The organism is Herbiconiux sp. (assembly GCF_004297105.1).
Taxonomy (GTDB): Bacteria; Actinomycetota; Actinomycetes; order Actinomycetales; family Microbacteriaceae; genus Herbiconiux.
On record NZ_SCVE01000001.1, the window covers coordinates 1 to 57671 of the forward strand.

General features: G+C 67.5%; 48 protein-coding genes (1 of these 48 running past the window's edge). 18 read left to right on the forward strand and 30 right to left on the reverse strand.

What is annotated here, in order from left to right:
- Nucleotides 1-88: 88 nt before the first annotated feature.
- The 4 genes from EPO52_RS00005 to EPO52_RS00020 form a co-directional block, all read right to left on the reverse strand.
- Entirely contained in the window at nucleotides 89-1339 is a 1251-nt protein-coding gene (locus EPO52_RS00005) for an IS256 family transposase (protein ID WP_193591830.1), read from the reverse strand.
- A gap of 741 nt (nucleotides 1340-2080) precedes the next feature.
- Entirely contained in the window at nucleotides 2081-3478 is a 1398-nt protein-coding gene (locus tag EPO52_RS00010) for a sugar transferase (RefSeq protein ID WP_363339002.1), read from the reverse strand.
- A 158-nt stretch (nucleotides 3479-3636) separates the two neighbouring features.
- Nucleotides 3637-4371 (reverse strand): hypothetical protein, encoded by a 735-nt coding sequence (locus EPO52_RS00015; protein WP_290800359.1) that lies wholly within the window; start codon nucleotides 4369-4371, stop codon nucleotides 3637-3639.
- Between the two features lie 233 nt (nucleotides 4372-4604).
- Nucleotides 4605-6023 carry a polysaccharide biosynthesis tyrosine autokinase gene (locus EPO52_RS00020; RefSeq protein ID WP_290800361.1) on the reverse strand — a complete coding sequence of 473 codons (1419 nt, stop codon included), beginning with the start codon at nucleotides 6021-6023 and terminating at the stop codon, nucleotides 4605-4607.
- Nucleotides 6024-6643: 620 nt separating this feature from the next.
- Between EPO52_RS00020 and EPO52_RS00025 the strand changes: the two genes are divergently transcribed.
- From EPO52_RS00025 to EPO52_RS00035, 3 genes are all read left to right on the forward strand, one after another.
- Nucleotides 6644-6931 (forward strand): hypothetical protein, encoded by a 288-nt coding sequence (locus tag EPO52_RS00025; protein ID WP_290800363.1) that lies wholly within the window; start codon nucleotides 6644-6646, stop codon nucleotides 6929-6931.
- Nucleotides 6932-7191: 260 nt separating this feature from the next.
- Nucleotides 7192-7377: a hypothetical protein gene (locus tag EPO52_RS00030; protein ID WP_290800364.1), complete on the forward strand. Its 186-nt coding sequence runs from the start codon at nucleotides 7192-7194 to the stop codon at nucleotides 7375-7377.
- Nucleotides 7378-7410: 33 nt separating this feature from the next.
- Nucleotides 7411-8871, forward strand: coding sequence for an HNH endonuclease signature motif containing protein (locus tag EPO52_RS00035; RefSeq protein ID WP_290800366.1), 1461 nt, complete (start codon nucleotides 7411-7413; stop codon nucleotides 8869-8871).
- A 224-nt stretch (nucleotides 8872-9095) separates the two neighbouring features.
- Here EPO52_RS00035 and EPO52_RS00040 read toward each other — a convergent pair whose 3' ends face one another.
- The 6 genes from EPO52_RS00040 to EPO52_RS00065 all read right to left on the reverse strand — a co-directional run bounded on the left by EPO52_RS00040 (nucleotide 9096) and on the right by EPO52_RS00065 (nucleotide 22176).
- The gene (locus tag EPO52_RS00040; protein WP_290800368.1) at nucleotides 9096-12182 is read right to left on the reverse strand and encodes a hypothetical protein; all 3087 of its coding nucleotides are present in this window, start codon (nucleotides 12180-12182) and stop codon (nucleotides 9096-9098) included.
- A gap of 26 nt (nucleotides 12183-12208) precedes the next feature.
- Nucleotides 12209-12781 carry a hypothetical protein gene (locus EPO52_RS00045; RefSeq protein WP_290800370.1) on the reverse strand — a complete coding sequence of 191 codons (573 nt, stop codon included), beginning with the start codon at nucleotides 12779-12781 and terminating at the stop codon, nucleotides 12209-12211.
- 198 nt (nucleotides 12782-12979) lie between these two features.
- Nucleotides 12980-14026 (reverse strand): CPBP family intramembrane glutamic endopeptidase, encoded by a 1047-nt coding sequence (locus EPO52_RS00050; RefSeq protein ID WP_290800371.1) that lies wholly within the window; start codon nucleotides 14024-14026, stop codon nucleotides 12980-12982.
- Nucleotides 14027-14109: 83 nt separating this feature from the next.
- The gene (locus EPO52_RS00055; protein ID WP_290800373.1) at nucleotides 14110-18171 is read right to left on the reverse strand and encodes a LamG-like jellyroll fold domain-containing protein; all 4062 of its coding nucleotides are present in this window, start codon (nucleotides 18169-18171) and stop codon (nucleotides 14110-14112) included.
- Between the two features lie 450 nt (nucleotides 18172-18621).
- Complete coding sequence (locus tag EPO52_RS00060; RefSeq protein ID WP_290800374.1) at nucleotides 18622-19758, reverse strand: LacI family DNA-binding transcriptional regulator; 1137 nt, start codon at nucleotides 19756-19758, stop codon at nucleotides 18622-18624.
- 81 nt (nucleotides 19759-19839) lie between these two features.
- On the reverse strand, nucleotides 19840-22176 hold the full coding sequence (locus tag EPO52_RS00065) for a S8 family serine peptidase (RefSeq protein WP_290800376.1): 2337 nt from the start codon (nucleotides 22174-22176) through the stop codon (nucleotides 19840-19842).
- Nucleotides 22177-22448: 272 nt separating this feature from the next.
- Between EPO52_RS00065 and EPO52_RS00070 the strand changes: the two genes are divergently transcribed.
- Nucleotides 22449-24173 carry a hypothetical protein gene (locus tag EPO52_RS00070; protein ID WP_290800377.1) on the forward strand — a complete coding sequence of 575 codons (1725 nt, stop codon included), beginning with the start codon at nucleotides 22449-22451 and terminating at the stop codon, nucleotides 24171-24173.
- Nucleotides 24174-24272: 99 nt separating this feature from the next.
- Here EPO52_RS00070 and EPO52_RS00075 read toward each other — a convergent pair whose 3' ends face one another.
- Complete coding sequence (locus EPO52_RS00075) at nucleotides 24273-24446, reverse strand: CsbD family protein (protein ID WP_290800379.1); 174 nt, start codon at nucleotides 24444-24446, stop codon at nucleotides 24273-24275.
- A 90-nt stretch (nucleotides 24447-24536) separates the two neighbouring features.
- Nucleotides 24537-24737: a hypothetical protein gene (locus tag EPO52_RS00080; RefSeq protein ID WP_290800381.1), complete on the reverse strand. Its 201-nt coding sequence runs from the start codon at nucleotides 24735-24737 to the stop codon at nucleotides 24537-24539.
- A gap of 114 nt (nucleotides 24738-24851) precedes the next feature.
- Between EPO52_RS00080 and EPO52_RS00085 the strand changes: the two genes are divergently transcribed.
- The 5 genes from EPO52_RS00085 to EPO52_RS00105 all read left to right on the forward strand — a co-directional run bounded on the left by EPO52_RS00085 (nucleotide 24852) and on the right by EPO52_RS00105 (nucleotide 27813).
- Nucleotides 24852-26222: an APC family permease gene (locus EPO52_RS00085; protein ID WP_290800382.1), complete on the forward strand. Its 1371-nt coding sequence runs from the start codon at nucleotides 24852-24854 to the stop codon at nucleotides 26220-26222.
- Nucleotides 26223-26240: 18 nt separating this feature from the next.
- Nucleotides 26241-26768, forward strand: a complete 528-nt coding sequence (locus EPO52_RS00090; RefSeq protein WP_290800384.1) for a MarR family transcriptional regulator — start codon at nucleotides 26241-26243, stop codon at nucleotides 26766-26768.
- 198 nt (nucleotides 26769-26966) lie between these two features.
- Entirely contained in the window at nucleotides 26967-27194 is a 228-nt protein-coding gene (locus tag EPO52_RS00095; protein WP_290800385.1) for a hypothetical protein, read from the forward strand.
- Nucleotides 27191-27337, forward strand: coding sequence for a hypothetical protein (locus EPO52_RS00100; RefSeq protein ID WP_290800387.1), 147 nt, complete (start codon nucleotides 27191-27193; stop codon nucleotides 27335-27337). The genes EPO52_RS00095 and EPO52_RS00100 overlap by 4 nt, the downstream gene beginning before the upstream one ends.
- A 293-nt stretch (nucleotides 27338-27630) precedes the next feature.
- On the forward strand, nucleotides 27631-27813 hold the full coding sequence (locus EPO52_RS00105; RefSeq protein WP_290800388.1) for a hypothetical protein: 183 nt from the start codon (nucleotides 27631-27633) through the stop codon (nucleotides 27811-27813).
- Here EPO52_RS00105 and EPO52_RS00110 read toward each other — a convergent pair.
- Nucleotides 27796-28134 (reverse strand): ATP-dependent DNA ligase, encoded by a 339-nt coding sequence (locus tag EPO52_RS00110; protein WP_290800389.1) that lies wholly within the window; start codon nucleotides 28132-28134, stop codon nucleotides 27796-27798. The two genes, EPO52_RS00105 and EPO52_RS00110, sit on opposite strands and share 18 nt — an antisense overlap.
- A 115-nt stretch (nucleotides 28135-28249) precedes the next feature.
- On the opposite strand from EPO52_RS00110, the gene EPO52_RS00115 reads away from it, so the two are divergent.
- The 3 genes from EPO52_RS00115 (at nucleotide 28250) to EPO52_RS00125 (ending at nucleotide 30142) form a co-directional block, all read left to right on the forward strand.
- On the forward strand, nucleotides 28250-28396 hold the full coding sequence (locus tag EPO52_RS00115) for a hypothetical protein (protein WP_290800391.1): 147 nt from the start codon (nucleotides 28250-28252) through the stop codon (nucleotides 28394-28396).
- An 84-nt stretch (nucleotides 28397-28480) separates the two neighbouring features.
- Nucleotides 28481-29662 carry an IPT/TIG domain-containing protein gene (locus EPO52_RS00120; RefSeq protein ID WP_290800393.1) on the forward strand — a complete coding sequence of 394 codons (1182 nt, stop codon included), beginning with the start codon at nucleotides 28481-28483 and terminating at the stop codon, nucleotides 29660-29662.
- 105 nt (nucleotides 29663-29767) lie between these two features.
- Nucleotides 29768-30142, forward strand: a complete 375-nt coding sequence (locus EPO52_RS00125) for a hypothetical protein (protein WP_290800396.1) — start codon at nucleotides 29768-29770, stop codon at nucleotides 30140-30142.
- A 48-nt stretch (nucleotides 30143-30190) separates the two neighbouring features.
- On the opposite strand, the gene EPO52_RS00130 is transcribed toward EPO52_RS00125, so the two are convergent.
- Complete coding sequence (locus EPO52_RS00130; protein ID WP_290800398.1) at nucleotides 30191-30808, reverse strand: low molecular weight phosphatase family protein; 618 nt, start codon at nucleotides 30806-30808, stop codon at nucleotides 30191-30193.
- Nucleotides 30809-30891: 83 nt separating this feature from the next.
- Here EPO52_RS00130 and EPO52_RS00135 point away from each other — a divergent pair, with 83 nt between their 5' ends.
- Nucleotides 30892-32052, forward strand: coding sequence for a diguanylate cyclase (locus EPO52_RS00135; RefSeq protein WP_290800400.1), 1161 nt, complete (start codon nucleotides 30892-30894; stop codon nucleotides 32050-32052).
- Here the strand turns inward: EPO52_RS00135 and EPO52_RS00140 are convergent.
- The 4 genes from EPO52_RS00140 to EPO52_RS00155 form a co-directional block, all read right to left on the reverse strand.
- Nucleotides 31972-32910: a TetR/AcrR family transcriptional regulator gene (locus tag EPO52_RS00140; protein WP_290800402.1), complete on the reverse strand. Its 939-nt coding sequence runs from the start codon at nucleotides 32908-32910 to the stop codon at nucleotides 31972-31974. The genes EPO52_RS00135 and EPO52_RS00140 overlap by 81 nt on opposite strands.
- A 124-nt stretch (nucleotides 32911-33034) precedes the next feature.
- Nucleotides 33035-34222, reverse strand: a complete 1188-nt coding sequence (locus EPO52_RS00145) for a hypothetical protein (protein WP_290800404.1) — start codon at nucleotides 34220-34222, stop codon at nucleotides 33035-33037.
- Nucleotides 34219-35421 carry an ATP-binding protein gene (locus tag EPO52_RS00150; RefSeq protein WP_290800406.1) on the reverse strand — a complete coding sequence of 401 codons (1203 nt, stop codon included), beginning with the start codon at nucleotides 35419-35421 and terminating at the stop codon, nucleotides 34219-34221. Before EPO52_RS00150 ends, EPO52_RS00145 begins: the two co-directional genes overlap by 4 nt.
- Before the next feature lie 43 nt (nucleotides 35422-35464).
- Nucleotides 35465-36091, reverse strand: a complete 627-nt coding sequence (locus EPO52_RS00155; protein ID WP_290800408.1) for a response regulator — start codon at nucleotides 36089-36091, stop codon at nucleotides 35465-35467.
- A 144-nt stretch (nucleotides 36092-36235) separates the two neighbouring features.
- Between EPO52_RS00155 and EPO52_RS00160 the strand changes: the two genes are divergently transcribed.
- Nucleotides 36236-37870 (forward strand): ATP-binding protein, encoded by a 1635-nt coding sequence (locus EPO52_RS00160; protein WP_290800410.1) that lies wholly within the window; start codon nucleotides 36236-36238, stop codon nucleotides 37868-37870.
- Between the two features lie 70 nt (nucleotides 37871-37940).
- The gene (locus tag EPO52_RS00165; RefSeq protein WP_290800412.1) at nucleotides 37941-39110 is read left to right on the forward strand and encodes a GGDEF domain-containing protein; all 1170 of its coding nucleotides are present in this window, start codon (nucleotides 37941-37943) and stop codon (nucleotides 39108-39110) included.
- Between the two features lie 21 nt (nucleotides 39111-39131).
- On the opposite strand, the gene EPO52_RS00170 is transcribed toward EPO52_RS00165, so the two are convergent.
- Nucleotides 39132-39773 (reverse strand): hypothetical protein, encoded by a 642-nt coding sequence (locus tag EPO52_RS00170; protein ID WP_290800414.1) that lies wholly within the window; start codon nucleotides 39771-39773, stop codon nucleotides 39132-39134.
- Nucleotides 39774-39878: 105 nt separating this feature from the next.
- On the opposite strand from EPO52_RS00170, the gene EPO52_RS00175 reads away from it, so the two are divergent.
- Nucleotides 39879-41327: a glycosyltransferase gene (locus EPO52_RS00175; protein ID WP_290800416.1), complete on the forward strand. Its 1449-nt coding sequence runs from the start codon at nucleotides 39879-39881 to the stop codon at nucleotides 41325-41327.
- On the forward strand, nucleotides 41324-41701 hold the full coding sequence (locus EPO52_RS00180) for a hypothetical protein (RefSeq protein WP_290800418.1): 378 nt from the start codon (nucleotides 41324-41326) through the stop codon (nucleotides 41699-41701). The genes EPO52_RS00175 and EPO52_RS00180 overlap by 4 nt, the downstream gene beginning before the upstream one ends.
- A 48-nt stretch (nucleotides 41702-41749) precedes the next feature.
- Here EPO52_RS00180 and EPO52_RS00185 read toward each other — a convergent pair whose 3' ends face one another.
- The 6 genes from EPO52_RS00185 to EPO52_RS00210 all read right to left on the reverse strand — a co-directional run bounded on the left by EPO52_RS00185 (nucleotide 41750) and on the right by EPO52_RS00210 (nucleotide 49639).
- On the reverse strand, nucleotides 41750-42691 hold the full coding sequence (locus EPO52_RS00185; RefSeq protein WP_290800420.1) for a response regulator transcription factor: 942 nt from the start codon (nucleotides 42689-42691) through the stop codon (nucleotides 41750-41752).
- A gap of 33 nt (nucleotides 42692-42724) precedes the next feature.
- Nucleotides 42725-43714, reverse strand: coding sequence for a glycoside hydrolase family 6 protein (locus EPO52_RS00190; protein WP_290800422.1), 990 nt, complete (start codon nucleotides 43712-43714; stop codon nucleotides 42725-42727).
- A gap of 34 nt (nucleotides 43715-43748) precedes the next feature.
- The gene (locus tag EPO52_RS00195; protein WP_290800424.1) at nucleotides 43749-46253 is read right to left on the reverse strand and encodes an EAL domain-containing protein; all 2505 of its coding nucleotides are present in this window, start codon (nucleotides 46251-46253) and stop codon (nucleotides 43749-43751) included.
- A gap of 36 nt (nucleotides 46254-46289) precedes the next feature.
- The gene (locus tag EPO52_RS00200) at nucleotides 46290-46976 is read right to left on the reverse strand and encodes an SGNH/GDSL hydrolase family protein (RefSeq protein WP_290800425.1); all 687 of its coding nucleotides are present in this window, start codon (nucleotides 46974-46976) and stop codon (nucleotides 46290-46292) included.
- Between the two features lie 133 nt (nucleotides 46977-47109).
- On the reverse strand, nucleotides 47110-48219 hold the full coding sequence (locus EPO52_RS00205; protein ID WP_290800427.1) for an aspartate-semialdehyde dehydrogenase: 1110 nt from the start codon (nucleotides 48217-48219) through the stop codon (nucleotides 47110-47112).
- Between the two features lie 73 nt (nucleotides 48220-48292).
- Nucleotides 48293-49639, reverse strand: coding sequence for an aspartate kinase (locus tag EPO52_RS00210; protein WP_290800429.1), 1347 nt, complete (start codon nucleotides 49637-49639; stop codon nucleotides 48293-48295).
- A gap of 244 nt (nucleotides 49640-49883) precedes the next feature.
- Here EPO52_RS00210 and EPO52_RS00215 point away from each other — a divergent pair, with 244 nt between their 5' ends.
- Nucleotides 49884-50135, forward strand: coding sequence for a hypothetical protein (locus EPO52_RS00215; RefSeq protein ID WP_290800431.1), 252 nt, complete (start codon nucleotides 49884-49886; stop codon nucleotides 50133-50135).
- Between the two features lie 83 nt (nucleotides 50136-50218).
- Here the strand turns inward: EPO52_RS00215 and EPO52_RS00220 are convergent, their stop codons facing one another.
- The 5 genes from EPO52_RS00220 to EPO52_RS00240 all read right to left on the reverse strand — a co-directional run.
- Entirely contained in the window at nucleotides 50219-52213 is a 1995-nt protein-coding gene (locus EPO52_RS00220) for a bifunctional 3'-5' exonuclease/DNA polymerase (RefSeq protein ID WP_290800433.1), read from the reverse strand.
- Nucleotides 52214-52235: 22 nt separating this feature from the next.
- Nucleotides 52236-52835 carry a recombination mediator RecR gene (gene recR / locus EPO52_RS00225; RefSeq protein ID WP_290800435.1) on the reverse strand — a complete coding sequence of 200 codons (600 nt, stop codon included), beginning with the start codon at nucleotides 52833-52835 and terminating at the stop codon, nucleotides 52236-52238.
- A 54-nt stretch (nucleotides 52836-52889) separates the two neighbouring features.
- A complete protein-coding gene (locus EPO52_RS00230) occupies nucleotides 52890-56186 on the reverse strand; it encodes a DNA polymerase III subunit gamma and tau (RefSeq protein ID WP_290800437.1) in 3297 nt (1098 codons plus the stop codon).
- An 86-nt stretch (nucleotides 56187-56272) separates the two neighbouring features.
- Nucleotides 56273-57220: an SMP-30/gluconolactonase/LRE family protein gene (locus EPO52_RS00235; protein ID WP_290800438.1), complete on the reverse strand. Its 948-nt coding sequence runs from the start codon at nucleotides 57218-57220 to the stop codon at nucleotides 56273-56275.
- Nucleotides 57221-57254: 34 nt separating this feature from the next.
- Nucleotides 57255-57671 carry the end of an ABC transporter permease gene (locus EPO52_RS00240; RefSeq protein ID WP_290800440.1) on the reverse strand. Its footprint extends 597 nt past the window's final position, so 417 of the gene's 1014 nt are visible here — the last part of the coding sequence; the start codon falls outside the window, past its right edge — the gene reads right to left on this strand; the stop codon is at nucleotides 57255-57257.

Genomic DNA, 57671 nt, shown 5'->3' on the forward strand with positions numbered 1-57671 from the left:
GGATGTGGGGGCTAGTTTTCGTTGTGATTGCAGATGCTCGCGACGAGCTCACTCACGGTGTCGGAGTACAGCCCAGGAGTGGGGGCGCTCATGCTGCGGCCCCGAGCTCGGGGAGCTCATGGTGCTGGCCGATAGTGTCGGTACCCACGAGCGTGAGGCGGCACCTCGCGAGAACGTCAAGACCGAGGTAACGACGACCCTCGGCCCATTCGTCAGACTGCTCCGCAAGAACGGCCCCGACGAGGCGGGTGATCGCGGCCCGGTTCGGGAAGATCCCCACCACATCGGTCCTGCGGCGGATCTCACGGTTCAGGCGCTCGTTCGGGTTATTCGACCAGATCTGCTGCCACACATCTTTCGGGAACGTGGTGAACGCGAGAATGTCAGCCCGGGCAGCATCGAGGTGGTCGTGCACTTCGGGGAGTTTGTCCTCGACGTAGTCCAGGAGCCGGTCGAATTGGGCCTCAACACTTTTCTGGTCGGGTTGGTCGTACACGGAATGCAGCATCGCTTTCACCGCCGGCCACATGCTCTTCGGGGTCACTGACATCAGGTTCGCAGCGTAGTGCGTGCGACACCGTTGCCACGACGTCCCAGGGAAGTTCGCGCGCATCGCTTCAACGAGGCCAGCGTGCGCGTCAGAGGTGATGAGTTTCACCCCGGTGAGGCCGCGCGCGACAAGGTCTGCGAAGAACCCGTTCCACGCCATCGTGGTCTCCGCGGTCGCCACTTGCATGCCCAGGACTTCCCGATGCCCGTCAGCGTTCACCCCGGTCGCGACGAGCACCATGGTGTTGATCACCCGCCCGCCCTCACGCACTTTCATCGTGAGTGCGTCGCACGCGACGAACGTGAACGGGCCGGCCTCACCTAACGGCCTCGTGCGAAACTCACGCACATGCTCGTCCATATCGGCGGCCATTCGGGAGACCTGCGACTTCGACAGGGAATGGATGCCAAGGGTCTTCACGAGTTTGTCCATCCGCCTCGTTGAGACGCCAGCGAGGTAGGCGTCAGCGACGACGGTGATCATCGCCGCTTCTGAGCGTTTGCGACGTTCGAGGAGCCACTCGGGGAAGTACGTGCCGGAGCGGAGCTTCGGGATCGCGACGTCTATGGTTCCGACACGCGTATCGAGTTCACGGGTGCGGTATCCGTTGCGGGAATTCACTCGGTCAGCAGAGGGCTTCCCGTACTCGGCGCCGCAGATCGCATCTGCTTCGGCTGAGAGGAGGGTGTTGATCATGGTTTGCAGCAGGGTGCGCATCAGATCCGGTGATGCGTCGCCCAGCGCGTTGGTGAGGACGGTGGCAGGGTCGACAATAGAGGGAGTGGTCATCGGTGTGACGCCTTTCGAGTGGGATGTGAGAGTTTCCTCGAAGGAAGATCCCGGTGGCCACGCTGACGTTTACTGGCCGGGATCGTTACACCACTCTACGGGGCACTACTGCTAACGCAAAAAGCACCTTCGCCATCTATGCATTCCTGGCAAAACCAGCGCCAGCTATTTTGTCGAGTCTCCTGATGGTGATCGCGCTGCTAAGTGACAATATTCTGCCCATCTCTGAAGTGTCGGATTATTCGCACGTCCTGTTTTCCTTGGCAGCGCTCGCAGCCCTACCGGGGCTGCTCTCCTCACGCACATGGCTTCCTCGAGCGCTCTCCCTCCCGCCGGTTGCATACTTCGGTACTAGGGCATACGCCATATACCTGTTTCACCCATTCGTACTTGACGCTATCGATAGGGTCATAGCCCCTGGTCAATCATCGGTGGCACTCTCGGTCATCAGGCTCGCGTTACTCGTAGGAATTTCCTTACTTGTGGCCGAGGTTCTCGGCCGGCTCGTCGAAGGTCCGCTGATCAAGGTAGGGCGGAAGCTTGCGATGCGCGTAGCTCGCCCCAAAGCCAGGAATTGGAGCGCCCCAGAGCGCGCGGTCGAATAGAGCTCACACGATTAGCGATCAAGATCAGAGGGAATGGCGCCAATTGGCGACGTCAGTTGTGGCCCTGTCCTTTGCGACTTCCGCGTTGGCGTGCAGCAAGACCACGTGTTCCCGCGGTGCAGAGATTCGCTTACTTTCAGTAAGCCCCGTCGCTGCCGAAAACAGCGCGCGCCGTCCTCCAGAGGATCACGATATCGCCGGTGAGCGACCAGTTCTCAACGTAATAGAGGTCAAGGCGAACAGTGTCACCCCACGAGAGGTTAGAGCGGCCACTGACCTGCCAGAGACCGGTTATGCCCGGCTTCACCAAGAAGCGGCGATGAACGTGTGTCTCATAGAGGTCGACCTCCCGCCTTAGCGGTGGGCGAGGGCCGACCAGCGACATCGAGCCCCCAAAGACGTTGAAAAGCTGCGGGAGCTCATCGAGACTATAGCGGCGCAGAAACTTGCCGATAGGCGTGATGCGGGGATCGTCCTTCATCTTGAAAAGGATCTCGTTGCCTCTATCGCGGGAATCGCTCGAGATCGACGCCAGTCGCGCTTCGGCATCGACAACCATCGAACGAAACTTGAGCATTTGGAACGAGGTGCCGTTGTAGCCGACCCGGTCCTGCCTAAAGAGCACGGGACCCGGTGTGCTGAGTCGCACCATCATCGCGATGAGCAAGAGCACCGGCGATAGCAGCAGGATTCCGAAACCGGAAGCAACGACGTCGAAGGAACGCTTTGCGAAGCGCTTTCCGCCCTCGTACCGAGGAGTCTCGACATGGATCAGAGGTAATCCAGCGACCGGCCGGGTGTGGATTCGGGGTCCACCGATGTCGACCAAACTCGGCGCCACGACGAGGTGCTGCCTGCCGGGCTCTAGATTCCAGCTAATCTCCCGAACGCGCTCAGGAGGCAGCTCATCGGCCGAGGTGATTACAAGCGTGTCTGCCCCCGACGCCTCGAGCGCTTCTTTGATCTTGTCAAGATTGCCGAAGATTGGAATCTCCGTGCCAGGAAGATTAGCTGCCACCAGGTTCGTGGGAACACAGGCCCCAACCACGAAATAGCCGGCCTCCTGCCGACGGCTGAACTCCGCGGCGATGGCCGTCACAGAGGCCTCAGAGCCGAGCAGGAGCACACGCGACGAATACTCTCCCCTCGATCTCTTGGCACCCAGCCACTGTCGCCACATCCAGCGAGAGAAGACGAGTACGACTAGTCCAAGCGGAAATGCGATGAGAACATACCCGCGCGCGAGATCGAACTTAAGCAAATACGCAGCAATCGCGACCAGGCCGAATAGGCGTACTGAGCCATCTGCGATGAGTCGGTACTCCTGGGTTCCTGTGCCAATCACTCGGGATTCTCGTGTGCCATAGACGGATAGCATGACCAGCCACGCGATAAGGATAAACAACGAGACCGCCGTGTAGCTCACACCGAGTTGCGAGAATCGGTCTCGAATGGTGACATCAGCTGAGTCGAACCCGAACCAGGCGATCTGCACTCCGAAGACGACCCAAATCAACACGAGCACATCGGTCACGAAAAGCCTGTGAGCGAACTGCTTTCGCCAATTCACCCCGTGCACCGAGGTCGACGACACCTCGGCTACCCTCGCCATGTCACTGACCATCGTTCCCCCAACGTGAACCCAGAATATTGAACTTCATCGTTCAGGCAGCAGAAATGTTCTATCAATCGTCAATTCTCGAGAACAGACGCCCACGTGACGCCCTGGTCGGGCGAGGTCAACACTGTCGCAGACGACCACAAGATCGCCTTCGTTCCCGTGAGCGCCAGAGTAGCGTCTGATAGCGCGATCCCGCGAGAAATGCAGGCAAGGTTCTCCGATTCGTAAGGAGCGGCCTCGAGACCGATGCTTTGAATGCGGAGGCCGTCGCACGATGTCCCCCCGTCGGCGGCGGTCATCACCTGGGATCCGTCAGCTGCGACCGCGATTGCAGACTCTGGGGAAGCAGTAACTGTCTGCCATCCGGGCTCCGCCACCGAGTAGACGTGAATGCCGTCGCTGCAGAGCGCGACCGCGCCACCATTGAATCCCTTAACCTCCACAAGATCGGAGCAAGGCTGTTCTGTCTCGACGCCGTAGACCTTGATGGCGCCGGCGGCGTCCGGATCGGCGAACACCGACTCCGAGGTGCGGTCGGGATACGAGGCCCAGAACTCGCCACCAGTAAACGACGTCACCATCGTGACTACGCAGGTCGGGCCCGTTCTCGCGATCAGGTCGATTTGCGAGTCAGTCACGTACTCGAGCGACAGTATTTCCCGCACGTCGACGGAGCCGAACGATATCGGCTCCCACACAGCCCCGCCGTCTCGACTGACCTCCGAGGCAGGCGGAGTGCCTGCCTCGGAGGTCGAGCACGTTCCGCGAGTGGAGCGCACAACGGCGTTGCCATCGAACGTTGTCAACAGCTGTGGACTCGACGACGAGCGAGGAGTCGGCGTCGAAGTCGCGCTGGCCGTCGATGCCGGAGTGCGCACTGGGCTCCAGGTCGGGGCAGGCCCGGGCAACTCTCCCTCGTTCTCGATGTAAGGCGCACGCAGGGCATAGATCACAAGGAGTGCAGCCAGGACGGCGAGAACCCCGATGACCAGAAGCGAGACGAGCCCACCTCGATCAGACCTACCATGCGAGCGGGCCACTACCGTTTCGACTTCTTCTTTTTCGAACCCGGCTCTGTGTCTGCCTGGTCATAGCCATACCCGTAGCCGTACCCGTAGCCATATCGGGCATAGCCATAGGAGTCAGGGCCCTTCGTGGGCATCATCGTCATGATGACCCCCGTGACGCGTGCACCCACATTCATGACGGCAGTGACCGCTCCACGAACTTGATTCTTGTGCGCCCGTCCGGCCGCCACCATGAGGAGAGCGCCGGATGTGTTCTTGGCGAGGATCGCGGCGTCAGTAACTGGGAGCAGAGGGGGTGCGTCGAAGAGAACCGTGTCGAAAGAATTCTCGAGCCCTCTGATGAGCGACACCATCGCCGCGGAGCCGAGCAACTCACTCGGGTTCGGCGGCACCTTTCCGGCGGGAAGAACGTAGAGGTTGGTATCGCCCCACCGCTGGATGACGTCATTGGGCTGTGCTCGCCCGACGAGGATGTCCGTCAGGCCAGCGCCTCCCTCAAGACCGAGATACTCTGCGAGCTTGGGCTTGCGCAGGTCGGCATCGATGATGATGACTTTCTTGCCTGCCAGCGCGATTGCGATCGCAAGGTTCGCTGCCGAAGTGCTCTTACCTTCACCGGGGACGGAAGACGTCACCACGAAGCTTCGTGCCGTCTCTCCCACGTTGAGGAACTGCAGATTCGTTCTCAAGGTGCGAAAGGACTCTGCGCGGGGGCTGCGTGGATCGTCTTTCACAACTAGAGGGTTCTCTGGGGTGCCGGAGTCGAAGGCGATACCACCGATGATTGGCGCGTCAGTGATGTGCTCGACATCCTGCTCGTTTCGGATCCTTGTGTCGAGTGTCTCTCGCAGAACCGCAAGACCGAGACCGATGACGAGACCGACAAGGGCGCCCAGAGCGATGTTGAGCGGAACATTCGGGGAAGAAGGTGCCCCAGGAACTACGGCTTGCTGAAGCAGGGTGATCTTGACGGGCGTCACGCCCTCGGCGTTCTCTGGGACCAGTGCCGAAACCGTGCTCTCAAAGCTGGACGCGACCGCGTTCGCGATCTCGGCGGCTTGGCGGGGGCTGGTGTCGGTGACCGAAATCTCAACGATGACTGTATCTAGCGGCGACGTAGCGGTGACCTGCTTTGCCAACTGGTTGACATCGACATCCAGGCCTAGCGAGGCAATGACCGGCTGAAGCACGACTGGAGTGGTCACGATATCGGCATAAGACTTCACCTGGTTCTGGGCGAAGTTTCCGCCCTGCGTCAAGTCAGAAATGGACCCGGCCGACTGGATCGAGACGAAGACCTTTGACGTGGCTTGATACTCCGGGGTCTTCAGGATCGAGAAGGTTGCCGCCACTGCGATGCCCAACAGCGTCAACGCAACGATGTAGACCCAACCTTTGCGAAGAACCCGCAGGTAGTCTCGAAGCTCCACGCAGTACACCCTCTCCCCATGGTGGCGTCGATCAGCCACCGCTGCGTGACAATGGTCTCATAGACGATCAGGCCGATCAGGCTGCTCACGTTTCGGGCAGGCAAAATCTGCCTGCGTAATTCCACCGAGAGCGACGTGAACCGCGGCCTCACCCTCCTACTGGGGATGGCCCTGGCGATGAACGATATCTAGCGTTGATCGAATAGTCGCTGTTGGGTTTGCCCCCCAGCAAGAACGGATGCTGGGCCGGAGACAATGAATCGTCTTCTCCCTTCCGGTCCAGCCGACCGGAAGGGATCTCGTGATCGATACCGTCACCAGCTATGCGGCCCATAAGTTCGGGTCAAAGGCGCGGCCGAAGATCGTCGGCCTGTATGCCGGTGCCGGCGGGTGGCGCGATTCACCGAGTGACGAACGCCTCACTCGCGAGAGTGCCGAGCGACTTCGAGGTGAAGGAGTCACGATGGTTCGAGTGCGGCATCGGTTTCGCACCGTGGAGGTCATTCTTCGTCGCTACCTGGGGGGATAGCGGAGGCACCCGAAATGGGGTCTCCAATTCGGCTCGGCGTGTGGAGTATTTTCGCTGCCAGCGGGTCGCGATAGACCCGCCAAGGAGCCCGATGCCGATTCAGAAAGCCCCGATGCCGATTCAAAAGGCAAAGTACGCTGCGATCACGCTCATGGCCGCCACCTGCGGATGCATCTTGTGCGGGTGCGCGATGCTACCTATCTCCGCATCCACCACCTGCCGCGACTACCTTACCCATGAACAGCAGTCTCGACGGGAGAGCGCCGAGCAGATCGCTGCACAACAGAACTCTCCCTACAAGGGCAGGATGGCAGGAATTGCTGCCGATGCCATCTGCACCTCGAGCCCCGAGCGCACTCTTGGGCATGCGCTTGGGTAGGTAAGCCTTCAATTGGACCGGTCGGCGGACGGGCCAGGCAAGTCAAGGTAGTGAACGAGAGCTGTCCGCACCACGTCGCTGAGTGTGCGGCCTTCGCTCTGCGCTTTGGTCAGAGCCGCCTTGTAGAGAGACGCAGGGATTCGAAAGCCATGCATCGGTGTCTTTGGTTGATTTGGCACAGTGACAGTGTGGCACTCATTTACTGAATTAATGTCATCCAATGCTTGCCTTGGTGCAATTGCACCGCGTAGAATTTAAGCATGGAATCCTCACATTTGAAGGTCGTTGACATAGGTGACCGCCTGCCGAATCGGCTGAAGCGGTGTCGGCAGTGCGGCATCCGGGTGCCCCGCGACGAGATGATCTACGGGTTCAAGGCATGCTCCGACGATTGCGCCGATGAGATCTGGATTCGAGAGCAAGCGCTGCTCGATTCGGATAAATGAGTGAATGTCAGTGGCTCCTGATCGAATTTAGACATGGAAAAATCCGCGCTCGGGTTCGATGAGGTCAAAGATGGCCTCGTCCAATTCCTCAGCGCGCCTGTGGAAGGGCTGGACCGTGAGGCGTTCCTCGCCCACGGGGCGATGATCGAGCATCTCGGGCGTCTACTTGATTCGGGGCGCGTGCGGTTCGCAGGAGAGCTCGCCTTTCAGTCGCGCAAAGAACTCGGTGAGGAGGGGCTCAGCCGGTCCGAGAACTGCAAGACGCCTGCGAACCTCCTCTCGGCCGTCACTGGGGTGTCCACGAGCGAAGCCAACAAGCGACTCGCGCTCGGGCTTCGACTCCGTCGCGCGGAGCAGCTCGGCGGCATACCGGGAGCCGAGCCGTTCCCTCTCGTCTCCGAAGCGCTCGCCTCCGGTGCAATTTCGGTCGAGTCCGCGGCAACGATCACGAAGATGTGCTCCGAGCTGCGAAGCCGAGGTGTCGCACACGACAGCCTCATGGATGCGGAGAAGGTGCTTACCGAATTCGCACAACTCGCTACGTCAACAGCCGACACGGTCGTTGTGGTGGGCACACGCCTTCGGCATCAGGTGGATCCAGACGGTGGAGAACCTCGGCGCGAGACGCAGGAGCGACGACGCTCCCTCAGCATCTCCCACACCGCTGATGGAATGTACCGGGTCGCCGGCCTACTCACTCCCGAGCAGGCTGCCATGTGGGTGAGTGCCGCGCGTGCCATCATCAGCCCTCGTACCGGCCCCCGATTCGTGAGCGACCAAGAGCGTTCGGACGAAGAGGCACTCGCTGACGAGCGCACCTCGCCCCAGAAGATGGCAGATGCCGTCACCGAACTCATCGCCCGCGCCGCCGGCGCGCCCGAGATGCCGAAGCTCGCCGGCGCCACGACCACCGTCACTGTTCACGTCTCCCTCGCGGAGCTCAAAGCCGGGCATGGAGTCGGCTGGGTCGACGGCATCGTCGAGCCGCTCGCTCCCTCCGTCGTCGAGCAGCTGCGCTGCAACTCACCCATCGTTGCCACGGTGCTAGGCGATAACGGCAAGGTGCTCCACCTCGCCAAAACCAAGCGGCTCTTCAGCTCTTCGCAACTGAAAGCCTTGGCGGCACGGGACGGTGGCTGTATCACGCCCGGTTGTGACGCTCCGGTTTCGGCCTGCGAAGCCCACCACGTCATACCCTGGCAGTCGCCGGAGTACGCGCCCGGTCGAACGGACATCGACAACGGCGTTCTCCTGTGTCGGTTCCATCACGCCCGTCTTCACAAGTGGAGTTGGAAGATCACAATGATCGACAGGGTACCGCACCTCATCCCGCCGAGCTTCAGAGACCCAACCCGAACCCCGATCCCTACAACGAAACGTCGAACCGGCGTCGGTCTTTCGCCGGGCTCCTTCCCTACGCCTCCGCCATCCGAACATCGCCCTTGGTTGAGCCAGCGGCAAGCTGCGCCCCCATCCGGGGAGACCGCAGCGTGAATCGGCCGCCCTTCTCGGAGACGGGACGCCCATCGACTGAGCGGCGGCGCACAGCCGCCAAGAGCACGATGCGCTCGTGCAGATCGTTGCCTGCCTGCCATCCCGGAGACGCGCTCTGACTCGGGAAGCGGGGACTGCCTGGCCACATATCCAGCTTCGATAGTTCCGCGCGCACGAACGGAGCGGACCTCCTCATCGCGATGTCGCCGGTTCGTTGCGCTCGCTTAGACGACGAGGTCAAGGCGCCCCCACGATCGCGGGGCCGGTGTAGGTACCGCTGCCGCGAGCAGGTAGTCGGGGGTCGGATCCGGCGCCCTGCCGCCCTGGCCCGGAGGAGAGAGGGATGACGTTCCCGCTCCTGCGGCGGTCGTGGGCTTCTTTTCGAGATCGTCGGTCGTCCATTTGCCCGCCAGCAGAGGGGCCTCGGTCTTGAACGTGAAGAGCTTCGCATTGCCGAGGTTCTTGCCCCAGATCTCGATCTTGACCTTGCCCGCCAGCTCGGCGACCAGCGCCAGCTTGTACTGGAAATATGCGCGCCAGTGGGCAGGCACATCGCCCTTCGGCGGGGCCTTCTCCACGCCCGCCGTGAGGTCGACCTTCACCTGACCGCTCAGGGTGATCTCGGGCCCCGCGATGCCGTAGAGCTTTGACGTCTCCGATATTTCCGGTCCGAACGAGAAGCTCCCGGTGGCCGAGAAGTCCGTTCCGGCCAGCCCGTCGAAAGGCCCCCAGCCCGTGGTGCTCACCGGATCCTTGCTGAGCGTCTCGTAGCCGGTACTCGGCGTGTACGTGAAGCCGTAGGTGTAGACCCTCTTGTGCGACAGCTCGGGAAGGCTGAGCTTGGCTTCGAGACCGTAGCTGCTCTTCAAGGCCAGCACCAGGGAGTTCGTGATGACCACGGGCACGGGCCCGGCCGCGAACGTGGTGGTGGGGAGGGAGTACGAGGCGAGGGGGTTCCACGTCGTCGACTCCTTCTTGGTGGAGATCGAGAACCTGACCTGCGCGGCGACCTTCGCCGTCACGACGAGCTTGAGCGTGATCTCATCGAGCACGAGCTGCACCGGGTTGAAACCCCACTTCCAGGTGAAATGGGACTTGAGGACGAAGGTCAGATCGGCGGCGAGCTGCCCCTTGAGCGCCAGGGCGACCGCGGCGCTCTCCTTCTCGACGCTCTCGCTGAACTTGCTCTCGAGCACCTTCTTCGATTCCTCCGGCGACCCGGCCGACTTCGAGACCTCCTGTATCGTCGGTGTACCGAATTTGTCCTTCCACTCGACGAGGAGATTCGCCTGGAATCCCATCGACGCGCTGACCGACTCGCCGGCTCTGACGAACGCGGCGGGCTCGGCTGTGGGCGATCCTTCTGTCGACTCTTCGCTCGATTCTTCGCCGAACGAAGGGCTCGGCGGCACATCAGTCAGGTCGACCTCGTCTTCGGGTACGACCCAGCCACGCTCGCCGTCGCCCTCGAGGTAGTCGACCTCGGGATACGAGATCGGTTGGCCTGACTCATCCGTGGGCGCCGGCACATCGGCGGGGTCGTCGTCTGCCGACATCTTCGCGGGATCGTCCAGCTGCTCGACCTCGTCGAGATCGACCTGGAAGAAGGCATCTTGAAGAGAAGCCTGCTCGACACGCACGCGCCAGGCCGCCCCGACACGATCGATCGCGACCACTTTGACCAGTGCGCCGTCGGGGGTGGCTTCGCTCGCGGCACCGACGAGCACGTCGCCCGGGCCGAACTCCGGCTCGACGTCGACGGCGAACTCGGTGTCGCTCACCTTGTGCAGCCACTGCTGATCAGACTTCTCGTTGAACACGTAGGTCTCGGGTGAAGTCACGGTGTCGTCAGGGTCCACCGCCGCCACGTCGATGGTGACGTCATCGCTGGCACTGTGACCTGCTCGGTCGTAGACCGTCGCCGTGTAGACGAAGCTGCCGTCGACGGGTGCTGCGGCATCGAACTCCCAGTGCGTCCCGTCTTGGTCGGTGCGCACATCCGCAGTGCCGATCAGACCCTCGGGGCCGGAGACCTCGACGCGGTCGATGGCCGATCCGGGAGTGGTGAGGCCGCCCGACAGGGTGAAGTACCCGTGCGCGCCCAGGTCGATGTCGCGGCCGTCTTCGTGCGAGTCGACTGAGATCGTCGGCTTCTGGTCGGCCGGGCGACTCTGTTCCTCACCGAGGATGTCGCCGACCGGCGCCCACCACACGGAAGCCTCGCCACGTCGGAGTGTCAGCACGTCGTCGGAGTTCTGCGCCTTCGTGACGACCAGCTGTGGCACTGCACCGGCCGCCGCGTCGACGACGGCGCCCCGACCGCGGCCCGCGTAGGCTTCGCCGAGGTCGAGGAACGTCGTCTCCGACGCATCCGTCGCTGCGACGAGGCCGATCGAGTACTCCGCATCCGCGTTCCGCGAGATGAGGGCTGGCTCCGGACTGCCCTCGCGGACGTCGGCGACCGCGCCGTCGGTCGCATCTGCTGTGACGACGAAGCTGCCCGGCAGATTGACCTGCGATGCCTGGGCGGGTTCATCCGGGATCCATCCCGACACGTACACCTGCAGCTGCGCCTGCGAGGCGCTCGAGCTCACACCCACGGCGCCGTTCTCATCGAGCGGGAGGATCGTCGTCATGATGGTGCGGCCCGCACCAACAGGAAGACGTTGGCCGCCGGTCGTGATGGTGGTGGCGCGGTCCGAGGTCACGACCATCGTCGCGAAGACCGCGCGCACCTGGGTGCTCGGCACCCCTCCGAGACCCACCACGTTGATCGGCACGGCGGCCGCACCGATTGCACTCGCGGCGAGTCCTGTCGCCGTGTCGGCGCGGAGCACCGGCTCGTCGAGCGCGATCATCGAACCGGGCTGGCTCGGGTTCGATTGGAAGACGGCAAGCACCTCGACCCGAACGTTCACTGGCGCGCTCGCCCACAGCTGCACGGCGCCGTCATGGACCGGCAACAGCAGAGCGGTCGATGCCACCCTCTGTGCCGAGACCTGCAACGCCGGGGCGCCACCCGATCGGAACAATGTGGTGTCGGTGCCCGGCTTCAGCGCCGAGACACGCACGAGGGCCGACGAGAAGCCATCAACGGCTTCGCCGAGCGGAATCGCCGAACCGGGTGCTGTCGAGAGCGCGGCGCCTCGCCCGATCTCGGACTCCACCACGGGCACCGTCGCGGGATCGGCCACCCGGTAGCTGATGCTTCCCGCCACGGTGACCTCGGGGATCTCCGGTGTCTGCGCCGTGTCGGCGGCTGCCGCCGTGACGGACGTGAGCACGATCGCTGAGGCGACGACGACGGCCACGGCGCTAGCGAATACTCCTCGCATCGTCAGGCTCCGATCGTGCTGCGTCGGGCGCGCGAGACCAAGACGATGATCCCGGCGACGACCATACCGGCCGTGGCGAGCAGGGCGCCCCAGGCCTGCGGACCGCCTGTCGCGGCCAGCCAGCCGGACCGGGAGGAGCCGGGCACGTCGCCGGCGGCGCGGGCCGCAGGAGGAACCACTTCAGCGGGTTGCGGGCTTGAGCCGCCTGCGGGTGAGGCCGCCGGTACGCGGAGCCGCACACTGGAGCTCGCCAGAACGTTGTCGGCCGCATCCAGCACGGTGATTGCAGCGTCGGGCGAACTCGCCGAGCCTCCGGGGGCGGACACCACGGTCACTTGGAGGCGGCCCTCTTCGATCGGCAGGGCTGCGTGCAGACCGAAGGTCGTCTGAGTAAGCGTGAGTGCGCGCCAGGGAGAATCGTCGATACGGGCCCTCACCACCAGGGATTCTGGCGCCAGACCAGCTTGCTCGAACTCGATCCACGCGCTCGAGGCACCGGCTGGCGCCTCGAGCGCGAACGTGCCGTCATCGGCGAAGGCGGGCGAGGGCAGTGCGACGATCACAGTCGCAGCCACCCCCGCCCATACGATCAGGCCGAAGCGACGCAATTTCCCCTTGAACATACAATTCCCCCGTGTGTTGCGAACGTGGAGGATAGTAGCAGCGGGCGGCCGCGGCCCGGCGGGGCCTGAGTAGTTCTACTCACTGCGCCGCAGGAGCCGAGCGCACTGAGTAGATGGGCACCTCAGCGCCGAGCTCAGTGCGCCCGCAGTTCAGCGGTGGTCTCGCTCGGCGCGCGGCTGGGCCGATCCGGGGTAGTGCGGAGGTTCAGCGGGTGCACCGATCTCGGGTCGCTCTGCAGCTGCCCGCATCCGCCGGTCGAACTCACGTCGGGAGGCTTGCCAGCTCACCACCGGCAGTACCGCGAGCACATAGGCGTTGTTGAGCGCATGCAGGACTATCGGCAGAACGATGTCGCCGGTTACGAAGTAGACGTACGTGTACGCCACGCCGGACAGGCCGGCGCTCGCGACGCCTACCCACCCCTGGTAGCCGTGCAGCACGGCGAACATGGCCAGCGAGAAGATCACGCTCACCCAGAGGTTCCCGCTGGTCTGCAGAAGCAACGCCGGGATGCCGACACGGAACATCAGCTCTTCGGTGATACCCACCACGATCGAACCGAGCACACCCCGGGTGAACAGTTCCGCGACAGATCGGGGCAGATGAGCGGTGCGTGCCGTCTCGGGGGGACGGAAGAACTCGGTGATCGGGGTGGTCGCCGACCGCGTGTAGTGCCAGACCACGAAGCCGAGGTGTTCCGACTTGCGCACCGTGCGGCGCCAGAGCAGAACAGCTTTCGCCGCAGCCAGCACGAGCCCGGCCGCGACGAGTGCGGTGAGCGGCAATCCCCCGGTGGCGAGCGCCTGGCGCCCCCAGGCCACGGAAGGCCAGTCACCCGCCTTCGCGAGCATCGGCTCGATCTGGTCGCCCGCCAGCCGAAGGATCACGAGGAACGACGCGAGAAAGCCGGCTATCCGCAGAGCGATGCCCGCCACGATCGTGACTTGGCGGCGGGCGAGCGACATACCGGGGCGCAGCCGCACCCAGGTCACCGGGACGATCGACACGACGATCAGGAGGTAGGCGAAGAGGAACTCGGCGTATTCGGGCACCACGGCGCTACCGCCCCCGGTTCTCTTCGCGCATGTCGCCCCCAGCCGAGCGTGAACGTAGTGGCCGAAGGTGAACAGCAGGAAACGCGCTCGGGGTGACTGCGCTTCTGCGGTGCTCGACCGCCCCAGCGTGTCACGACGCATCCATAGTCACCACGTGGCTCACGAGTAGGCCGGCTCGCACGAGAGCGGGCCGGCCTACCGTCAGGGATGCTAGGAGCGCGTGCTCACCCTCGGCGGATCGCACGGCGGCGGTGCAGCATCAGCAGACCGCCGATTCCGAACAGCAGCAGGGCCAAAGCCACCCAAGGGGCAACTGCCGCTCCCGTGTGAGCGAGATCCGCGGCCGACGACGCGGACCCCTGGGCCGATCCCGCGATCGACGACGGCGCGGGGCCGGAACCACCCGTGGCGTCACCTCCCGATGTGCCACCTCCCGTCGTGCCCCCTCCACCGCCGGCGGCAGTCACGGTGATCGCCGCCTCCGCGCTGCGACCCGACGGGCTCGCAGTAGCGACGATGCGGTGAGCGCCGGCGACGGTGTCCGCCGGAATCGTGATGGTCGTCTCGAATGTCCCGTCGGCCGCGACCGTGGCGGTTCCCACCTCGATCGGGTCGCTGTGCAACGTCAAAGTGACGGTATCGCCTTCCGCGAAGCCTGCACCGCTGACGGCCAGCCGGTCGCCGGCTTTCGCCGCGCCATTGCCCAGCTCGATCGACGCCGTCGTCGGGGCGGCGGTGCCTGGGTGCACGGGCGTGACCGTGATCTTGTCGATGTTCGGCGCGTATGCGGAACGGAGCAGGATACCTTTCCACGTGTCCGAGATGTAGCTCGTCCCGTCGAAGTTCGGCTGCTCCTCCGAGCTGAATCGCACGGAGTTCGTTCCCGCGTTCAACTGCACGAACACGGTCTGGTCCCAGAATTCGTTCTGGTGGAACGAGTGTGGGAACAGGACTCGGGTTGCCGGCGCACCGTTCACCGAGATGTCGGCCGGCCGCGCCAGCGGATCGGGGTTGTAGTGCGATGCCGGCGACTGCTCCTGATTCGAGAACCGCACTGTCATCGCGTAGGTGCCGTCGGCGGGGACGGTGACGTTCTGGAACGTCAGCGTATTTCCGTTGCCGGGAGCGCCGCCGACTCCGGTGACCGCCTTGCCGCCGCTGGCCAGCGACAGGTCTGACGCGGTGGCGGTGCCGCTCAAGACGGCGGACTCGGCCTCGTAGCTCGTTCCCGCGAGGTCGTCTCCGCCTGGAGTGACACGCAACCGGTCGAAGGCCAGCGCTCCATCCGTACCGGTGACGGTGATCTTGTTGATGCCGCCCACGAGGAACACGGACTGCGTCGAACTCTCGCCCACGGTGCCGTAGTCGAGGCCGTTCACTGCCACGGAGGCGGTGCCGCCGCCGAACGTGTCGAGGGCGAGGGTGGACTCACCATCAGTCGCCGAGTACACCCAGAAGGTGGCGCTGGCGCCCCGCGCGAGCGACACAACTCCCGCTCCCGATGCGCCGTCCCGGCTGTAGTCGGCGGACGCACCACCACCCAAGGTCGCGTTCTCCGCCTCGTAGATGCGGTCTCCAGCTGCGGGGTTCGCGAGAGACAGGTCGATCTTGTCGAGGATCGTGTCGCCCTTGGTGCTCCTCGTTCCATCGAGGCTTCTCGCCGCCAGTCGAAGAGTGTGCTGTCCGGCGCTGAGTTGAACCGTGGTGTCCGTGTGATCCCACACCACCCACTTGTATCCGAGCGGCATGAAGAGTTCCTGCTCGGCAGTACCGTCGACGGTCAGGAAGATGTTCGGCGGACCCTGTTCCTGCACCAGGTCGTAGGTATTCAGCGAGTTGGCGAAGACGCTCAGGTCGTAGGTACCGTCTTGCGGTACGTCGACGGTGAAGTCGAGTGTCACATCGGAGCCCGTGCGGAGTCCGCCGACGTCATATCCGCCTGAGGTGTAGAACTTCGAGACGTCCGCCGGTGATCCCTCTCGTCCGTTGACGGAGTAGCCGCTTCCCGAGTGCGCCGCGTTCTCGGCCTCGTAACTGTTCTTCCACAGGGTCGGGGAAACCTGGGGCTCGGTGCTGTGGGCTCCGGGGCTGAGGATCACCTGGTACGCGCTCGACTCATCGAGTGCAGGCAAGGAGTTGCCGAAGTCGAAACCGACTGATCCGTCGATGACGGGGAGGTCGAGCTCGGCGACGGTCGCCGGTCCGGAATTGTCGCCGATCTGGCCGCTCCAGTCGATGCGCTGCACGAGGGCGTGCACGGTGTCGCCGAAGATCGACGGATCGACGTTGGCGAACTGGACATATGCGTTGCCTGTGGTGCCGCCGAAGAGAGCTCGCGCCTGCTTGGCGTCCTCGTCGAGGGTGGAGACACCCTGCAGGGTGTAGCTCTGGCCCGGTGTGGGAGGCGTCACCGAAACAGTGTGGCCACTCATCTGGCCGTACGCGTTCAAGAGCCACCACTGGCCGTTGCCCCGGTTCGATTCCACGGCGGAGTCGCTGAGGTTGCCGTCGATGTTCCAGTAAGCGATATCAGCGTCGACCTTCGAGTCTTCGATTCCCGCGATCCACTGGATCATCTGGCCGGGAACGGAGGTGTGGTAGTTGAAGGCATACTCGTCGATGTTGATCGGCAGCTGCGTTCCCGCGTAATCGGTGCCGGCGAAGATGCGCTGCTCCCACCCGCGGTACACCTGCACGTTGGCCTTCAGGCTGGCCGGGTCGCTCAGCTCGTGCCAGGTCATGACTTGGGGAACCGTTCCCGCCTCGACGGTGTGCTCGAGGAATCCCTGGATCTGGCCCCACAGCCGCTCCGTGTTCGGACCGGCGATGCGGGCATCCGGCATCTTCTGCTTGATCATGCGGTATGCGGCATCCCAGGCGGCGAAGTAGTCCGTCGGATCGTCGAGCCAATTGGTGCCGTCATAGCTCCATTCACCCGTTCCGAACATATTGCCCTCGGGCTCGTTGAAGGGAACGAACACGATGTTGTCCTGGTACGACTTGTCGAGGGTGAGAACCTGATCGACCTCGGTCTCCATCTTGGCCATATAGCCCGACAGCTTCTCTTCGGGGGTGGATCCCTCCCATTCGTAGGGGAAGCCGCGGTTGATGTCGGTCATGTAGATGTAGGTGTCGCCATTCGTCGCGTCGGCGAGAGGCTTCACGACCTCGAGGGCGTCAGCGCCGGGATGCTGGGGCCCATCCTGCGCCTTGGTGGCAACCGTGCGCAGCTTCATTCCCTCAATCAAGTTGTCGCTGGGGAGCCCGGGACCGTAGAGGCCGTAGAGAGTTCCGGAGGCGCCACCGTGGAAGGGGCCCGTGTCGGTGCCGAGGTCGATGGTGAGGTCACCCGCGACGATCACGCGAACGGATGCGGTGAGGGCGACGCCCTCGGCCACTCCCTTGACCTGGAAGCTGCCTCGCTGGGCGTACGCCGCTGGGTCGACTGCATCCCAGGTTGCGGGCACGGCTCGATCGAAGCCGTCGCTGAACGACGCCTGAACCGTGGCAGGGAGGGCAGGCGCCGTTCCGGCGGTCGTCGTCAGGGCGAACGACGACTGGGGCACTCCGGTGACGGTGGGAACGCTGCCGCCCACGATGTTCTTCACTTCGTCGGCCGTGAGGGCCGTGTCGTAGACCGCGAAGTCGTCGATCGCACCGGCGAACAGCGGATCGTTGTAGAACGACTTCCCGATGTAGCCCGAGCCAGAAGCACCGGATGCGACGAGCTCGTTCGCTGTGACGTCGGTCGTCGCGGAACCGATCGCGACCCCGTCGAGATACGAGGTGAGCGTGTGGGCTTCGCTGTCGAGCGTGACAGTCACGGTCGACCACTTGCCCGATGGGATCGGTGCGGAACCGGTGACCTTCGCCTCGCCACCGCCGTAATTCGTGGTGACCGCACTACGAACGACGCCGCTGTCATTGCGGGGGGTCGTGAAAAGGTATCTCTGGGTGTTGGTGCCGATGCCGAAGAGCCACTGCCAAGCCGAGGTGTTGTCAGTGAGCTCGATCGTCGCTGAAACCGTGACGCTCTCGGCGGAACCGATCAGGTTCGGGGGGAGCTCCACATAGGTTCCGTTGGAGCTCTGTGCGCCGCCCGGAAACAGGATGGCGCTAGACCCTGATTCCTGGCCCTCGACCACGGTCGCGGCTGAGCCGTTCACGATGGTGGCGTCATTTCCCCGCGTGCTGCGGTCTGTCAGCACCGACGATGAGAGCGGGCTGCCGTCGAAGTCGTAGTGCGCGACGAGGTGGTCGGCCGGTGCCGCCAGCGCGGGGGTCACACCGACGGTGAGAGAGGCAACGGCGAGGGTGGTCGAGCAGACCGCGGCCAGAACAATCGCCGATCTGCGCCTGTGAGAGCGGCCTGGTGAGTCGCCCCGTCGCGGGATGGCATGCGGCATCGTGGAACCCTTCGTCATTGATGGATGCGTGTGCGGCGCGGCCGCAGGGTGCTGCGTGAATTGGATTCACAGGACAGAAAGTACTTTCAGTAGAAGGTAGAGCACCGACCTTTCGTGGGTCAAGAGCGTCTTGTCACGAAGCCTTCAGCGGCGCCAGATTCCGGAATCCAATCGCCCTCTTCGCAACGAATTCGGAGGGCGCGGCGATACCCGGCGAACGAGAAGCCGGTTTCGATGCTCTCGTGCACGCCGTCGGGGGTCGACGTGCGTCCTTCGCACCCCTCCGATCCTTCGCACCCCTCCTATCTGAGGAGTCCGCGCGTGGACCGTTCACCGAGCTGTGCCGGGCTCCCGAGGCACATCGGGCACCGAGTCACGGGAGACCAGATACACGGGCACACGACGCAGACCTGGTGTGGGCTGCCCTCCGATGGCCGAGAAGAGCTCTCGTGCGGCCAAACGGCCGAGATGCTCCAGGTTCATGTCGATGCTGGTGAGCTGCGGGCGCGCGCCCACGACGACCTGCTCCCAATTGTCGAAGCTGACCACGGCGATGTCAGAGGGGATCTCGCGGCTGGCATCGCGTACGGCGTCGAGCACCCCGCGGGCGATCAGGTCGCTGCCTGCGACTATCGCGTCGATCTCGGGATGCGCGGCGAGTATCTCGCGGGTGCCGCGCCGGCCCCACTGCTCGGTCCAGTCACCGTAGAGATCTGCACCTCCGACGAGTTCCATACCCTTGGAGAGAAGGACCTCGGAGACTCCCTGGCTGCGGTCGCGCGCGGCGTCGTAAGAGATCTCGCCGTTGATGAGCGCTATGCGCCGGCGGCCTCGGCCCACGAGGTGGGCGGCGGCCTGTCGTCCGGCGTCGACGTTGTCGGGTGTGAAGGACGAGTCGTCGGTGCGCGCCGAGGGGGCATAGGCATAGACGACGGGAACGGGGATATCGGAGGTGATCGACTCGCGCGAATTGGTCGAGCGGCCCAGTATCACGATGCCATCGACTCGCTTCGCCAACAGCGTTCGAATGTGATGCTGCTCACGCTCGACGTCTCCCCGGGCATCGCAGAGCAGAACCGACGTCGAACCGGCCCCGAAGGCATCCTCCGCCCCCCGAAGCACCGGAAGGACGAAGCGGCTGTCGAGATCGTTGGTCAACATGCCGATCGTCTCTGTTCGGTTCGAGTTCAATGCCTTGGCGAAGGGATTGGGAGTGAACGAGAGTGACGCGGCGGCGGTCTCCACACGGCGTCGCGTCTCTTCCTTCACTTGTGAGCGCCCGTTCAAGGCTTTCGACGCAGTGGCCAGGGAGACGCCAGCCGCCTTGGCGACCTCGCTGAGTGTCACGGTGTCTTTGCGTCGGCCTGGTGCCATCGTCGCCTCCCGGATCCGTGACATTCTTTCACAGCCATGAAACCGGTCTCGATCGCGGCGTGACGAGTCAGCACGCCGATTGAGAGCACTCAATCTGCACCTGTGTCATCGAGATGTTTCTCGCAGCTGTCGTGAAAGGGTAGCTCGCCGAGCTCCGCCGATACTGCCGGAACCCTAGCGCGGCGGGGTGGTGCCGGGCTTGCGAGCGCGGCGGCGCAGGGCGACACCCACCAGGCCCACCAGTACGGCGGCGAGCGCCAGGGCGAACGGCTGCGCGACCGGCTCCGACCCCGTCGCCGCGAGGCGCGCGTCGGCGCCCGTGGTGGCGACATCCGTCGACGAGTTCGGGTGCGTGGGGGCCGGGAGCGCCGCCAGGAACGCGGCCGCGTCGACTCGGCCCGTGCCCACCACATCCGCGTCGGGGATGGTCGGGGTCGGGCTGAACGCCGGCGCCGTCGTGGAGCCGAGGGCCGACCTGAGCTCGGCCGGAGTCGACGTGGGCGAGTACTGGCGACCGAGCGCCACCACCGCGGCCACGGATGGCGCCGCCGCCGAGGTTCCCCAGAAGGAGTAGACGCCGGGGCGGTCGTCGACCGGGCGAGAGCTGCTGAAGAAGTTGGTGAGGATGCGGTCGACCCCCGCGAGATCGGGCTTCGCCACCGAGAGCGGTTCCGCGAACGGCTGCGGCACCGGCGAGACCGACGGGTCGTAGTCGAAGTACTGCGTCACCGGGCCGGCCGAGCTGAAGAGCTCGGCGGTCGTCGGATCGTCCGAGGGCAGCGCGGCCACCGAGACCACCGAGCGCAGACCCGTGTGACCGGAGATCGACAGCCCGACGCGATCGTGGCCGACCGCACCGAAGTACTCCGCGGCCACGATGTCGCTGTGGAACGCCCACACCCACTTGAGTGCGGGAGTGACCTCGGCGGAGGCACCGGCTGAGAGGTCGCGCACGATCGAGAAGTCGTAGTCGCCATCGGTCACGGGCCGGAAGCCGGCCGCCGTGACGGGCAGGTTTCCGTTACCCCGGTCGAGCACAGTCGTCACACCGTGGTCATCGGTGACCGCCAGCACGAACGTGCCCTTCGCGAAGCCGGATGGCTCCGCCCACTGGAGCGCATAGGTCACGGGGGCACTCGTGGCACCGAGAGTCAGAGTGGCTGTGGCATCCGGTGTTCCCGTCTGGTCGAAGTCCATGCAGTCGAACGTGCCCGCACCCATCGCCGTCAGCACGCCCGCCGGGCACGTCGTCGGGCGGTAGGCATCGGTCTGCCAGCCGTTCAGGGCGTAGCCGGCACTCGGGTAGCCCTCGTCGCCGATGTTGTTGTAGTTGCCGGCGCTCGAGAGGTACGTGACGCCCTGCTTCTGCACGGTGTCGATCGCCACCCCCACCGGGCCCTGCTGGAAGAACGGCTCGGTGAACAGGTAGATGTCGTCGACGATCACCGTGGCACCGGCCGCCTTCAACGCGAGGATCGCGTCGTGCATGGTGAGCTCGTCGATGCCGACGGTGGCGAAGGCGATCGTCGCACCCGGGGCGATGCTGTGCACGACCTGCGCCATCCCACGGCCTTCGTCGACCGTGGTCTCGGGGAGGTTGTCGCTGACGACGGTCACCGGCTGCTCGTAGCCGCACGGGTTGCCCGGGCCGGGCAGCAGCCCCGCGGCGACATCCTGCGCGGGGGTCGAGTGCGCTGTCGGACTCGTGGCGTAGGAGTCGGAGATGATGCCCACGGTCACACCGGTGCCGTCGACGCCGTAGGTGGCGGCCGCGAGGTCGGCGCGGAGGGGAGCCTGGCCCACGGCCTCGACCGTGCGGCAGGTCGGTGCGGCGACCGACGGGGTCGCGGCGGCGGATGTCAGGCCGGCCGACGCACCGGCCGGGTTCGCGGCCGTGGTGAGGGCCGGAGTGAGGGCCGGAGTGACTGCAGTGGCGAGCTCGCTCGCGAGGGCCGACGAGGCCGGGGCACCCGCATCCGCCGCCGTGCCCGCCTTGAGCGCCTCGGTGACGGATGCGACCCGCGGGAGCGCCGCGACCGCATCGAGGTTCGACGGCACCACGTAGGCGCTCGCCCGGGCGAGCTCCGACGATGTCGCCACCACGGTCGCCAGCTCAGCCAGCGCCTGGAAGTCGGCGTCATCCGGGCGCTCGGAATAGAGGATCGACACGGCGACACCGCCCTGCTCGACCTGCAGGCTGCCCTGGCCGTCGGCGGCCACGCCCAGTTCGGCGGCGACGGAGTCGGACCCGGGATCGGTGCCCGCGGCGAGATCGGTGAGTGCGTCGAGCCGGTCGGAGAGCCCGGAGATGTCCGCCGTCGGCGCCTCGTTCGCGGGAGGCGGCGATTCGGGATCCGCATGGGCCGTGGTCGGCAGGGCGAGACCTGCCGCCATCAACAGAGCGGTGACGAGCGCCATCGCGGCCGTGCCGCCGGCCGCACGGCCGAGCAGCCCACCTCCGGCGCCACTGCGCCTCCGCCTGGCGTCGGTGCGCGCCGGATCGTGCCTCATCGAGTTCCCCGTTCGTCGCTCGGGGCCCCGCTGATACCCCCGCCCCGCAACGCTATCGAACGCGGTGGCCGGCCGGCATCGTCGTGAGTAGTTCTACGCACTCCCCTGCCGTCCCCGCCCGCGGGTCGGACAGCGCGGGGTTCTACTCAGGCGTTGTGCCGCCCCCGCCGGTGATTGATAGCGTGAGGCCGATTTCAGCGGATGGGGCACGGATGGAGGCACGAATGCGTGCACGGATGGGGGCACGAATGCGTGCACGGATGGGGGCACCGATGCGTGCAGAACGACAGAGTGATCGATCCGGGCCGCGGGTCGTCTCCGCCGGTGCCGTTCTGGCGGTGCTGGTGGGGGCATCCGCTCTCGGCTCGGTGACGGCGGCGAGCGCCGACCCCGCGCCGTCTGCCACGACCGTGCCCGTCAGTTTCGCCGAGGAGAGTGAGCACCCCGGGCGCTTCTATCCCACCGTCGAGATCACGCTCGGCTCGAATCCCGACCCCTACACCGTGGTGCTCGACACGGGGTCGACCGCCCTGGCGATGTCGGTCGACGTGCCCGGGCTGACGGCGACGGATGCCCCGGCCGTGGTGACCTACGACGGTTTCAGCATCGGGGGCACCATCGCGGTGGGCGCGTTCGGCATCGGCGGTGCGACGGCGAGCACCGTCGACCTCGCCGTGGGGCCCTGCACGGGCAACTGCGACTTCGGTGATGCGACGACCTCGGATGGGCGCACCATCCAGGGCGTCCTGGGCGTCGGGCAGGCGCTGCAGACGCAGACCAGTCCCACCACGAGCGACACGTACGCCTGGTTCAGCCCGCTGATGCAGCTCGACGACACCTCTCTCGCCGAGGGCTTCACGCTCGCCCTCACCCCCACCGGCGGCACTCTGACCCTCGGCGCCCCCACCCTCGTCACCGGGCAGGCCGGCGTCACCTCCATCCCTGCGAAGAAGGCCGGCGGATCGGAGGCGGGCACCTACCCCACGCCGCTCGGCTACGACGTGTACGAGAAGCCGTTCACCCTGTGCTGGCAGGTGGAGAGCGTCGCCCCGCTCTGCCAGGCCACGACCGTGGACTCGGGAGCGCCCACCGGTCTGCTCACCGGTTCGCAGTTCGACAGCCTCATCCCGGGGGTCGCCGCCGACCCCTCATCGCTGCCCGCGCAGACCTCGCTCGGCGCGCTGCCGACGGGCACCGCGATCGGCCTCGCCGTCGACGGTGCCACGGGTGGCGACACGGCGGCGGGCAGCACCACCACGGCGTTCGCGACCTGGCTCACCAACAGCTCCACGAGTGAGATGCACCTGTACAACACGATCTCCGACGGGCATCTCAACACCGGAAACATCTTCTTCATCGACCGCACCGTGGGCTACCACTACGAGACCGGCCGCATGCTCGTGCAGTCGAACGGCACGCCTCCGACGCCGCCGGCCACGGTGCAGACGTCGGCGTCCGATGGCGTGCTCTCCGCGGTGTGGGCCGATGTGCAGGACGATGTGCAGGACGATCTCGGCGCTCAGGCATCGATCGTCGCGGTGCCGGCTGCGGCGTCAGCATCCGGAGCGGCATCCGCAGCAGGACCCACAGCAGCATCCGGAGTGGCATCCGGAGTGGCATCCGCAGCAGCGTCAGCATCGGGTGCCGAGCCCACCACCGATCGGCTCGTGCGGGTTCGGGATGCGGCATCCGGAGCCGTGGTGCAGCGCTTCAACCTCCCCGGCAGCGCTACGAGCACCACGATCTCGGGACTCACGAACGGCCGGAGCTACGTCGTCGACATCGCCTCGGCGAACAGGCACGGCTTCAGCGCGTACACCTCGTCGGCGCCCGCCATGCCGAACGCTGCGGCGGTCACCGGCGGCGGCTCCGGCTCCGGCACGAGGCTTGCCGACACGGGACTCGATCTCTCCGGAACGGCCGCGATCGGGCTCGGCCTGCTGGTGATCGCGCTCATCGGCGGCGGATCGCTGCTTGCTCGCCGGCGCTCGGTCTGATTCCTTCTCGGGCACATCCACCCCACAACACGAAAGGCCCGCTCCGGAGGTCCGGGGCGAGCCTTTCGTTGTGAACCCTGAGGGTTGTGAACCCTGAGGTCAGTGCTTGAACGCGTCTTTGACGTTCTCGCCGGCCTTCTTCACGTCGGCGGATGCCTGGTCGGCCTTGCCCTCGGCGACCTTGGAGTCGTCGCCCGTGGCCTTGCCGAATGCTTCCTTGGCCTTGCCCGCTGCGTCCTGCGCCGCGTTCTGGATCTTGTCGCCTGCACTCATGATGAAATCCTTCCTCGTGCCGGGCCGACGGAAGCGGCCCCTTCGTCCACCCTCCCCCTCCCGCCATCGACGGCAAGGGGCTCGGAGGCATTACTCAGCCGAGTTCACCGGGTTGCCGTCGGGGCCGAAGTCGGACTCGATGTCGTACGGGTCGCCGGATGCGGCGCTGTTCGCCTGCTCTTCGTCGGCATTGTCGGCACTGTCGGCACTGTCGCCTCTGTCGCCTCTGTCGGCACTGTCGTCGCCCGCAGGAGTGGTGGAGTCATCGGGCCGGTCGCGTGATTCGCTCATGCTCCATAGTGCGGCGACCCGCTGCTCACCGCCACTGCTCTGGTCTCCGGCACCCCTGATAGGACCTGCCGGCACCGCTCTTGCTGTTCACGGCGACCGTCTACGATTCGCTCCATGACGTCGCCCTCCCCCTCACCCGCACTCGCCCGACGCCTCGGCCTGGGCGATGCCGTGATCATCGGTCTGGGATCGATGATGGGCGCCGGCATCTTCTCGGCCTTCGCCCCCGCCGCGGCCGCTGCCGGCGCCGGACTGCTGATCGGCCTCGTGATCGCCGGCGTGATCGCGGTGTGCAACGCCCTCTCGTCGGCCCAGCTGGCTGCGCAGTACCCGACCTCCGGCGGCACCTACATCTACGGCCGCGAACGGCTCGGCGAGTGGCCGGGCTTCGTGGCCGGCTGGAGCTTCGTGATCGGCAAGACCGCGAGCTGCGCCGCCATGGCCCTCACGGTCGCGGCCTATGCCGCACCCGCGGGGTGGGAGAAGCCGGTGGCGGTCGTGGCCGTCATCGCGCTCGCCACCGTGAACTCGTTCGGCATCACCCGCACCGCGGGCCTGACCCGGGTGATCGTGGTGGTCGTGCTGCTCGTGCTCGCCTTCGTCGTCGTGGTGGGTGCGACGAAGATCGCGTCGACGGGCACAGGTCTGGCGGGCACAGGGCTGGCGAGCACAGGGCTGGCGAATCTCGCCGGTCCGGATGCCGGCAGCTGGTACGGCATCCTGCAGTCGGGCGGGCTGTTGTTCTTCGCCTTCGCCGGCTATGCCCGCATCGCCACCATGGGTGAAGAGGTGAAGAACCCGGCCCGCACGATTCCGCGGGCCATCATCATCGCGCTCTCGATCACGCTCGCGGTCTACGCGGTGGTGGCCGTCATCGTGCTGGCCGTGCTCGGTCCGGAGCAGCTCGCCTCGTCTGCCGCGCCCCTCGTCGACGTCATCACCGGCGCAAGCGGTTCAGGCGGCGCAGGCGTTTCAGGCGGCGCAGACAGCGCAGCGAGCGCCGGGGCCGTGATCGTACGCATCGGTGCCGCCGCCGCAGCCTTGGGCGCCCTGCTCGCCCTGATCGCCGGGGTGGGCCGCACCACCCTCGCCATGGCGCGCAATCGCGACCTCCCCTCGTGGCTGGCGGCCGTTCATCCGGTGCGGCAGGTGCCCATCCACGCCGAGGTGGCGCTGGCCGTCGTGGTGGTGATCCTGGTGCTCACCACCGATCTCCGCGGCGCCATCGGCTTCTCCTCGTTCGGCGTGCTCCTGTACTACCTGGTGGCCAACGCCGCCGCGATCACCCAGCCGCGGGGAACACGGCGGTATCCCCAAGCCGTGCAGGTGGTGGGCGGCCTGGGCTGCCTGGTTCTGGTCGCCACCCTCCCCCTCGCCTCCATCGCGGTCGGGGTGGGAGTGCTCGCCGTCGGAGTCGTCTACCGGCTCATCACCCTCAGGTTCACCCCCGCAGACGGCGATGTCACTAGGGCGGCGAAACGCTAGCCTGTCTAGACTTATCGCGTGACCGATGAGACGGATGTGCGCACCTACTGGTACGACCAGAGCGACCACGAGCGCGGGGTGCAGGTTCTGCAGGCCATGCGCCTCTACCGTTCGGCCGAGGCCGCGATGCGCCGGCGCACCCGTGAGTCGATGCAGATGGGCGAGAACGACCTCCTCGCGCTCCGCTACGTGATCAACGCCCGCCAGCGCGGCACCTCGGTGACGCCCACCGACCTGAGCCACTACCTGGGGGTCAAGACCTCGTCGGTCACCGCCATGATCGACCGTCTCGAAGGCGCGGGGCATCTGCGGCGGGTGCCGAGCCCATCCGATCGCCGGCGTCTCACCGTCGAGCCCACCGACCACGCCGATCGCACGGTGCGCAAGACCCTCGGTGAGATGCACGAGCGCATGCTCGGTGCCACCGACGGGCTCGACGCCGATGCCGCACTGTCGATCGTGGAGTTCCTCGACCGCATGCGCGAAGCCGTGGATGCCATCGACGCGATGCCGGCACCGGATGGTTCGACACCCGAATTGGGGTAGCCCCCATCCGGCCATCCACCCTTTCGGGTGGCCGATTCGACGACTCGCGTTCACACGCTCTCGATAGCCTCGGATTGATCCGGTGCGCCCCGTTTCCCACCCGGCGCACCGGATCAGCTCAGCCACGGCGGCCGGCGACGAGCCGATCTTCCGCGCGCGGAAATCGCCCTCGATCGCCGACAGTCAGGATGCTTCTCCATGACCGAAACCGTCACCCCGTACGGAGCCCGCAAGTTCGGGAGTCGCCGCGCCCGCCCGGTGATCGTGGGTGTCTATGCCGGCGCCGGTGGATGGCAGACACCCGAGCACAAGGGGCGCCTGACCCGCGAGACCGCCGAAGACCTGCGCACGCTCGGATTCACGATGGTGCGGGTGAAGTGGCGCTGGCGCACTCACGAGATCATCATCCGGCGGTACCTGGGATGACCGCACCCGCGCCGGAGGAGACACCCCAGGCCACGCCGAAGCGGCGCCGGGAGCAGATCGACTACGTGATGTACGCGCTGTACGGGATCGGCGGGCTGATGGCCGGATTCCTGGTGTGGTGGACGCTCGACTCGGTGGGCTGACGGCGGACTGATGGCGGGCTGACCGTGGACTGACCGTGGGCTGACGGCGGGCCGACCGTGGCTCGTGCCTCGTTTTGGGGGGTCATCACCTGTCGATGCAGCGAACCCCTGAACGATACGATCGCATTGATCCGGTGCGCCCCGTCACCCACCCGGCGCACCGGATCGACGTCTTCCCCGGGGTCAGGACACGCGGTCGGAATACGCGGTCAGAACGCCCGGCCAGGACACCCGGCCAGGGCGCTTGGGCCGCCCACTTGGGCGATCCGCCCGGAAGGCGTAGGTTCGCCCGTATGACCGTGTGGGTGATTCTGGATGTCACGGAGTGGAGCCGAGACATCGTGGGCGTCTTCGCCTCTCGGGATGCCGCCATCCAAGCCATGGACCGGATGACCTCGTGGGCCTTCAGCCTGGAGGAGTGGGAAGTCGAGACCTCGGGGGCGAGGCCCGGCGCGGTGCTACCAGCGACCTCGTGACGACGACGCGTTCTGCGGCTCGTCGACCGGCTCGTCGATCAGGCGCAGGTCACCGTCATTCGCATTGACGATCAGCTGCCGGATCCAGGTGCGGTTGAGCTCGGCGGGCCGGCTGCCGTAGAAGTGGAAATGGATCATGGATGCCGGACTGATCCAGAGCGAGTGACGGCCGCTGCCCTCTTCGACGTTCACCTGCCAGGAGAACGAGAAGGATTCGTTGCGGCGCAGTTTGGCGAACATCGCCACCTTGACGTGGGCGAGCGCTCGGTCGTCGATCTCGACCTCGTAACCACCGGGTGCCCCGTAGATGAATTTACCCACCACTGTTCCCTCGATCGTATCCCGGTTAACTAGATCATCTAGCAAATGTGTTCGGTCTCCAAATCCCCGCGCGACCCCCGTGCGGTTGTGCGCGAAGGGGAATAGCTTCGGTCGTATGAGCCACAACATCGATGACACGGATGCCCGCCCCGATCCCGAAGACCTGCCCGACGGATCGGGGTCCGACGGCACCGACTCCGACAGCACCGACTCCGGCAGCGAGGCCGACACCGCATCGGGCGGACCGGCCGACAAGGAGTGACGCCGGGAGATCGACTGCTGTAGCCTGGGCGGGCGGTGTCGCAGGGGTTCTGCGGACGACATCCGCTGAACCAGGGGGAAATCTGTGTCAACTCACGCCACACGCCGTGTCATCGCGGCCATCGCCGCCGTCGCTCTTGCCGGCGGAACCAGCCTCGTCGCGGCGGCACCCGCTTTCGCGGCTCCGGATCCGTTGCCCGGTGGGGCAGCTGCACTCGGAGCTCAGTTCGACATCAATCTGACCCTCGGCGACTACTCCTTCCCCATCGTCAATGAGCAGTCGGGATCGGTATCCGTCGGCAACGACGACGAAGCCGCGTTCAGCGACGACAATGTCACCCTGGCAGACCTGGTGTTCTCCAGCATCACGATCGACTCGGTGACCACCGCCGCCCGCGCCGACAACACGGGCTCGGAGGCGTTCGCTGCCGCCGAGGGCACCGCTCTCAACCTCTTCGGGATCGACGTCCTCGGGCTCGACACGGCCGAGGCCGAGGTCACCTGCCCTGTCGGCGGCTCCCCGCTGGCCCACGTGGTCACCGAGGGCTTCACGATCTTCGGTCAGCCGGTGACCGTCAATGGCGACGGCTCGGTCGACGAGCCGGCTCCGGTGACGCTCGGCAACGACGTGCCGGTGAACGAGAACCCGGCCGACAACGTCGACCTCAGCGGCCTCGTTCTCTCCGTCGACGTGCAGCAGTACCAGTACCAGGGCGCCGATGGCGCACTGGCGGTCTCGCTGGTCGCCGTCGCCTCGGTCAGCGGAACGTTCGAAAGCGTCGAGATCCCGTTCACGACCGCCGCGAGCCTGATCCTGGCCGACGCGATCTGCATTCCTCCCTACGTACCGCTCACGGCCACGGCCATCACGCCGAACAGCGGATCCACCGCCGGCGGCAACACCGTGACGATCAGCGGCGAAGGATTCACGCCGACGACCACGGTGATGTTCGGAACGGCCCCCGCGACCAACATCGTCACGGCCACCGATGGCAAGTCGCTCACCGCCACGGTTCCCGCAGGAGCCGCGGGTCAGACGACCGTGACCATCACGAAGCTCGACCCGGACGCCGTGCCGACGTCGGTGACGCTGGGGTACACCTACGTGGCGCCGGCCGTGCCCATCATCCCCGCCGGTGACGTCACCACCACGCTCGCCGCCACGGGTCTCGACCCGATGCCGCTCGCGGCCGGGTCGGCCGGGGTTCTGGTGCTCGGGCTGCTGGCTCTGATCGCGACCGCGGTCATCCGCCGCCGCACCGCCTGACGCACCAGTCACCACGCATCACCCACCACGCCCCGCTCTCGCGGGTGGTCACATCACGACCGCCCGCGAGAAGCAGGTGCCCCTCATTCGGGTTACAGTGGGGGGATGACGACGACGCCATCCGATCCTGCGACTCCCCCGAAGCCGGCGGAGTCCACGATCGGCGCGCAGGTCGCACCAGGGTCACAGGCCGCACCGGTAGCACAGGTCGCACCGTCAGCACAGCCCGCACCGGCAGCGCAGGCCGCACCGGCAGACGACCCGTTCCGGATCGATGTCGACCGCATCCGGGTGGGCGAGTTCGCCACCCCCGACGAGGGTCGCCACCATCCGAAAGGCCGCTTCTACCGGCCTGAGCTGTACAGCACGAGCGAGAAGATCGGCAGCAGCACCGCCCTGAAGTTCGCGCTCATCGTGGTGCTGCTCGGTGTGGCGGGAGCCTTGATCGCGCTGGCCGCCGGCTCCGGCATCATCCTCTGACGATGACCGGATGCATCCGATGCACCGGATGCACCTGAGGCTGATCTCTCAGGCGCCGACCCCGCGCACGGCCGCGCGCAACACGCGCGCCACCTCTTCGGCGGCGGGCACCAGTTGGGCGGCCGAGCGCTCGTAGGTGTCATCACTGCGACGATAGGGATCGATCACGTCGTCCTCCTCCGCCGACACGGGGACGCCGCTCTGGCCCTTGCGCGAGGCGACCAGGGCCACCACCTCGGCCAGACCCCCGCGGAGCGATCCTCCCCGGGCCGCGGTCTCCGCCAGCTCGGCCTCCGAGAGATCGGCGGAGAGCCGCGCGAACTCACGCAGGGTGAAGGTCACCCCCACCTTGCGCGGGACGAGCTCGACGATCTCGCGCCGGTGACTGCGGGCCATCGCCAGCACGAGGTCGGCTCCCGCCACCATCTGCTCGGTGAGATACCGGGCGCTGTGCGCCGACGGGTCGCCCCCGAAGCGCACGGAGAGCGCGGCGGCCTGCTCCGGCATCCGCTCGCCCTCCCCGGCGAACGTGCCCGCGCTGGAGAACCCGATCGAACCGAGATCGGCGAGCCGGGCCCGCAGCACCTGCTCGGCGAGCGGCGATCGGCAGATGTTTCCGGAGCACACCATCAGCACGGAGAACTCAGGATCAGAGAAGTCGGCCACCCGTCTACGCTACCGGCCCCGGCGTCGCATCCGCCTCCGCCGTGGTGTTGAATAGGCGCGACACGTGTAGCCCTGGGGGGTCCATGACGCTCGACTTCTCCACCCTGCTCATCACGATGAGCTTCGCCATCGCGCCACTCGCGGCCGTGTTCTTCATCGATACCCTGCGCCGGCCTCCGGAGGGCTCCGGGAGGTATTGGGCCCTGGCGTTCCTCTCGGCGCTGCTCTGCTCGATCGCCTATTTCATCAGCGGCCACACCGACGACGTGTGGTGGTCGGTGGCCGCCGGCAACGCCGCCATGGTGTTCACTCTCGGGGCGCTCTGGCTCGGCTGCCGCGCCTTCAATCGGCGGCGCGCCTTCGTGCTGCTCGTCGTGGGGATCACCCTCACGGTGGCGGTGGCATCCGCACTTCCGTCGGCGGAGGGGAGCAAATGGGCGGGCGCGGCCGAGAAGATGCTCGCTCTCGGGCTCTTCTCGGCGCTCGTGGTGGTCGAGTGTCTGCGGCCCCGGCTCCGCGATTTCGCCGGGGCCTGGCTGCTCGCGGCTGTGCTCGCCGTGCACGCCGTGTACGTCGTCGCGCGTTCGGTGACCTACCTGGCGGTCGGCCACGAGCATCCGGTGTTCCTGGTGTGGTTCGGCACGGGGTTCGTGACCGCGATGAACCTGGTACTGGTGCTGCTCGGTGGGCTCGCGACGATCGCCATCCGCATCCAGGCTGCCCGCCGCCCGCTCTCCCGGCGCGATGCCGACGGGCGGCGGCGCCACCTGGAGAATTCGATCGCGTTCCGGCGCCGGGCGAGCGGCCGGCTCGCGGCCCTGCAGAACGACGGCCAGGGCGCGGTGCTGGTGGTGCTGGCGATCGACCTCTTCCCTCAACTGCGCGGGGCCTACGGGGCCGCCCATGCCACGGGACTGCAGGAGAGCCTCGCCCGCGCGGTGATCACGCATGCGCACTCCGACGCGGTGGTCGGCAGGCTCCTGGGCGACGCCATCGCTGCGCTTCTTCCGTCCAGCCCCGATGGTGTGGCCTCGGCGCGCGGCTTCGCCGAGGCCGTTCAGGCCGAGTACGCGGCCGAGAACCGATCGGCCGCGGCGACGGCCGTGAGCGCCGGTATCGCGGCCGCACACACCCGAGGGCCGGAGCACACGCTCGATCTCGACCTACTCGTCGACGCGGCCTGCGACGCTCTCGTCTTCGATGCCGAGGCCGGGCTCGGCCGCATCCGGGTCGCTGCCATCTGAGGGCGGCGATGACGTCGCCGCATCGCGCGCCACCTTCATCTCGCGCAGCATCGCCACCGTGGCCTCCACGTCGTAGTCGGGGTCGACCTCGAGGAAGCGCTGCAGGATGGCCACGAGCGCGATGGCCGGAAGCGCCCAGTCGGGGTCGTCCGAGGCGATGGTGGCCGGCCCGCGGTAGCTCGCGTCGACGATTCCCGGATTGCCGAGGTGGCGCAGCCCGAGCCCCTCGACCACCGCGGAGATCACCACGGCGTAGGGCCGGTAGTCGCCGTTCCATTCCGCGCGCAGTCGATAGCCCAGGATGGTGGAGAACCAGCCGTGGAACTCGGCCATCCGCTCGATGAACTCATCGCTGCCGTCGCGGAGGGCCTTCTCGATCTGTTCGCGCGCCGACCATTCGAGGTGGCTGAGCAGCGTGGCCGAAAGGCCCACGTACGACTGCCACGACACCGACGCGATGACGGCACGGTAGTTGTGCTCGAGGGCGACGCGGATCACCTCGAACATCACCCGCTCGCGGTCGGCCTGCACGCTCAACCGATCGAGGTTCTCGAAGAGGATGCGCTGGCTCAATTCGAGCGTCTCGCCGTCGGCCAGTTTGTTGGAGGTCTCGCTCGCGATCTCGATGAGGAGATCGGTGATGAACGCCTCTTTGGAGTCCCACAGGCGGTAGGTCGAGCTACGCGGAACCCCGGCCTCGCGGATGAGGTCGTCCATCACGATGTGCTCGAAGCCGATGGTGAGCCCGATGCCCTCCACACGGTCGAGAGCCACATCGAGAACGCGCCGGCGTACCTCGGACGCTCGGATGCGCGACCGCCGCTGGTGCGGATCGCTCTCTTCGAAAGCCTCGGACATGACACCCCCACAGCAGTTTCACACGGCACCTGATCACGGGTTCGACAGGTGTCTCGATTCACCCCAGAGTAATGAATCGGCGACGAGCATGGGACACCGCCGGGAGAATGGCGGCTCGCGCGGCTCAGGCCAGGCGGTTGATGTCGAACTGGATGAGCAGCTCGTCGCCGTGCACCTGCTCGGTGGCCGTGCGGAACATGAGCCGTGTCATCCGGATGAACGGCAGCACGTCGGAACGCAGCGCCCGCACGTCGTCGCCCGCCGAGCGCACCATGCCGAAACGGTCGTCGTCACCCTCGATGAGCTCCAGGATGATCGATCCGGGAACGATGTGGGGCGACGTCGCGAGGGCGCTCACGAGAGCCCGGACCGTGGCCCTGTCGTCCTCGTGCAACCGTGGCGACAGGCCGCTCTCGTCGATCAGCACGTCGGCGTGATCGCCCAGCGAATCGCTCTGCTGCCCGCGCGCCACGGCGTGCTGAAGGGTGTGGGCGAGTTCGGCTGCGCGCACGCGGTCATCGACCGTCAAGGCCCCGGCCTGCCGCACCCGAGCGAGGAACGGCACGATCTCCTCCCGGAGCGATCCGATCGAGCCGAGCACGTCGTGGTCGATGTAGGCGCTGCGGAGCGCCTCGAAATCGCGCTCGCGCGACTCGGCCTGCTCCAGTCGTTCGGCGTAGATTCCGTGCAGCAGCCGCCGCGCGTAGGCCATCGAGCCCAGTCCCAACGCGAGCGGCGGGGCGACGGCCACGAGCACCACGATGGGGAGCGGAATGGGACTCGCACTGAAGCTGGTGAAGTCGTGCAGGGTGGCGAGCACACCGGCCAGCACCGCCGCGATGGTGGTGTACGTGCCGAGCTCGGCCGAGGTGCGGAAGGGGGCGGCCGCCATGAGGGCCAGGCCGATCGTGATGAGCCCCCAGTCATCGCGCACCACGAGATTGGTGCCGAAACAGCTCAGCGAGTTCAGCACCGTGGCCACGGCGATGAGCGCGTAGGCGGTGGCGAAGCGATCGCTGGTGACCCCGAGGTCGAAGCGGTAGGCGCTGCGCACGAACAGGGCGAAGCCCGCCACCAGGGCCACCAGGGCCGCGATCGCCAGCGGCCAGGAGGCGATCTGCGGAACGGTGACGATGGTGAGGCACACCGCGCAGATGATGGCGACGACCGCCACCACCACGAGGAAGCCGCGCGCGCTGATCGAGGCGAGCGGATCGAGCTCGAGGGCCGTCAGCCCACGGGGCGGGCGCACCACCCGGGCACCACCGAGGTGGCGGGGCACCTCGAGCGGTCGCGCATCCGAGGCGCTCATGACGCCGCCGCCGGAACGGTGACGAAGATGGCGGTGCCGGCACCGGGGCGCGACCAGATCTGCACCGAGCCGCCCACCTCCACGATGGTCTCGACCACGGTCATGCGGAGGCCGACGGTGTCGTCGCCCGTGGCGTTCACGTCGAAGCCGACACCGGCATCCGACACCATCACGCTGAGTTCGGGCGGACTCGACATCACCGCGATCTCGGCGTCGCGCACGCCGGAGTGCTGGCTAACGTTGTCGAGGCACTCGACGAGGGCGCGTTCGAGGTTGCGGGTGACCGCCGCGTTCAGATCGTTGACGGCCTCGACATCACCGGTGACGCGGATGTGCAGTCCCTTGCCCTCCGCGTCGCGAACGACTCCGAGGAGCGAGGGCACCGAGGCCAGCTTGCGGGTGGTGGAGTCGTTGACTCCGGGCTCGTCGAGCACGAGGCGCACATCGGCGAAGTTGGCGAGATCGCGGTCGATCGACTGCAGGAGCTCGGCACCGAGCGGGCCGGGATCCGTGGAGGCCAACGCCCGGAGGTCGACGAGCACGGTGTCGTTCAGCCAGGTCGCGGCCCGCGCGTCGAAGCGGCCGAGCGCCACATCGCGCTCCTCGGCGAGCGCCACCTCGGCCATCATGGCGGTGCCCCGTGCGGCCTCGCGACGGCCGAACCACAGCGCCGACATCAAGAGCGCCAGTGCGATGTACGAGGCGACGACGGGAACGTCGACGGCGAGCGACATCCCCTGGCTGAACGCCGCCAGTTGCACGAGGCCCGGGCCGGCCACGAGGGCGAGTGTGCCCAGTGCGAGGCCCTTGCCGAGCGACCGGGCCGAGATACCCACCACGAGCACCGCGAACTCGGGCATCGAGAGGAGCACGTAGTCGCTCGAGGGGAAGGGCCCCGGGCCCCGCATCGTGACGGCGGTGACGATGACGGTGTAGCCGGAGAGGGCGGCGCACGCCACCAGGGTGAACAGCACGGCGCGCACGAACGTCCGGGCCCGCAGAGCGAGCACCACCGCGACCCCCACCACCACGAGACCGGCGAGAGCCAGCACGATGTCGGTTTGCCCCGTCACAGGAATGAAGAGGAAGTCGATGAGGAACGTGGCGGCGAGGAACACGCACGCGAGCCAGGTGCCGGCTCTGGCGAGCGCATGACTCGTGGCCACGCCCTCGACATCCGCCGCTATCTGAAGTGTCACCCACGCCCCTTTGAGGAGTGTCACCCGCACCCCTGTGGCGATTTTATGCCAGGTAGCCGTCTTCGGCTGCGCGCAGCATCAGATCCTGCTTCTTGTCGGCGAGGCGGCCCTCCGAGGCGTACTGCTCACGCACCCGCTCGAGCGCGTTCTTCACGGCCTGGATGTTCGTGCCGAGGATCATCGCCACCTCGACGGGGCTGTGGCCCGAGGCGTAGAGCCGAAGGGTCTCCTCCTCGTCCTCCGTGAAGCGGATGCTCGACGCCGCGATCGCCGAGGCGTGGTGCCCCGGAAGGTCGTCCCAGCCGGACGTGCTCCGTGCGGCCCCCACGCCGAGCACACCGCGCACGGTCTCGACAAGCCGGGCAGCCGGCTGCGCCTTGGACACGAAGGCGGATGCGCCTGCGCCCAGCACCCGGGAGATCGTCTCAGGCGAGTCGAGGGCGCTCATCACCACCACCACGCTGCCGACCGAGCGGCAGATGCGGATGCGGGTCTCCACCGAGATCGGCTCGCGCAGCTGCAGGTCCATGATCACCACGTCGGGCGGGAAGGCCGGGTCGCGCGCCAGGTCGACCCAGCTGGTGGCGCGCACGGTCACCTGCAGGTCGTCGGCGTGACCATCGATCCAGGTGCACAGACCATCGAGCACGAGCTCGTGGTCATCGACCACTCCCACCGTGTGCGGTGCCCCGCCCCGCGCGCTCCCTGCAACTCCCACCGTGCAAGACCCACTCCCCGTTTCCCTGACTGGATGATATCCGGCGCGCGTGAAGGCAGTCCAATTCGCCCGGATCCTTGCCTGTAACCTCGATCCATGAGCTCGGGGAGCGATTTCACCGTGGCGGAGCGCCGATCGCGCTTCGATCGCGCCGTCTTCCAATCCCAGCTCCTGCTCGCCGCGGCGGTGCTCCTCCTCGTGTGCGCGGCCTACATCTTCCAGCCCACGTCGGTGCTGTCGTTCGCCTTCTTCGGCGGCATCGTTGTGATCTTCGTGCTCACGGGCGCCTCCGCGCTCGTGCCGTGGTCGAGCATGCCGCGGTGGTGGGCGGCGGCGTTGCCGATCGCCGACATCCTCGCCATCACCGCCATCCGGTTGGGCAATCCCGAGCTGGGAGCGGGATTGCTGCTCGTCTTCCCGGTGATCTGGCTGTCGAGCTACTACGGCCTGATCGGTGCCGTGGTGAGCGTGGTGGGGTCCGTCGTGCTCCTCTGGGGCACCACGATCCTCACCGGCACCGCGCTCGGTCTCGGCAGCATCCCCTCCCTGCTGGTGCTGCCGATCACGCTGGCCTTCATCGCCACCACCACACTCGCCACGTCGAGCCGCACCGCGGCTCAGCGAGGCCTCCTGCGCCAGCAGGCCGACCTGCTCGAAGTGGCTCTGCGCCGGGCCCGCCGGCAGGAGCAGACGCTCGACGAGGTGCTGAACGCGGTGACGTTCGGGGTGATCGCGTTCAACAAAGACGGGGCGCAGACGATCGTGAACCGTGCCCACCGCTCGTACCAGACCGAATTCGGGCTGCCGGAGACCGCCGTGGAGCATCCGGTGATGTATCAGCCCGACGGGCTGACGGAGTACGAGCAGGATGCGCGGCCCTTCCCGCGGGCGGTGCGCGGCGAACGCTTCGACGACATCGTGGTGTGGCTCGGCGAACCCGGGGAGCACCGCATCGCGCTCTCCGTGAGCTCGCGGCCGCTCACGACGGCCGACGGATCGCCCGACGGCGGCGTGATGATCTCCCGCGACGTCACCGCCGAGATCAACGCCATCCAGGCGCGCGACGATCTGGTGGCCTCGGTGTCGCACGAGCTGCGCACGCCGCTCACCTCGATCCTCGGCTATCTCGAGCTCGCCCTCGACGACGAGTCGCTCGATCCGTCGACCCGGTCGATGCTCGAGGTGGCATCATCCAACGCCGACCGGCTGCTCGGTCTCGTGGCCGACCTGCTCACGGGCGCCACCGAGAAGGAGCAACAGATCGCGATGTCGTTCAGCCAGTGCGATCTCGCCGTGATCGCGGCTCAGGCGATCGAGGCGCAGAGCATCACGGCATCCGAACGCAACATCGTGATCGAGAACGCCATCACCGAAGCGGTGCCGCTCGAAGCCGACGGATTCCGGCTCCGGCAGGTGGTCGACAACCTGCTCACGAACGCCATCAAGTACAACGTCGAAGGCGGCACGGTGCGGGTCGGCGTGAAGACCAGCGACGACGAGGTCGACCTGGTGGTGAGTGACACGGGGATCGGACTCAGCGAGCTCGAGCAGTCGAAGCTCTTCGACCGCTACTTCCGCGCGGAGGGCGTGCGGCAGTCGAGCATCCACGGCTCGGGGCTCGGTCTCACGATCAGCCGTGACATCGTGCGGCGGCACGGCGGCGAGCTGCGTGTGACCAGCACACTGGGCGCCGGGAGCACCTTCACGGCATCCATCCCCCGCTCACGCTAAACTCCGAATCAGGGCACTCCGGCCAGGCGTCGGATGCGTGGCGCACACGACGAACGAGGGGGGTGCGACTGTGAGACTCGACATCACCACCCTTCTGCTCGTGGCCGGTCTCGTGATCGTGCTCTGCGGCATCTCGTTCGTGCTCAACACGGCCATGCGCCGCAACGACGCGTCGGGCCGACTGTGGAGCCTCTCGTTCATCGCCGGGATGCTCACCGCACTCTCCTTCCTGGTGTGGAACGTGGCCCCCGAGGTGTGGTGGGTGCTCGCCATCGGAAACACCGCGTACGTCATCTCCATCGCCACCATCTGGTCGGGCGCGCGGGTGTTCAACGGGCGCAGCTCCCTGATCTGGATCAGCCTCGCGGCCGGGCTGGTCACCGCCGTGCTCACGGTGGTCGAGGGTCTGCGCGAACCCGGCGTGTGGATCGGCTCGATCCCCCTGTTCGTCGGCATCGCCGTGTTCTCGGGTCTCGCGGGGGCTGAGACGATGCGGTCGCGGATGCGGCGCAACCTGAACGCGCGCATCCTCAGCTTCTGCCTGTGGATCGTCTGCGCCTATTACGTGATGCGCACCTCGGTCTACATCACCATGGGGCCCGAGAGCGCCATCTTCCAGGACTACTTCGGCTCCGACACCACGTCGGTGATCACCATTCTGCTCGTGCTGCTCTCGGCCATCTCGATGTCGATCCTGCAGGCCGAGCGCTCGGGCGCCCGGGCGCTCGGCGATGTCACCGTGGGCGTGCACTCCGTGGTGGGCGTGCTCTCCGCCGCCTCGTTCATGCAGCAGTGGGCCGACTGGGTGGAGCGGGCCTCCTTCAACGGCGACCGACTCGCCATGATCGCCATGGACATCGACAACCTGCCGCAGATGAACACGGCGTTCGGCCGTACCTTCGGAGACACCGCTATCCGCTCCGTGGCGCAGATCGTGCGGCACTACGCCCCCACCACCTCGCTGCTGGGGCACACGGGAGCCGGCCGCTTCGTGATCGTCGTGGTCACCGCGAACACCCAGGAGGCCGAGCAGCTCGCCATCCGGCTGCAGACCGCCCTGGTCGACGAGCCGATCGACCCGCAGCAGTCGTTGCGCGCCACCGCGAGCTTCGGCGTGGTCGACACCGACATCTTCGGCTACGGCCTGCCCGTGCTGCGCCGGGCCCTCGACGATGCCACCCTCAAGGCCCGCGACGAGGGCGGCAACCGCATCGTCGTGGGTCGCGCCGCCGTCATCTAGTGCGCCGCCGCCTTTCCGGGCTTACGGCTGGGCTATGGCGATGGTGAGCTGGTCGCTCGCCGTCTGCTTGGCGTAGTCGCTGGAGTCGGGGGCCGACTGCAGCAGGATCTCGTAGGTGAACGAGAGGGTCATCGACGTGGCCGCCGGGTCGAGCGCCGGGATGATGAAGGTCTGGCTGTAGCTGTAGGGGTCTTTGATGAGGTAGCCCGGAGCCACGGCCGCCTGGTCGGAGAGCGGGGCGGGAGGCGTCAGCGATCCGTCGGGCCCGTTCACGGCCGACGTGAGAGTGACCCGCGAGAGGTAGATCTTCTGGCCCTGGTCGCTGCCGAGCTTGCCCACCATGGAGAAGCTCAGCGGCTTGTTGGCATCGGCCGTCCACTGATCCATGCTGAGCGTCGAGTAGTAGGTGACGGTGAGCGCGATGTCGCCCGCCTGCAGATCGTGCTGGGTGGAGCCCGTGGCGAGCTCGTTGATGATGGGGGTGATCGTGGAGGTGGGCGTGGGTGCCTTCGTGGGGGTGGCGGCGGCGTCGGTGTTGAAACGCGACTGGTCCCAGGGGGCCGTGCCGCAGGCACTCAGCCCGATGGCGGCAGCGAGGGTCAGCGTCGCGGCGAGCGCGGTTCTGACGGCCCTCCGGCTGCCGGATCGGCGGTTGTGTGCCATGAAATAGCCTTTCCCTCGGTACCTGATGCAATCTTAAGCTGATCTTGACGCGACCCTAGTGCATTGGGTGGGGCAACCCTGGGGACGGTATTGGAGACTGAGTACATGGCAGAGAGCATCAACCCGTACGTCACCGATCGAACCGATCTGGGTGACGGGCACGACGAGTTCCAGAACGACTTCATCGAGTCGGTGGAGTCGCTTCCGTCGTACCGGCCCACCATCGGGTGCATCATCCCCGCGTACAACGAGGCGGAGTCCATCGGCGACGTTCTCGAATCGCTCCTCACCCAGACCCGTCTGCCCGACGTCATCCACGTGGTGGTGAACAACACCACCGACGACACCGTGAAGATCGCCGCTCAGTACGCCGGACCGCACCTCAAGGAGGTAGACGGCGTCGAGCAGTTCACCGAGGTCTACGTGCACGACATCGGCAAGAACAAGGACAAGAAGGTCGGCGCCCTCAACTACGGCTACCAGCTGGTGGAAGGATGCGACTTCCTCCTCGGCGTCGACGGAGACACCACCGCCGCACCCGACGCCGTCGAGCGTCTCGCCGAGGAGATCACCTCCGACTCCCGCATCGGCGGCATCTCGGCCATCTTCTCGATCGACGAAGCCCCCATCAAGGGCTTCATCGCGAAGTTCCTCATCACCGGGCAGCGCTTCCAGTTCGCCGCCTTCAACATGCAAAACATGCTGAAGGGCCGCAACATGGCGGTGCTCGGCGGCCAGTTCTCGATCTTCTCCACGAAGGCCCTGCGCCAGATCATGGTGGAGAACCACCAGAACACCCCGTGGGTGAAAGACAGCGAGGTGGAGGACTCGCTCCTCTCGCTGCAGATCAAGAGCGCCGGCTACCTCACCAAGATCTCGGCCCAGGCCCGCGCCGACGTGGGTGGCATGACGACCCTCCGCGGTCTCGACGCGCAGCAGGTCAAGTGGAACTTCGGCGCGATCGAGCTCATGTGGCCGGGTCAGCGCGGCGACACCAAAGGGCAGCCGTTCCACCCGAACCTCCGCCTGCGCTGGTTCGAGAACTTCTCGATGCTGGTCAACCTCGTCACCCGTGTGATGTTCGTGCTGCTGCTGTTCGCATCCCTGTCGATCAGCGCCTTCGTGTTCTCCCCGGTCTGGCTCATCCCGCCGGCGATCGCGATCCTGCTGAACCTGCGCACGGCGCTGTCGATGAAGAACCGCAGCAACAGGGACATCGCGTTCGCACTCCTGCTCTTCCCCGCCGAGATCTACATGTGGGTGAGGCTCGGGCACTTCATCCGGGCCTGGACCAAGTTCCTGAGCCGCAAGCAGACCGACAACTGGGCGGCGCAGGCGAAGGCGGAGCGCGGCCGCGGCAACGGGTACCTCGTGCCGCTCATCATCCTGGTGCTCGTCGTGGCGGTGCTCGTTCTGGTGTGGTTCCAGCTCGACCCGTTCATCCAGTCCACCATCCTCTGGATCGGGTGGCCCATCCTCGGAATCATCACGATCCTGCAGACCCTCGAGATGTTCGTGAAGGTTCTGCGCCGGTACCGGGGATACAAGGTTTGAGCCCCGCGCACTACGTCGAACACGATGTGACGTTCGCCCTGCTGAACACGGTGGGGGACGAAGAGCGTCGCGGGCGGTTCGTGCACGATTTCATCAACCTCTGGGAGACCCGATCCCAGAGGTTGATGAAAGCTCTCGGCAGCGGGGACTGGGAAGACGCCGATGTGGTGTGTCTCAGCATCCGTTCCTCCAGCACCATGCTCGGCGCCTGGCCCCTCGAGGCCATTGCCGGCATGGTGCATTCGGCGGTCAAGGCAGAAGACCTCGTGGCCAGCATGGCGCACCTGGCACGGCTGCACGAGGTGGGCGCGCGCACCTGTGAGGAGCTGCTGATGCTGCTCGAGACGATGCGCCGTGAGGGCGCGACGCCCTAGGGCTCAGTCGGCCTGGGCTCAGTCGTCTGGGGCTCAGTCGGCCCGCGCTCAGTCGTCTTCGGAGGCCGCGAGCCGGTAGCCGACACCGCGCACGGTCTCGATCCAGCGCGGTGTGGTGATGCTGTCGGCGAGCTTGCGACGCAGGTTCGCCATGTGCACCTCGATGGCACGTTTGTCGGCCTCGCTCACGAAGTGCGCGGTGACGTAGCTCTCGCCGCGGAGCAGCAACGCCAGGTCGGCCTTGCTGCGCACGCGGCGCTGGCTCTCCATCAGGGCGTTGAGCAGATCGAACTCGCTGCGGGTGAGCTCGATGGCCTTGCCGTCTTTCTCGGCGAGGCGCATCTCCGAGTTCACGAAGAGGGCGTTGTGCTCGAGCCAGCCGTCTTCGCGGTTGTAGCTCTTCGGGCCCGAGGTCTCTGCGACCGGAGCGGGCGCCTCGACGGGCGGCGCGGCCACGGGAGCGGCGGCTACCGGCGCGGCGGCCACCGGGATCGGGGCAGCCATCGGTGCAGCCGCCTGCGCTACCGGCGCGGCGTACGCGATCGGGGCGGGTGCCGCCGGAGCGGCGGCCACGGGAGCGACCGGGCCCGATCCGTCGGTCGCGAGCACCTGCCGGGGTCGACGCATCATCGCCTCGACGCGCGCGCGCAGCTCTCGGGGGCGGAACGGTTTGGTGAGATAGTCGTCGGCACCGGCCTCGAGGCCCTGGAGCGTGTCGATCTCCTCGTCGCGCGCGGTGAGCATCACGAGATAGGTGTTGCTGAACGAGCGGATGCGCTTCGCGGCCTCGAAGCCGTCGATGCCGGGCATGCTCACGTCGAGCGTGGTGACCATGGGATCGTAGGCACGCACCGCCTGCACCCCGTCGAGACCGTTGCCGGTGGCCACCACTTCGAACCCCGCCTGGGTGAGGACCGTCTCCAGCAGGTGGCGGATGTCCGCATCATCTTCGATGATCACCGCGACGCGTCGTTCCGCATTAGTGTCCATTGCCATGATCGTACCAACCGTTCGTTCGGGACGTCACCAGCCGGCGTCTGCCGCCAGCTCTGTCGCGCTCTGATTCCACCATTCGCCGGCTGCTGGTCCGCCGTTGCACTCCCCGTCGCTCTCCCCGGGCGGCTTCACCCAGAGGTTCGCATCCTGCGCGGAACCCGACTGGGTGGCCGCGGGGGTCTCCCCCAGCGCCCGCCCGGACGGGTTGCACCACTCGCCGGTCGATCCGTTGCCGTTGCGGCTCGTGTCGATCACGTAGTGGGCGCCGTTCGTGAGGCTCGAGATCTCGTTGGCGTAGTACTGCTCACGGTCGGTGGAGTTGTAGTTCGAGACGTTCGTGGCGAAGCCGCGCGCCCGCGCCACACCCGCGCGGTTGAGCAGGTCGGCCATGTCGGCGGGCTTGCCCCAGTTGGAGTGACCGGCGTCGATGTAGGTGGTGACTCCGGTGGTGGCGAGCCGGTCGACGGATGCACCGACCTCCGAGAGCCGCTCGTCGACGTTGTCGCACTCGCTCGCCAGGGCGAGCGCGTCGGGCTCGAGGATGACGACCGCACCGCTGCCCGTGAGCGCGGTGGCGATCTCGTCGATCCACACGGGGTACTCCGTCGACGAGAGGCCGCCTGCCGAGTGATTGCCGCAGTCGCGGTTGGGGATGCCGTAGACCGTGAAGACGGGCATCTGGTTGAGCTTCTTCGCCTGGGCCACCAGGTCGCTCACGTAGCCGCCCACCTCGCCCGTCGGATGCTTCTCGGGTACCAGCCAGATGCTGGTGGGAACCGCCGCGATCCGGCTGAAGATCTCCGCATCGGTGGTGTCGCCCGCATCCGTCGCCGTGGTCGCGGCGGTCTGGGCCTTCGATCCCGGGTCGACGAAGAGCGACTTGCCGGCGAAGGGGTTGTCGGCGGCGACGCCGCCCTGAGCGAAGATCGAGCCGACTCCGACCACGAGGCCGCCGAGCACTCCCACGATCGCGACGATGGCGACGGCGAGTCCGATACGCGGCAGAACCTTGGTCACTGGTGCCCTCCCCCGAGACGGATGTTCGACAAGCCTAACCCGCGGTCGTGCGCGTCGATGCCGGGGTCGATGCCGGGGCGGATGCCGGGCCCGATGCCGGCACGGCCCGGCCGACGGTTCCGGCGGCCCCGTACGCCTTCAGGCGCGACATGGTCTGCGCGAACGGCACCGGCCGGCCGTAGAAGAAGCCCTGCGCGTGGCGCACGCCGATGCCGATGAGGATGTCGACCGCATCCTGGGTCTCGACCCCCTCGATCACCGTGGAGTAGTCGAACGCGTCACCGAAGCCCTGCAGGGCGCGCACCACTTCGCGCTGACGGGTGTCGTCGAGGTTGTCGACGAGCGAACGGTCGATCTTCAGGATGTCCATGGGGATGCGCACGAGGGCTCCCACACTGGAGGCCTCCGACCCGTAGTCGTCGAGCGCGATGAGCATGCCGAGCTCGCGGAAGTGCTCGGCCTGCGCGCGCAGGTCGTCGTCGATGTCCTTCGTGGACCGCTCGTTGAGCTCGAGGCAGAGCGACACATCGGGGTAACGGGGAACGATGTCCTTCAGGAAGGCGCCGACGTGCTCGTCGCGGATCTGCTCCACCTCGAGGTTGATGGTGACCACGGTGATGGTGGGCACCACCTTGCGGAACTCGCGAGCCGACCGCAAGGAGGCCTCGATCACCTGCTTGGTCAGCAGATCCATACGGCCGAGGCCCTTGGCCTTCTCGATCAGCGAGGAGGTGGAGATGCGGCCGAGCTCCGGATGCGTGTATCGCACCAGCGACTCGAAGGCCCAGATCTTGTCGTCGACCGTGTTGACGATGGGCTGATACACCACGTTCAGAACGCCGTCATCGATGGCCTTCGCCACGATCTCGTTGATGCGGCTCGAGCGGTGCGGCGAGATGCCGATCGACGACTCGAACGCCGGGCCGCCCTGGCGCCGGGACTTCTTGATCGAGAGCATGCTGTGGTCGGCATCCACCACGATCGACTGCGGGTCGGTCTCCTGGTGACCCGAGTAGGCGAGACCCACACTCACCAGCGGACGGTACTCGCGGCCCCCCAGGGTGGCCGGCTCGCCGATGTTGGCCACGATCTGATCGGCCACGCTCTTCGACTCGGCCAGCGACTGCAGCTTGGTGAGGATGACCACGAACTCGTCGCCGCCGACCCGGGCCACGAAGTCGTGCGGGCGCACGCTGGCCCGCAGACGCGTGGCCACGGTGGCGAGCACTTCGTCGCCGATGTGGTGGCCCTCGGTGTCGTTCAGTCGCTTGAACTGGTCGAGGTCGATGAAGAGCACCGCGATACCCGAGGCGTAAGTGCGGTCTTCGTTCAGGCGCGCGAGCGAGCGCTGGAAGGCGTTGTAGTTCGGCAGCCCGGTGAGCGAGTCGCGGTCGACGCGGTCGAGGAGGGTGTCGTAGGCGCCGCGCACGCGGGCGGTCTCCGACGCGATGTGGCCGATCGCGTCGAGCGCGAGTTCGTCGTCGGGGGTGAACGGGTTGCCGCCGTTCTTGCGGCTCGCGATCAGGTAGTCGGGGGGTTCGACCGCGTCCTGGCGATGTTCCTGCGTCACTCCGTCGTCGTCGCCGCTGCCGCCGGCGGAGTCGGCGAACGGCCCGGTATCGAGCTGCGGGTCGGCCGGGTTCAACGGCGCGAACCGCGCCCCGATCTCATTGCGGCCGGGAGGGGTGCGGCGGATCTCGAAGTCGGTTGCATCGATCGCCTTGCGGGCGAACTCGATCATCGTCTCCTTGGGGTCTTCCTCCACGTTCCAGGGCAGGGCGCGCGCCGCATCCACGACTCCGCTCAGGCGGCGCTCGCTGTTGCTGGTCTGGCGGCGCTTCGCAGCACCGTAGGCGGCGAGCGCCACAACGAGCAACGGAATGGTGGCCCGGCCGAGCTCGAGCGCCTCCTCCGGGCCGTCGACGAGTCGGAGCACCCCGCTGGTGGTGATGTAGAGGCCCACCGCGACACCGGCGCAGAGAACGAAGGTGGCGAACAGGCGCGCGGGACTCACGCCGTTGAGGCCCACCGAATGGTCGATGTTCCAGCGGCCGGCATCGCGCAGGAACTCCACCAGCAGCACCACGAGCTTGTGTGCCGCCACGCCGGCGACGATGGCGACGACGGGCCAGACCCCCACGGCGATCAGGCCGCGCGACAGCGCCACGAACGCCGTCGCGCCGAGCGCCGCGACACCCGACCACTGCAGCGCCGTCCATGGTGACCGGGTGGAGAAGGCCTTCGAGATGAAGAACGCCAGAACCCAGAGGCTGACATCGAATACCGGGTTGACCCCGAGAGTGGCGACCACGAGGAAAGCACTCGCGATACCGAACGGCGGCAGCCCCGGCATCCGGCCGATCGACTGCTGGTACACCGCGGTGACGCTGACGCTCAGAAGGAAGACGAGGCACACGATCCAGCTGGGCGGAGGGCTCGCCAGCCCTGCAGCAACCCCGGCCGCCAGAGTTCCGAGAGCGATCACGACGAGCACGAACGACATGGCCGCGAAGGCCTTGCGCTTGGTCTGCTCGATCATGACGTGAGTTTATCCGTCACGACGGCACAGCTCTCGTCAGATGCCGAGAGCGGTGAGCGCGTCATCCATCCTGCGGCTCATCTCGGCGTAGCCCTCGTCGTTCGGATGAAGGCCGTCTCCCGCCATCCACTCGGGATGACCCTCGATCCAGTGCGAGGCGTCCGGGATGTAGTCGGCGCCGATCTCGCCCGCGGCCGCCTTCACCCAGCCGATGATCTGCTCCACCGAGTCGGGGCGCTCGTCGGTGTACCAGAACGGCTCGACCACGATGAATCGGGCATCGGGGAGCTGCGCCCGGAGAGTCGTCAGGTCGAGGTCGATCGCCTTCTCGATGTCGGCGGCGCGCGCGGGCATCGAGAAGTTGTCGTTGAGCCCCATCGTGACGAACACGATGTCGGGGTTCTGCGCCACGATCTGCGGCACCTCGTCGTCGGCGGCGTAGTCGGCCAGATCGCCCGTGGGCGTGCTCGACCGGTTGTTCACGAAGCCGAGCCCGTTGACGCTCGGGTTGAACTCGCGCCAGCCGCGCTCGGCAGCGATCACGCTCGACCAGCGGAGGGCCGGGTCGGATGCTCCGGTGCCGAGCGTGTAGGAGTCGCCGTAGAACGCGGCGAGCGGGGCATCCGGATCGGTCACGGTGGTGTTCTCCTCCTGGGCGTGGCGCCCGCTCATGATCGCCACCATGACGAGGAACACGGACACGACCGCCACGAAGGCGACCATGATGACGACAAGACGAGCACGCACCCCAGTGGTTCGGGGCGCGCCCCGAACCGGATTGCCCCCTCGTCGCGACTCGCCAAAATCCGGTCTATTCTGCGCGATCTGGGCCGGATTTCGGCGAGTCGCGAGGAGGTCAGGCGGGGACGGGGGCTGCCGCGTCGGCGGTGGCCGCGATGACCTCCGCGATCTGCACCGCGTTCAGCGCGGCACCCTTGCGCAGGTTGTCGTTGCTGATGAAGAGCACGAGACCACGCTTGCCCGGCGCCGACTGGTCTTGACGGATGCGGCCCACGTAGCTCGGGTCGGTGCCCGCGGCCTGCAGAGGAGTGGGCACGTCGGAGATGGCGACGCCCGGGGCATCCGCCAGCAGCTCGTACGCACGCTCGGGGGTGATGTCGTTCGCGAACTCGACGTTGATGCTGAGCGAGTGGCCCGTGAACACGGGCACGCGCACGCAGGTACCGGCGACCCGCAGCTCGGGCAGCTCGAGGATCTTGCGGCTCTCGTTGCGGAGCTTCTTCTCCTCATCGGTCTCGAGGTCGCCGTCGTCGACGATGGAGCCGGCGAGGGGGATGACGTCGAAGGCGATGGGGGCCACGTACTTGACGGGCGCGGGGAAGTCGACGCTCGTGCCGTCGTGCACGAGGTTCAGCAGGGCCTCCGGGTTCGCGGTGGCGGCGATGGCCTGGTTCGCGAGCTCCTCGGCGCCGGCGAGACCGGAGCCGGAGACGGCCTGATAGGTGCTGACGATGAGGCGCTCGAGGCCGGCCTCGGCGTGCAGCACCTTAAGCACGGGCATCGCAGCCATCGTGGTGCAGTTGGGGTTGGCGATGATGCCCTTGCGGGCCTCCGCGATGGCGTGCGGGTTCACCTCGGAGACCACGAGGGGCACATCCGGGTCCATGCGCCAGGCGCTCGAGTTGTCGATCACCGTGACGCCGGCCGCCGCGAAGCGCGGGGCCTGGGCGCGGGAACCGGTGGCGCCGGCGGAGAAGAGGGCGATGTCGAGGCCTGTGGGGTCGGCGGTCTCGACGTCTTCGACCACGATGTCGTCGCCCTTGAAGGGCAGCACCGTTCCGGCCGAGCGGGCGGTGGCGAAGAAGCGGATCGACGCGATCGGGAAGTCGCGCTCCTCGAGGAGGCGGCGCATGACCTTGCCGACCTGACCGGTGGCGCCGACGACGCCGACGTGGAGTGCCTTGCTCACGAAGTTTCCTCTTCTCGGGGTTGGATCGGAACTCATCGCGAGTCGCCAAAATCCGGTCTAATCAAGCGATTCTAGGCCGGATTTTGGCGACTCGCGATGAGGGAGGGGGTTAGCGGCCGGTGCCTGCGTGGACCACGGCCTCTTCGGCCGCGTCGAGGCCGAACGCCGTGTGCACGACGCGCAGGGCGTCGTTGATGGTGTCGGCGCGCGTGACCACCGAGATGCGGATCTCGCTCGTGGAGATCATCTCGATGTTGATGCCCGCCTCGAAGAGCGCAGTGAAGAGCTTCGCCGAGACGCCCGCGTTGGTGCGCATGCCGGCGCCGACGAGCGCGAGCTTGCCGATCTGGTCGTCGTACTGCAGGGCGGTGAAGCCGACATCCGACTGCTCGGCACGGAGGGCCGTGAGCACGAGCTGGCCCTCGCTCTTCGGCAGGGTGAACGAGATGTCGGTGAGACCCGTGGATGCCGCCGACACGTTCTGCACGATCATGTCGATGTTCGCGCCGGTCTTCGCCACGATCGTGAAGATCTGGGCGGCCTTGCCCGGGATGTCGGGCACGCCGACGACGGTGATCTTCGCCTCGCTCAGGTCGGTGGCGACTCCGGCGATCATGGGCTCTTCCACAGCACCCTCACTTCCTTCTTGTCCTGCATCGGCTGCGCGTGCGGCCTGGGCTTGCGATCCGGCGACGGTGGCGGGGCCGAAGGGCTCCGCATCCGTCGGGTTGTAGACGATGGTGCCCTCGTTGTTGTTGAAGCTCGAGCGCACGTGCAGCGTGACGCCGTGGCGGCGGGCATACTCGACGGCGCGGATGTAGAGCACCTTGGCGCCGTTGGCGGCGAGCTCGAGCATCTCCTCGCTCGTGATGCGGTCGATCTTGTGGGCCTTCGGCACGAGGCGCGGATCGGCCGAGAAGATGCCGTCGACATCCGTGTAGATCTCGCACACGTCGGCCTTCAGCGCGGCGGCGAGGGCGACGGCGGTGGTGTCGGAGCCGCCGCGGCCGAGCGTGGTGATGTCTTTGGTGTCGCGGTTGAAGCCCTGGAAGCCCGCCACGATCACGATGGCGCCCTCGTCGAGCGCCTCGCGGAGGCGCACCGGGGTGACGTCGACGATGCGGGCGGAGCCGTGCGTGGCATCCGTGATCATGCCGGCCTGGCTGCCGGTGAAGGAGCGGGCGTCGTGGCCGAGCGACTCGATGGCCATGGCGAGCAGGGCCATCGAGATGCGCTCACCGGCGGAGAGGAGCATGTCCATCTCGCGGGGCGCGGGAATCGGCGCCACCTGGCCGGCGAGGTCGAGCAGTTCGTCAGTGGTGTCGCCCATGGCGCTCACCGCGACGACGACCTCGTTGCCCGCTTTGCGGGTCTCGACGATTCGCTTGGCGACCCGTTTGATGCTCTCGGCGTCGGCGACGGATGATCCGCCGAACTTCTGCACGATCAGACTCACGTGGTACTCCTGCTTGGAACGCTGCTGCACGACGACGCTGGGCCTTGCGACGCCGGGGGTTGCGAAAACCCGACTGCCAACTATATCGCGCGGGGGTGAGGGCGTTTCCCGGGGCGTTGTGTGCAGCTTCCTCCGGAGCGTTGTGCGCGGCGTTCTCCGCGGTGTTCCGGGAGGGCGGCGTTCACGGGCGGTTTCCCGGTCTCCGTTCACGTCGCATTCATCTCCTGCGAATAGCGTCACCCTCGTGAAGACTCGACGGTGGAACAAGACGGCGCTGAAGGCGCGACTGCGGGCGGACATCGCCTTCGACACGGCGCCGCGCCCGGTGAACGCCGATCTGGCGTCGAAGCGACTCGAGTACTTCCGCATCGTGGCGCTGGTCGAAGCCGGCACGGTCGGCGCGGATGCCGCCGCCGAGCTCTTCGATGCGCTCGTGGCCTCGCTCGCGCCCGATGTCGTCGAAACCGGCGACCTCGAGCGGCAGCCCGCCGCCTAGAGCAGCGGCTCGCCGTCGAGAGGCGAGCGCACGTCAGAGCCGCGGGCTCACGCCTGACCGGCGGGGATGGGCGAGCCGCCGCCCTACTTGGCCTGGTCGTAGCTCGCCACGGTCGCGACGGTGACCGGGAACTGCACCGGGGCGTCGCCGAAGATGAGCCTCCCCGCTTCGACCGCCGCCGCGCGGATCTCGTCGCCCACCTGCTCGGCGAGATCGAGCGGGGTGTGCACCATCACCTCGTCGTGGAGGAAGAAGGCGAGGTGGGGGCGATCGGCGAGCGGCGCATCCGCATCGCTGTGAGCGTCGAGGCCCAGCTGCCAGAGACGGCGCCGGATCGAGCCGATCCAGCAGAGCGCCCACTCGGCCGCGGTGCCCTGCACCACGAAGTTGCGGGTGAATCGGCCCCAACTGCGGGCCGCGGAGCGGGCACGGGAGCGGGCGGCATCCGTTGCCTCGTCGGATCCGGCCGCGTCCTGCACGTCGAGCCAGGCATCGCCCGGCCGCGGCGAGGTTCGGCCGAGGCGGGTGGAGACCGTCGCCCCGGCCTCGCCGGAACGGGCCGCGGCCTCGACATAGGCGATCGCCGCGGGGTAGGCGCGGGCGAGGCGCGGCAGCATGCGGCCGCTCTCCCCTGTGGTGCCGCCGTACATGGCACCGAGCATGCCCAGCTTGGCGTGCGCGCGGGTGTCGACGGCACCGGATGCGACCATGCCGTCGTAGAGGTCACGGCCTTGCCCGGCGGCGGCCATCGCCCGGTCGCCGGCGAGGGCGGCGAGGATGCGGGGCTCGAGCTGAGCGGCATCCGCCACGACGAGGATCTTGCCCGGGTCGGCGCGAACCGCCCCGCGCACGGCCTTCGGCAGCTGGAGTGCGCCACCGCCTTCGGATGCCCACCGGCCCGTCACGACGCCGCCCGGGAGGTAGGTGGGATGGAAGCGGCCATCGCGCACCCAGGTGTCGAGCCAGCTCCAGCCGTTGGCCGTGAGGATGCGGGAGCGCTTCTTGTAGTCGAGGAGATCGGGGATGGCGGGGTGGTCGATGTTCCTGAGCTCCCAGGAGCGGGTGCTCTCGGCGGTGATGCCGGCGCGACGGAGCGACTTGAGCAACTCGGCCGGGGAGTCGGGGTTCGCCGTCGGATCGCCGAGGTGGGTTCGGATGCGGGCCAGCAGGGCCTCGAGCTGAGCGGGGCGCGCGCCCGGGACGGCGGGGCGCGGGCCGAGGAGGTCGTTCAGGATCTCGTCGTGGCGCCGGGCATCCCACGGGATGCCGACGTACTGCATCTCGGCGGCCACGAGGGCTCCCGCCGATTCGGCGGCGAGGAGGAGGGCGATGCGGCTGGGGTCGTCGGCTGTGGCGACAGCGTCGCGCTGGAGGAGCCACTCGGTGAGCTCGGGGAGTTCGGGGAGCTCGGGGAGCTCGGGCGGTTCGAGGAGCGGCGTCTCCGCTGCGGAGGGGTCCGGCCTCGGTCCGGCCGGGCTGCTGCTGCCTGAGCGGGTCGTTCCGGATGCGCCCGCGTCGGGTGCATCGGCGGCAAGCGCACCGGCGGCAAGTGCGTCGGCGGCAAGAGCATCGGCGGCAAGCGCGTCGGCGGCAAGCGCGCCGGCGGGTGATGCGGGAGCGGAGAGTGCCCGTGCGGCCGGTGGCGCCACGAGTTCGTCGACCTCGAAGAGCGCGGTGTGCTCGGAGCGCTGGAAGCGGCCGGCCGAGTCGATCGGCAGGCCCTGGTGAGTGACCGCCGAGGGGTGCGGCATCGCATCCCACCGGCCGGCGGGCGCCGTGGCGAGCGCGGAGTGCGCGGTGAGCGACGAGGCACGCAGGATGAGGTGGCAGAGGCGGAGGTCGACGCACCGTTCGACGCGCACTCCGGCCGCGAGCAGCCGCGGGTACCAGCGGGCTGTGTCATCCCAGACCCAGCGCGGGTGCTCGCGCTCGAGGTCGGCCGCTGTCGGCGCGAAGTCGGCGACCGTCACGACTCGGGGTTCGGGGAGGGCGTCGCCGTCACCGGTGCTCGTGGGATCGTAGGGCTGGAGACGGATGCGGTCGGCACCCGCATCCGTGACGAGCACGAACGGGGTCACGCGGGCATCCGCTCGCCGTGCATCAGCTCTCGACGAGGCGGCGCCCCTCGAAGGCGCGGCCGAGCGTGACCTCGTCGGCGTACTCGAGGTCACCGCCGACGGGGAGCCCCGAGGCGAGGCGGGTGACGCGGATCTCGAGGGTGGTGAGCAGGCGTGAGAGGTAGGTGGCCGTGGCTTCGCCCTCGAGGTTGGGGTCGGTGGCGATGATCACCTCGGTGACGGTGCCGTCGGCGAGACGCTGCATGAGTTCGCGGATGCGGAGGTTGTCGGGGCCGATGCCGTCGATGGGGCTGATGGCGCCGCCGAGCACGTGGTAGAGCCCGCGGAACTCCCGGGTGCGCTCGATGGCCACGACGTCTTTCGCCTCCTCGACCACGCAGATGAGGTTCTGCGCGCGGCGCGGGTCGCGGCAGATGCCGCAGGTCTCCTGCTCGGAGACGTTGCCGCAGATCTGGCAGAAGTGCACTTTGTCGCGCACATCGGTGAGGATCTCGGCGAGCCGGCTCACGTCGAACGACTCGGTCTGCACGATGTGGAACGCGATGCGCTGGGCCGACTTGGGGCCGATCCCGGGCAGGCGGCCGAGTTCGTCGATGAGTTCCTGGACGATTCCTTCGTACATGGGTGAGCTCTACGTCTCTCTGCGTCGCGGTGCGGCGGGTGGTGGCGGTGACCGCTAGGCGTCGCGGCCGGGGAGTGGCTGTTCTTCGATGAAGTTGGCGCCGAGGATCTCGCGCACCACGGCCTCGCCGTATCGGAGACGGCCACCGACGGAGGTCGGCGCGGCGGGGGCCGCGGGCGGCTGGGCGGCGGGCGGCGGGGCGGCGGGCGGCGGGGCGGCGGGCGGCTGGGTGGCTGCGGGGGGTGCGGTGTCCGCTCCGGATGCTTCGAACCGCAACGCACCGGGACGCACCGCCGGGTCGGGGCTCCCCGAGGCGCGCGGGGACGGGGGTTGCTGAGACGGCGTCGCGCCGGCGCCGCGGCTGGGCTGCGGCGGAGCGACGGGCGCTTCCGAGGGCAGGATGTCGGCCAGCGACGGCGGAAGGTCGGGCTCGTCGCTCGGCATCGGCTCGTCGAACGCGGGCGGCTCGTCGTCGTCGGACGACGTGGGGATCGCGACGACGTCCCACGAGGTGGTGGGCGCGGCGGCGGGGGCCTGCGGCGGGCGCCCGCCGGACGCAGGGCGCTGAGCCGGCGCCTGACTCGAAGCCGGTGCCTGACGCTGAGCCGGCGCCTGACTCGAAGCCGGTGCCTGACGCTGAGCCGGCGCCTGACTCGAAGCCGGTGCCTGACGCTGAGCCGGCGCCTGACTCGAAGCCGGTGTCTGACGCTGAGCCGGCGCAGAGGAGGCGTTCTTCGTGAGGGAGGCGAGCTGGTCGCGCATCCGGGCGACCTCGGGTGACTCGCCGGCCTCCGCGGCTCCGGCGACGACGGGCGCATCCGGGGCCGGGGTGTTCTCGGTGAGACCCGGGACGGCCCAGCCCGACGGATCGACGACAGCGCGCGGCTCCGGCGGGAGGTCTTCTTCGACGGGTGGTTCCTCATCGGAATCGGCGGAGTCGATGTCATCGGAGCCGGAGCCATCGGAGCCGGAGTCATCGAAGTCGGTGTCATCAGACTCGGAGGCGTCGGCACCGGCGCTCTCAGGCCCGGCGGCAGGACGGGCGCCGCTCTCAGGACCGGCGACAGCAGAGCCGGAGGCAACAGGGGCGGAGCCGACGGGGGCGGGCCGCTCCGCACTCCGAGGTGCGGTCGCCGCCGTGGCCGTCTCCGGCGCGGCGACGGGCGCCGCCGCCGTCGGGGCTGCCGCCGCGGGCGCCGGTGTGGCAGGGGCACGCGTCACTGCCTCATCGTGAGGGCGCAGGGAGCTGTCGACGCGGGCGATGTACTTCACGCGGATGCCGAGCACATCGAGGATGGCCTGGCGGAGGTATTCGCTCACGCCCTCGCCCGGCGCCGAGCGCTCCTTGAAGCTCGCGACGTCGTTCTCACTCGGGAAGGCCAGGGTGAGCACGTCGCCGTCGAGCGCCCTCACGTGCGCGGTGAACACGACGAGCCACGCTGTCATCTTCGCCTTCTGCACCGCCTCGAGGATCTCGGGCCACGCATCCTTCAGCTGCTGCAGCGACACGGCTCCCGCCGAGGCCGCGACTGAAGCCGCGACGGACCCCGCGGTGGGTGCGGGTGCCGCGACCGGAGTGACGGATGCGGGCACGGCCACCATCTCGGGGCCACTCTCCCCCACCTGCGGCGGCACGACGGCGGCCGCACGCGAGTCGGCTGCGGCGGCGGGGCCGGCCGGGTCGGAGCTCACGGGCGTGGCCGCCGGGCGCGCAGCCGCATCCCCCGTCGCCGACCGGCCGACGCCCGGCGCCGAACCGACGGGCGTCTCGGGTACCGAGGCAGCGGCGGACGCGGCGGCGGCATCGGCACCGGCCCCAGCACCAGCACTAGCACCAGAGGTAGGGGAGGCACCGGAGGCGCCGGGCACACCGGAGGCACCGGCCGAGGAGGCCGCCGCGCGAACAGGCGCATCTCTCATCGACCCGGCCGCCGGCACAGGAGTGGACGCGGGCGTCGGGGCGGACGCGCCCCGACCGGGCGCATCCCCCATCGACCCGGCCGCCGGCACCGGTACGGGCGCAGCTGACGACGGCGACGGGGTGCGAGCCGGCGCATCCGCCATCGACGATGCCGCGGGGATGGGTGTGGGCGCAGGCGGCAGAGCCCCCGGCGCGGGCGCCGAAGCAGGCGCACGGTCGACAGGGCGTGACGCGACGGGCGCTGCGGCGGGCGCCGCATCCAGCCCGTCGACGCCGATGCGGCGCTCGAGGCGCTCCACCCGCGCCAGCGCACCACGCTGCGTGTCGTCGGAGGCGGGCACCAGAGCGCGGGCCACCATCAGCTCGAGGTGCAGCCGCGGAGACGTGGCCCCCGTCATCTCGGTGAGCGCCGTGTTCACGATGTCGGCCACCCGGGAGAGTTCGGCGTGCCCGAAGAGGCCCGCCTGGCGGCGCATCACCTCGATCTCATCGACCGGCACACCGCGCAGAACCGAAGAGGCCTGCTCGCGGGTGGCCTCGACCACGATGATGTCGCGCAGACGCTCGAGCAGGTCTTCGACGAACCGGCGCGGGTCTTGCCCGGTCTGGATGACGCGATCCACCGCATCGAACGCCGCCGCACCGTCGTGGGTGCCGAGCGCGTCGATGGCCTCGGAGAGCAGCGCGCCGTGGGTGTAGCCGAGCAGAGCCACGGCCCGCTCGTACTCGACGCGGTTGTTCTCCGACCCGGCGATGAGCTGGTCGAGCAGCGAGAGCGTGTCGCGCGCCGACCCGCCGCCCGCCCGCACGACGAGCGGCAGCACGCCCGGTGCCACCTCGACGCCCTCGGAGTCGCAGAGCTGCTGCACGTACTCGAGCAGCTGCGCCGGCGGGATGAGGCGGAAGGGGTAGTGATGCGTGCGCGACCGGATGGTGCCGATCACCTTGTCGGGCTCGGTGGTGGCGAAGATGAACTTGATGTGCTCCGGCGGCTCCTCGACGATCTTGAGCAACGCGTTGAAGCCGCCCGAGGTCACCATGTGCGCCTCGTCGATGATGAAGATCTTGAAGCGGTCGCGGGCCGGGGCGAAGATGGCGCGCTCCCGCAGGTCGCGCGCGTCGTCGACGCCACCGTGGCTGGCGGCGTCGATCTCGACGACGTCGAGCGAGCCCATACCGTCGCGGCTCAGCTCGACACAGCTCGGGCAGACACCGCACGGGGTGTCGGTGGGGCCCTCTGCACAGTTCAGGCAGCGGGCCAGGATGCGTGCCGACGTGGTCTTGCCGCAGCCGCGCGGGCCGCTGAAGAGATAGGCGTGGTTGACGCGGTTCGTGCGCAGCGCCGTCATGAGCGGATCGGTCACCTGCGACTGCCCGATCATCTCGGCGAAGTTCTCTGGCCGGTAACGGCGATACAGGGCGGTGACCACGAAGTAAGACTACCCGCGGCCGCCGACACCGAGGCAGTCACGGGGGCAGACTCGGGGGCAGACACCGAGGCAGACACCAAGGCAGGTCACGGGCGCTGCACTCCCGTGACATTGAGGAAGATCGCGTAGAGCGACGTCGTCGCGGTGATGTAGAGCCGATTGCGATCCGGCCCGCCGAACGCCACGTTGGCAGCCGCCTCCGGCACCCGGATCTTGCCGAGCAGGGTTCCGTCGGGATCGACGCAGTGCACGCCGTCACCCGCACCGATCCAGAGCCGCCCGGCGTCGTCGACGCGCAGCCCGTCGGGGATGCCCGGCATGACCTCGATCAGCACCTCGCCTCCCGTGAGCACATTGTCGGCATCCACGTCGAAGACCCGCACGTGCCGCGGCCCCTCGGGGTCGGGCAGGAACCCCGAGTCCACCACGTACAGCTTCGACTCGTCGGGGCTGAACGCGAGCCCGTTCGGCTTCACGAAGTCGGCGGCCTTCAGTGTCAGTTCACCGGAGGCCGGATCGAGCAGATAGAGCCCGTCGACATCCAGCTCGGCCGGCCGGGGCACGCCCACGAAGCTCGTCTCACGGCCGTACGACGGGTCGGAGAACCAGATCGTGCCGTCCGACTTCACCACGACGTCGTTCGGGGCGTTCAGCCGCCGGCCCTCGGAGGAGTCGGCCAGCACGGTGACCGAGCCATCCGGTTCGGTGCGGGTGACTCTTCCCGCGCCCTGCTCGCAGGTGATGAGCCGGCCCTGCCGATCGCGGGTGTTGCCGTTGGCGTTGCCCGAGGCGCCGCGGAAGAGCGTCACGGCGCCCGAGTTCTCGTCGTAGCGGAGGATGCGCTCGTTCGGGATGTCACTGAAGATCAGGGCGTGCTGGTCGGCGAAGTACACGGGGCCCTCGGCCCAGCGGAGCCCACCGTGCAGGCGCTCGAGCTGAGCCACCAGATCGATGCACTCCCCGAACCGCGGGTCGAGGATCTCGTAGATCGACTCGCCCGTGGGCAGAGTCATCATCGAGTCGGCTGCGGTCATGGCGCCCGCCGGTACGGGAGAGAAGTAGTCCACGCTATCGCCGGGCCATCGGGTTGCGCGCGAGAGCCAGCACGATCACGATCAGGGCGCCCTGGATGATGAACTGCCATCCGCCGCTCAGCCGCGTGATGTTCGCGAGCGTGGTGAGCAGCGTGAGCAGCACCGCCCCGGCCCAGAGCCCGGAGATGATGCCGCGCCCGCCGGCGATCAGCGAACCGCCGAGCACCACCACGGCGATCGACGCCAGCTGATAGCTCGAGCCGAGCCCCAGTGACGGCCCGCCGCTGTAGGCCGCGAGCAGCACACCGGCGAGACCGGCCATCCCGCCCGACAGCACGTACGCCGACGCCCGGATGAGAGCAGGCCGAGCATTCGCGAAGCTCGCCGCCACCGGCTTCTGCCCCACGGCCTCCACGCGCCGGCCGTAGCTGGTGCGCTTCAGGATGATGGC

Coding starts and splice junctions, on each gene's coding strand:
- EPO52_RS00005 (WP_193591830.1), bottom strand. CDS start 1,339: ATGACCACTCCCTCTATTGTCGACCCTGCCACCGTCCTCACCAACGCG.
- EPO52_RS00025 (WP_290800363.1), top strand. CDS start 6,644: ATGCCGATTCAGAAAGCCCCGATGCCGATTCAAAAGGCAAAGTACGCT.
- EPO52_RS00030 (WP_290800364.1), top strand. CDS start 7,192: ATGGAATCCTCACATTTGAAGGTCGTTGACATAGGTGACCGCCTGCCG.
- EPO52_RS00035 (WP_290800366.1), top strand. CDS start 7,411: ATGGAAAAATCCGCGCTCGGGTTCGATGAGGTCAAAGATGGCCTCGTC.
- EPO52_RS00050 (WP_290800371.1), bottom strand. CDS start 14,026: ATGCGTCGTGACACGCTGGGGCGGTCGAGCACCGCAGAAGCGCAGTCA.
- EPO52_RS00065 (WP_290800376.1), bottom strand. CDS start 22,176: ATGAGGCACGATCCGGCGCGCACCGACGCCAGGCGGAGGCGCAGTGGC.
- EPO52_RS00070 (WP_290800377.1), top strand. CDS start 22,449: ATGCGTGCAGAACGACAGAGTGATCGATCCGGGCCGCGGGTCGTCTCC.
- EPO52_RS00075 (WP_290800379.1), bottom strand. CDS start 24,446: ATGAGTGCAGGCGACAAGATCCAGAACGCGGCGCAGGACGCAGCGGGC.
- EPO52_RS00080 (WP_290800381.1), bottom strand. CDS start 24,737: ATGAGCGAATCACGCGACCGGCCCGATGACTCCACCACTCCTGCGGGC.
- EPO52_RS00085 (WP_290800382.1), top strand. CDS start 24,852: ATGACGTCGCCCTCCCCCTCACCCGCACTCGCCCGACGCCTCGGCCTG.
- EPO52_RS00095 (WP_290800385.1), top strand. CDS start 26,967: ATGACCGAAACCGTCACCCCGTACGGAGCCCGCAAGTTCGGGAGTCGC.
- EPO52_RS00100 (WP_290800387.1), top strand. CDS start 27,191: ATGACCGCACCCGCGCCGGAGGAGACACCCCAGGCCACGCCGAAGCGG.
- EPO52_RS00105 (WP_290800388.1), top strand. CDS start 27,631: ATGACCGTGTGGGTGATTCTGGATGTCACGGAGTGGAGCCGAGACATC.
- EPO52_RS00115 (WP_290800391.1), top strand. CDS start 28,250: ATGAGCCACAACATCGATGACACGGATGCCCGCCCCGATCCCGAAGAC.
- EPO52_RS00125 (WP_290800396.1), top strand. CDS start 29,768: ATGACGACGACGCCATCCGATCCTGCGACTCCCCCGAAGCCGGCGGAG.
- EPO52_RS00135 (WP_290800400.1), top strand. CDS start 30,892: ATGACGCTCGACTTCTCCACCCTGCTCATCACGATGAGCTTCGCCATC.
- EPO52_RS00140 (WP_290800402.1), bottom strand. CDS start 32,910: ATGTCCGAGGCTTTCGAAGAGAGCGATCCGCACCAGCGGCGGTCGCGC.
- EPO52_RS00145 (WP_290800404.1), bottom strand. CDS start 34,222: ATGAGCGCCTCGGATGCGCGACCGCTCGAGGTGCCCCGCCACCTCGGT.
- EPO52_RS00160 (WP_290800410.1), top strand. CDS start 36,236: ATGAGCTCGGGGAGCGATTTCACCGTGGCGGAGCGCCGATCGCGCTTC.
- EPO52_RS00170 (WP_290800414.1), bottom strand. CDS start 39,773: ATGGCACACAACCGCCGATCCGGCAGCCGGAGGGCCGTCAGAACCGCG.
- EPO52_RS00175 (WP_290800416.1), top strand. CDS start 39,879: ATGGCAGAGAGCATCAACCCGTACGTCACCGATCGAACCGATCTGGGT.
- EPO52_RS00185 (WP_290800420.1), bottom strand. CDS start 42,691: ATGGACACTAATGCGGAACGACGCGTCGCGGTGATCATCGAAGATGAT.
- EPO52_RS00195 (WP_290800424.1), bottom strand. CDS start 46,253: ATGATCGAGCAGACCAAGCGCAAGGCCTTCGCGGCCATGTCGTTCGTG.
- EPO52_RS00200 (WP_290800425.1), bottom strand. CDS start 46,976: ATGGTCGCCTTCGTGGCGGTCGTGTCCGTGTTCCTCGTCATGGTGGCG.
- EPO52_RS00205 (WP_290800427.1), bottom strand. CDS start 48,219: ATGAGTTCCGATCCAACCCCGAGAAGAGGAAACTTCGTGAGCAAGGCA.
- recR (WP_290800435.1), bottom strand. CDS start 52,835: ATGTACGAAGGAATCGTCCAGGAACTCATCGACGAACTCGGCCGCCTG.
- EPO52_RS00235 (WP_290800438.1), bottom strand. CDS start 57,220: ATGACCGCAGCCGACTCGATGATGACTCTGCCCACGGGCGAGTCGATC.